This is a genomic window from Pannus brasiliensis CCIBt3594, assembly GCF_036688125.1.
In the GTDB taxonomy this organism is placed as follows: domain Bacteria; phylum Cyanobacteriota; class Cyanobacteriia; order Cyanobacteriales; family Microcystaceae; genus Pannus; species Pannus brasiliensis.
In genome coordinates this window covers 1-43085 of record NZ_JBAFSM010000043.1, presented here as the reverse complement: position 1 = coordinate 43085, position 43085 = coordinate 1, and the positions used below count along the sequence as shown (strand labels likewise).

General features: G+C 52.0%; 47 protein-coding genes. 25 read left to right on the top strand and 22 right to left on the bottom strand.

Features of this window, described 5'->3' with window-relative positions:
* Positions 1–73 precede the first annotated feature (73 nt).
* Complete coding sequence (locus tag V0288_RS19030; RefSeq protein WP_332866739.1) at positions 74–1399, bottom strand: ABC transporter ATP-binding protein; 1326 nt, start codon at positions 1397–1399, stop codon at positions 74–76.
* Between the two features lie 112 nt (positions 1400–1511).
* On the opposite strand from V0288_RS19030, the gene V0288_RS19025 reads away from it, so the two are divergent.
* The gene (locus V0288_RS19025; protein WP_332866738.1) at positions 1512–2015 is read left to right on the top strand and encodes a type II toxin-antitoxin system VapC family toxin; all 504 of its coding nucleotides are present in this window, start codon (positions 1512–1514) and stop codon (positions 2013–2015) included.
* Positions 2016–2018: 3 nt separating this feature from the next.
* The gene (locus V0288_RS19020) at positions 2019–2993 is read left to right on the top strand and encodes a hypothetical protein (protein ID WP_332866737.1); all 975 of its coding nucleotides are present in this window, start codon (positions 2019–2021) and stop codon (positions 2991–2993) included.
* Between the two features lie 13 nt (positions 2994–3006).
* Here the strand turns inward: V0288_RS19020 and V0288_RS19015 are convergent, their stop codons facing one another.
* Positions 3007–3201, bottom strand: a complete 195-nt coding sequence (locus V0288_RS19015; protein WP_422662023.1) for a DUF6887 family protein — start codon at positions 3199–3201, stop codon at positions 3007–3009.
* Between the two features lie 91 nt (positions 3202–3292).
* A complete protein-coding gene (locus tag V0288_RS19010) occupies positions 3293–3754 on the bottom strand; it encodes a nitrate reductase associated protein (protein ID WP_332866735.1) in 462 nt (153 codons plus the stop codon).
* A 204-nt stretch (positions 3755–3958) separates the two neighbouring features.
* On the opposite strand from V0288_RS19010, the gene petM reads away from it, so the two are divergent.
* The 3 genes from petM to thyD are packed head-to-tail and all read left to right on the top strand — an operon-like array spanning position 3959 to position 5422.
* Entirely contained in the window at positions 3959–4072 is a 114-nt protein-coding gene (gene petM, locus V0288_RS19005; protein ID WP_332866734.1) for a cytochrome b6-f complex subunit PetM, read from the top strand.
* Between the two features lie 60 nt (positions 4073–4132).
* Positions 4133–4495, top strand: coding sequence for a photosystem II reaction center protein Psb28 (gene psb28, locus V0288_RS19000; protein WP_332866733.1), 363 nt, complete (start codon positions 4133–4135; stop codon positions 4493–4495).
* 3 nt (positions 4496–4498) lie between these two features.
* On the top strand, positions 4499–5422 hold the full coding sequence (gene thyD, locus V0288_RS18995) for a thylakoid membrane protein ThyD (RefSeq protein ID WP_332866732.1): 924 nt from the start codon (positions 4499–4501) through the stop codon (positions 5420–5422).
* Positions 5423–5514: 92 nt separating this feature from the next.
* Here thyD and V0288_RS18990 read toward each other — a convergent pair whose 3' ends face one another.
* Positions 5515–5787 carry a hypothetical protein gene (locus tag V0288_RS18990; protein WP_332866731.1) on the bottom strand — a complete coding sequence of 91 codons (273 nt, stop codon included), beginning with the start codon at positions 5785–5787 and terminating at the stop codon, positions 5515–5517.
* A gap of 790 nt (positions 5788–6577) precedes the next feature.
* Between V0288_RS18990 and V0288_RS18985 the strand changes: the two genes are divergently transcribed.
* Entirely contained in the window at positions 6578–7231 is a 654-nt protein-coding gene (locus V0288_RS18985) for a trypsin-like peptidase domain-containing protein (RefSeq protein ID WP_332866730.1), read from the top strand.
* Between the two features lie 80 nt (positions 7232–7311).
* Here the strand turns inward: V0288_RS18985 and V0288_RS18980 are convergent, their stop codons facing one another.
* From V0288_RS18980 to V0288_RS18965, 4 genes are read right to left on the bottom strand one after another with little or no spacing between them, the layout of a single operon-like run.
* The gene (locus tag V0288_RS18980; protein ID WP_332866729.1) at positions 7312–7746 is read right to left on the bottom strand and encodes a DUF1810 domain-containing protein; all 435 of its coding nucleotides are present in this window, start codon (positions 7744–7746) and stop codon (positions 7312–7314) included.
* 17 nt (positions 7747–7763) lie between these two features.
* Complete coding sequence (locus V0288_RS18975) at positions 7764–8162, bottom strand: hypothetical protein (RefSeq protein WP_332866728.1); 399 nt, start codon at positions 8160–8162, stop codon at positions 7764–7766.
* 18 nt (positions 8163–8180) lie between these two features.
* Positions 8181–8570 carry a papain fold toxin domain-containing protein gene (locus V0288_RS18970; protein WP_332866727.1) on the bottom strand — a complete coding sequence of 130 codons (390 nt, stop codon included), beginning with the start codon at positions 8568–8570 and terminating at the stop codon, positions 8181–8183.
* A gap of 23 nt (positions 8571–8593) precedes the next feature.
* Positions 8594–9541: an aldo/keto reductase gene (locus tag V0288_RS18965; protein WP_422662027.1), complete on the bottom strand. Its 948-nt coding sequence runs from the start codon at positions 9539–9541 to the stop codon at positions 8594–8596.
* A 172-nt stretch (positions 9542–9713) separates the two neighbouring features.
* On the opposite strand from V0288_RS18965, the gene V0288_RS18960 reads away from it, so the two are divergent.
* Complete coding sequence (locus tag V0288_RS18960; protein ID WP_422662026.1) at positions 9714–10148, top strand: thiol-disulfide oxidoreductase DCC family protein; 435 nt, start codon at positions 9714–9716, stop codon at positions 10146–10148.
* A 2-nt stretch (positions 10149–10150) separates the two neighbouring features.
* On the opposite strand, the gene V0288_RS18955 is transcribed toward V0288_RS18960, so the two are convergent.
* The gene (locus V0288_RS18955; protein WP_332866724.1) at positions 10151–11131 is read right to left on the bottom strand and encodes a hypothetical protein; all 981 of its coding nucleotides are present in this window, start codon (positions 11129–11131) and stop codon (positions 10151–10153) included.
* Between the two features lie 468 nt (positions 11132–11599).
* Here V0288_RS18955 and V0288_RS18950 point away from each other — a divergent pair, with 468 nt between their 5' ends.
* From V0288_RS18950 to V0288_RS18900, 11 genes are all read left to right on the top strand, one after another.
* Positions 11600–13849, top strand: a complete 2250-nt coding sequence (locus tag V0288_RS18950) for a ribonuclease R family protein (RefSeq protein ID WP_332866723.1) — start codon at positions 11600–11602, stop codon at positions 13847–13849.
* Between the two features lie 114 nt (positions 13850–13963).
* Complete coding sequence (locus V0288_RS18945) at positions 13964–14761, top strand: DUF3153 domain-containing protein (protein ID WP_332866722.1); 798 nt, start codon at positions 13964–13966, stop codon at positions 14759–14761.
* A 54-nt stretch (positions 14762–14815) separates the two neighbouring features.
* Positions 14816–16267, top strand: a complete 1452-nt coding sequence (locus V0288_RS18940) for a protein kinase domain-containing protein (RefSeq protein WP_332866721.1) — start codon at positions 14816–14818, stop codon at positions 16265–16267.
* Between the two features lie 78 nt (positions 16268–16345).
* Positions 16346–16693 carry a rubredoxin gene (locus V0288_RS18935; protein ID WP_332866720.1) on the top strand — a complete coding sequence of 116 codons (348 nt, stop codon included), beginning with the start codon at positions 16346–16348 and terminating at the stop codon, positions 16691–16693.
* 105 nt (positions 16694–16798) lie between these two features.
* Positions 16799–17791, top strand: coding sequence for a photosynthesis system II assembly factor Ycf48 (locus tag V0288_RS18930; protein WP_422662025.1), 993 nt, complete (start codon positions 16799–16801; stop codon positions 17789–17791).
* A gap of 226 nt (positions 17792–18017) precedes the next feature.
* Positions 18018–18263, top strand: a complete 246-nt coding sequence (gene psbE / locus V0288_RS18925) for a cytochrome b559 subunit alpha (RefSeq protein ID WP_332866718.1) — start codon at positions 18018–18020, stop codon at positions 18261–18263.
* Between the two features lie 24 nt (positions 18264–18287).
* Positions 18288–18422: a cytochrome b559 subunit beta gene (psbF, locus tag V0288_RS18920; RefSeq protein ID WP_332866717.1), complete on the top strand. Its 135-nt coding sequence runs from the start codon at positions 18288–18290 to the stop codon at positions 18420–18422.
* A gap of 10 nt (positions 18423–18432) precedes the next feature.
* On the top strand, positions 18433–18552 hold the full coding sequence (locus V0288_RS18915; protein ID WP_332866716.1) for a photosystem II reaction center protein PsbL: 120 nt from the start codon (positions 18433–18435) through the stop codon (positions 18550–18552).
* Positions 18553–18593: 41 nt separating this feature from the next.
* On the top strand, positions 18594–18713 hold the full coding sequence (locus V0288_RS18910; protein ID WP_045362404.1) for a photosystem II reaction center protein J: 120 nt from the start codon (positions 18594–18596) through the stop codon (positions 18711–18713).
* Positions 18714–18920: 207 nt separating this feature from the next.
* Positions 18921–20270 (top strand): adenylosuccinate synthase, encoded by a 1350-nt coding sequence (locus tag V0288_RS18905; RefSeq protein ID WP_332866714.1) that lies wholly within the window; start codon positions 18921–18923, stop codon positions 20268–20270.
* Positions 20271–20308: 38 nt separating this feature from the next.
* Entirely contained in the window at positions 20309–20866 is a 558-nt protein-coding gene (locus V0288_RS18900; RefSeq protein ID WP_332866713.1) for a 50S ribosomal protein L25/general stress protein Ctc, read from the top strand.
* Between the two features lie 177 nt (positions 20867–21043).
* Here the strand turns inward: V0288_RS18900 and V0288_RS18895 are convergent, their stop codons facing one another.
* Positions 21044–21640 carry a Uma2 family endonuclease gene (locus tag V0288_RS18895; protein WP_332866712.1) on the bottom strand — a complete coding sequence of 199 codons (597 nt, stop codon included), beginning with the start codon at positions 21638–21640 and terminating at the stop codon, positions 21044–21046.
* Positions 21641–21794: 154 nt separating this feature from the next.
* On the opposite strand from V0288_RS18895, the gene V0288_RS18890 reads away from it, so the two are divergent.
* From V0288_RS18890 to V0288_RS18880, 3 genes are all read left to right on the top strand, one after another.
* On the top strand, positions 21795–22793 hold the full coding sequence (locus V0288_RS18890) for an adenosine kinase (protein ID WP_332866711.1): 999 nt from the start codon (positions 21795–21797) through the stop codon (positions 22791–22793).
* A gap of 183 nt (positions 22794–22976) precedes the next feature.
* Positions 22977–23615: a MotA/TolQ/ExbB proton channel family protein gene (locus V0288_RS18885; RefSeq protein WP_422662024.1), complete on the top strand. Its 639-nt coding sequence runs from the start codon at positions 22977–22979 to the stop codon at positions 23613–23615.
* A 12-nt stretch (positions 23616–23627) separates the two neighbouring features.
* Positions 23628–24266, top strand: coding sequence for an ExbD/TolR family protein (locus V0288_RS18880; protein WP_422662022.1), 639 nt, complete (start codon positions 23628–23630; stop codon positions 24264–24266).
* Between the two features lies 1 nt (position 24267).
* On the opposite strand, the gene V0288_RS18875 is transcribed toward V0288_RS18880, so the two are convergent.
* Positions 24268–24618, bottom strand: a complete 351-nt coding sequence (locus tag V0288_RS18875) for a hypothetical protein (protein WP_332866708.1) — start codon at positions 24616–24618, stop codon at positions 24268–24270.
* Positions 24619–24911: 293 nt separating this feature from the next.
* Between V0288_RS18875 and V0288_RS18870 the strand changes: the two genes are divergently transcribed.
* Positions 24912–26066 carry an extracellular solute-binding protein gene (locus V0288_RS18870; RefSeq protein ID WP_332866707.1) on the top strand — a complete coding sequence of 385 codons (1155 nt, stop codon included), beginning with the start codon at positions 24912–24914 and terminating at the stop codon, positions 26064–26066.
* A gap of 20 nt (positions 26067–26086) precedes the next feature.
* On the opposite strand, the gene V0288_RS18865 is transcribed toward V0288_RS18870, so the two are convergent.
* Positions 26087–27208 carry a site-2 protease family protein gene (locus V0288_RS18865; protein WP_332866706.1) on the bottom strand — a complete coding sequence of 374 codons (1122 nt, stop codon included), beginning with the start codon at positions 27206–27208 and terminating at the stop codon, positions 26087–26089.
* Between V0288_RS18865 and V0288_RS18860 the strand changes: the two genes are divergently transcribed.
* Positions 27207–27353: a hypothetical protein gene (locus V0288_RS18860; protein WP_332866705.1), complete on the top strand. Its 147-nt coding sequence runs from the start codon at positions 27207–27209 to the stop codon at positions 27351–27353. The two genes, V0288_RS18865 and V0288_RS18860, sit on opposite strands and share 2 nt — an antisense overlap.
* A 169-nt stretch (positions 27354–27522) precedes the next feature.
* Here V0288_RS18860 and V0288_RS18855 read toward each other — a convergent pair whose 3' ends face one another.
* From V0288_RS18855 to gcvT, 5 genes are all read right to left on the bottom strand, one after another.
* Positions 27523–28743, bottom strand: a complete 1221-nt coding sequence (locus V0288_RS18855) for an FAD-dependent hydroxylase (protein WP_332866704.1) — start codon at positions 28741–28743, stop codon at positions 27523–27525.
* Between the two features lie 180 nt (positions 28744–28923).
* Entirely contained in the window at positions 28924–29532 is a 609-nt protein-coding gene (gene rpsD, locus V0288_RS18850) for a 30S ribosomal protein S4 (protein ID WP_332866703.1), read from the bottom strand.
* Positions 29533–29605: 73 nt separating this feature from the next.
* Positions 29606–30412 (bottom strand): SWIM zinc finger family protein, encoded by an 807-nt coding sequence (locus tag V0288_RS18845; protein WP_332866702.1) that lies wholly within the window; start codon positions 30410–30412, stop codon positions 29606–29608.
* A gap of 273 nt (positions 30413–30685) precedes the next feature.
* Positions 30686–30886, bottom strand: coding sequence for a hypothetical protein (locus V0288_RS18840; protein ID WP_332866701.1), 201 nt, complete (start codon positions 30884–30886; stop codon positions 30686–30688).
* 205 nt (positions 30887–31091) lie between these two features.
* A complete protein-coding gene (gene gcvT / locus V0288_RS18835) occupies positions 31092–32201 on the bottom strand; it encodes a glycine cleavage system aminomethyltransferase GcvT (protein ID WP_332866700.1) in 1110 nt (369 codons plus the stop codon).
* Between the two features lie 212 nt (positions 32202–32413).
* Here gcvT and V0288_RS18830 point away from each other — a divergent pair, with 212 nt between their 5' ends.
* Positions 32414–34639 (top strand): heavy metal translocating P-type ATPase, encoded by a 2226-nt coding sequence (locus V0288_RS18830; RefSeq protein ID WP_422662021.1) that lies wholly within the window; start codon positions 32414–32416, stop codon positions 34637–34639.
* Between the two features lie 156 nt (positions 34640–34795).
* Here V0288_RS18830 and V0288_RS18825 read toward each other — a convergent pair whose 3' ends face one another.
* From V0288_RS18825 to patD, 5 genes are all read right to left on the bottom strand, one after another.
* On the bottom strand, positions 34796–35527 hold the full coding sequence (locus tag V0288_RS18825) for an NYN domain-containing protein (protein ID WP_332866699.1): 732 nt from the start codon (positions 35525–35527) through the stop codon (positions 34796–34798).
* Positions 35528–35717: 190 nt separating this feature from the next.
* Positions 35718–37835 carry a tetratricopeptide repeat protein gene (locus V0288_RS18820; protein WP_332866698.1) on the bottom strand — a complete coding sequence of 706 codons (2118 nt, stop codon included), beginning with the start codon at positions 37833–37835 and terminating at the stop codon, positions 35718–35720.
* Positions 37836–38041: 206 nt separating this feature from the next.
* Positions 38042–38800 (bottom strand): translation elongation factor Ts, encoded by a 759-nt coding sequence (gene tsf, locus V0288_RS18815; RefSeq protein WP_332866697.1) that lies wholly within the window; start codon positions 38798–38800, stop codon positions 38042–38044.
* Positions 38801–39028: 228 nt separating this feature from the next.
* The gene (gene rpsB, locus V0288_RS18810; protein WP_332866696.1) at positions 39029–39820 is read right to left on the bottom strand and encodes a 30S ribosomal protein S2; all 792 of its coding nucleotides are present in this window, start codon (positions 39818–39820) and stop codon (positions 39029–39031) included.
* Between the two features lie 294 nt (positions 39821–40114).
* Positions 40115–40465: a heterocyst frequency control protein PatD gene (gene patD, locus V0288_RS18805; protein WP_332866695.1), complete on the bottom strand. Its 351-nt coding sequence runs from the start codon at positions 40463–40465 to the stop codon at positions 40115–40117.
* A gap of 236 nt (positions 40466–40701) precedes the next feature.
* Between patD and V0288_RS18800 the strand changes: the two genes are divergently transcribed.
* Complete coding sequence (locus tag V0288_RS18800; protein WP_332866694.1) at positions 40702–42981, top strand: RelA/SpoT family protein; 2280 nt, start codon at positions 40702–40704, stop codon at positions 42979–42981.
* The last annotated feature ends 104 nt before the right edge of the window (positions 42982–43085 follow it).

Genomic DNA, 43085 nt, shown 5'->3' with positions numbered 1-43085 from the left:
GTTAATTCCGAATTAACGAACAAAAAGGCATCCTCGAAAGGGGGTGCTTTTTTGTTGTTCTGTTCGGAATAGACTATTCCCCGAATTGGCTTTCTTCGAGAAAGATCTCGCCGGCGGGTTCGTCGTAGCTGTAGAGTTCGGCGTAACGTCCCCAATCGATCGCCGTTTTTAGCTGTCTTTCCGCCTCGTTGGGACTGAAATGGTTGGCGAGGATGTCGAGGATTAATTCTTCGGGGATGCGGTAATTATTTTTAGAGCGGCAGAGGTTGTAAATTTGTTGTACGAGTCGGATGTGAGTCAGTAAAGACTCGCGGACGATCTGTTTCCGCTCGTCGATATCGCCTTGAATGAAGCGATAGGCGCGGGGTTTGAGGAAAATATCGCCCTCGCGGAGTTCGATAAAATCCATGAATTTGGCGGCCTCGACGATCGGGAGAATATCATCGACCTCTAACTGTAATTCCTGTCCGAGACGGTAGAGGTCTTTATCCGATCGATCTTCCAATAGTTCCAGGAAACCGGCGATCGAGCCGATCCGTACCGAGGGTAAAGCCTGATATTTCTGTCCGTCCGCGGGTTTGGGCGCGTTGAGGGTGGTTTGGGGTTCGATCGTGTCGAGGTCGGGATTGGTGAGAATGGTGTAAACTCGGTCCACGATCGCCTGAAAATGGGGACTTTTGCGGTCGCGGTAGTGTTTGAGGGTGACGGGAAAATCGGCGCGAATCCGTCCGGGGTTGCGGCCGAGGACGATAACCCGATCGGCGAGAATGACGGCTTCCTCGATGCCGTGGGTGACGATTAAAATCGATCGGGTGGGAATGCGTTTTTCTAGCCAGAGATCCAGCAGTTCGATCCGTAGGTTTTCCGCGGTCAACACGTCCAGAGCCGAAAACGGTTCATCCATGCACAATAATTCGGGTTCTACCGCTAAAGCGCGAGCGAATCCGACTCTCTGCCGCATTCCTCCCGATAGCTCTTTCGGATAGGCGTTCTCGAAGCCATCCAAGCCGATCACGTCGATCATCTCCAGCGCTTTCGGTTGCCGTAATTCGGTGGGGACTCCCTTCGCCTTCAGGCCGAGTTCGACGTTTTCCAACACCGTCAGCCACGGATACAGCGCGAAACTCTGGAAGACGATCGCCACGCCTGGGTTCAGTCCGGTCAAAGGTCGTCCGTGGTAGAGGACTTCCCCGCTAGTCGGCGCGATCAATCCGGCGATCATCCGCATTAGGGTAGATTTTCCCGAACCGGAGGGGCCGAGTAAGGCGACGATCTCCCCGCGTTTTAATTCGAGGGTAATGTTATCTAGAATACTTATCTGCTGGCGATTGGGTTGCTGATAGGATTTCCCGACGTTTTTTAGCGTGATTATCGGTTCTCGCGCCGTTCTGGTAGCCATAACAGCAGATTTTGAAGGGACTTCCTCATTATGGCACGACTCCCGTAGACCTCCGCGAGATAGAGCGAGAAGAGTTCGGGAGCGATCGATCTTTTCCCTTACTCGATCGCTTATGATAGGAAAAGATCGGCAAGCTCTTGTACGCGTGGAAACCCTTTATCTCGAAACCAGCATTTTAGGCTATCTGACCGCTCGCTCTACCCCGAATCCGATCGTGACGGCAAATATAGAAGTTACCAAAGAATGGTGGCGATCGCGCCGAAGTGCTTTCGAGATCTACGTGTCGCGCGCGGTTTTAAATGAGGTGAGTCGGGGCGATGCGGAAATGGCCGCACTTCGTCTAGACTTCATTCGTGGGTTTCGCTTATTGGGGATCGATCGATCCGTGGAAGAACTAGCGGCGCGATTTCTCCTCGAAACTAATCTACCCCCGAAAGCGGAGATTGACGCGCTACATATCGCGACGGCTACCGTTCATCGCATGAATTATTTGCTAACTTGGAACTGTAAGCATATCGCCAACGCCACGATCGGGAGGAAGTTAAGACAGATTAGCCTCGATCTCGGCTACGAGTTACCGATTATTTGTACGCCTTATGAATTATTAGCGGAGTAACCCATGTATAAAGATGAAATAGTCGAAGAGATCCATAGAATTCGAGAGGAATACGCTCGATCTTTGAATTATGATTTAAGTGCGATCGTTGCCGATTTACAATCGCGGGAGTTCGAGGGGGAGTGGGAAGAGGTAGACTTATCTAGAAAAAACGATCCAAAAAATTGGAATGATTCATTATTGAAGGATGATACACTTATGAACGATCGAGAGAATCTTGTCAGGAAAGAGAGCAATCGTTATCGGATTCTGAAGATTTTTTACGATACACTTGGAGAAAGATCAAATAGTACCTTGAACGAGAGTGATATAGTAGGCCATCTCGTAGAAAAGAGAGAAATGTCCGACAAAGAAGCAGAATCGGCTATCAATCACCTAATAAATGAAGGTTTACTTCAATCAGCGTACTTCGGTGCAATTTCCATAACTCATGAAGGGTTCAAGGAGATAGAAGCTTCAATTAAATATCCAGATCGAAGCACAAAACATTTCTCGAATAAAGCTATACATTTTTATAATATTGCTGTTGCAGGAGATTACATCATGGGCGATAATATTAATACGGATTTACGTGGAACGAATATTAGTGGTAATGTTGCTGGTCAAGTACGGGACAATGCCCAACAAAACGCCTCTAACTTCTCTCAAAATATCAATCAGACTGTTGACGAGATAGCAAAACTGATCGATTCTCTTCGGGATATAGCGATGAATTTCCCCGAAGAATACGAGGAACAGCGTAAGGAGGCATTAGATCACTTGGAAGATTTACAGGAGGAAATCATCACTCCCGAAAAACGAAAACCTTCCAAAATCAAGGCTAATCTAATGGCTTTAGGAGGAACTGCCTGTATTGTAGCCGGACATATTGCTGGAGCGACCGATTTTGTTAATAATTTTACGGATTTAGCGAATAAGGCGGGATTTACCCTGAGCGATCTAAACCTACCCCAACTTATTCAGAGTTCCCCGAAATAGGAAGGTTCGCGGTTTATCGCGCTTTCTGGTTTTTTAAATATTCGTCGATCGCTTCCGTTACATCCTCTTCCGGTTTATAGCGCCGTGAACTCGGCGCTTCGGAATGTCGTTTATCAAGGTAGGTTTGTAAGGCGATCTCGTCATCCCGATGGGCGAGAACATAAGCTCTCAGTTCTAGACTAGACATACTAGCGAAATCTGGTTTCACGCTCGTACAAATCCTGATTTTTGTGTAGTTTACTCAAAATTCGGTGATGGGTTACGCGGTCGCTAACCCATCCTACGCATTTACCATATAACTAAACTTTTGTCAAGAGATTAAATTCTTGTAACGCGGGATAGAAGTTGAGATTTTCGTGGCTGGGTCGGCTGAGTTTGATGAGGGCGAAACGTCGCGCGGGGGTTAATTCTCGCCATTGTTGCGGGGTGATTTCGGTTCCGAACTCGCGGGCTTTTTCCCGGACGCTTTCGGGGATCGTCGTTTCGTCTAGCCAAGCGGGACGCGGATCGATCGCCAACTCTCCCGCGGGCGCTCCCGTTTTCTCGGTAATTAAATCCTGGAGGAATTCCCGGTAGATTTTCGCCTCTTCTGCCGTCTCGCAAGCCATCGACACTAAAACCTGACGTTCTGTTTGGCTTAACTGCATCCAGTGGGATAACTTCAACTTCACCCCGCAGGTATCCAGCTTCATCCGGACTACCATCGGGATACAGCGCAGGGAATCCACGAAATCGGACTCGAACTCGAAGAAGGTCGTCATGGCTATCAGTTATCGAAACTCGCGGATCTATCATTATACCTTCCCGCCCGAGTTCCCGTGGGACGAGCCGATCGCGAGCCTCCAATACCCCCCCGCGAAACCCGGATAGCTGAAAGCTGATAGCTGACCGCTGATAGCTAACCGCGATAGGATAAAATACCGATAATCACTAATTCCCTCTCGAAAGTTAAGGAGCGATCGCTTATGACCGCGGAAAGTATGTTGTATAACACGCCGATCATCGTGAGTATTCTTATTCTCGTCGGTTTGGCTTGGGGCTTTCTCCTCCTCAAAATTCAAGGTGGCGAAGCCGAGTAAATTCCTCCCGTTCATGGTTCTCGTAGCCATGAACGTTATTTTTTTGTAGAGGTTACGTTCATGACTACCCCGACGATCGAGTTTTTCGTGGGACTTTCCGAGGAACTGTTCCAAGTTAGCCTACGCAGGAACAAGAATACCGGGGTTCGTAATGTTCTGTTCGTTTTTAAGCAGTTGAAGGCGATCGAGCGTTTCCAGAGTTTCACCACCCGCACCTACGGCGATTTACGACTGATCGACGAGGAAGGAACCATCAGCGTTCAACCCTCCTCGATGAAATTTATCTTCGGGGGTGATGAGGGGGACGAGCTACAACGGGTAGAATGTGGCTTTGAACTCGATCGACAAGACCACTGGGATCGGTTCAGGAGATTTATGGACCGTTACGCCGAGGCGAACGGTATGGGCTATCAGGATAAGTAATTTATGAAAATAGCGATTACCGGGGCGACGGGTTTTATCGGCAGTCGATTGGTTATGAAACTACACGATCGGGGCGATTCGATCGTCGTTCTCGCGCGCGATGCCACGAAAGCCAAGCGTCTGTTCCCTCCCGCGGTTTACCCCCGCGTCGAGATCGTCCCCTATCAAGCCACGGAATCGGGGGACTGGCAGAGAGCGATCGACGGGACGGACGCGGTGGTGAATCTCGCCGGGGAACCGATTTCCGAGCGCTGGACAGCGGAAAATAAACGGGCGATCCTGGAAAGTCGCGAGATCGGTACGCGGAAACTGGTGGAAGCGATCGCCGACGCGGAAGTAAAACCGAAAGTATTCATCAGTGGCTCCGCGCTCGGTTATTACGGAACCAGTGAAACCGAGACTTTTGACGAAAATAGCCCCGCGGGAACGGATTTTCTCGCCGAAGTTTGTAAACGCTGGGAAGCCGAGGCGCGGAAGGTGAAAGAATACGGCACGCGTCTGGTGATCGTTCGCACCGGCATCGTTTTGGGCAAGGGTGGCGCGCTGGCGAAAATGATCCCGATTTTTAAACTGTTCGCGGGCGGGCCGATCGGTACCGGCCGGCAGTGGTTTTCCTGGATTCATCGGGAGGATATGGTCGGATTAATCCTCTATTGTCTGGATCGTACCGAAGTCGAGGGAACTTTCAACGCGACCGCACCGAATCCCGTCCGTATGAAAGAATTCTGTCATATACTCGGCGAGGCGATGAAACGTCCCTCGTGGCTACCTGTCCCCGATTTCGCCCTAGAAATCCTTCTCGGAGAGGGCGCGAAAGTGGTTCTAGAGGGACAGAAAGTGATCCCGACGGCGACAAGTTCGATCGGTTTCGAGTATCGCTATCGGGATCTAGAAACCGCGTTACGGGAAATCGTGTCGAAAATGTAAATTCTTGTCCCTCGGCGATCGTGCTGGAAATATTACTATCCGACTCGATCGCCGAGGGACAAGCGTGAACTCGGTCGATTTTTTCCGCGATCCTACGATTTAGTAATATTCACGATCAAGCAACCGGCGCTCGTGCAGGCGATCGTCAGTCGTGACGTGCGGGGAAAGTCTTTCGTCTCGTTACACGTATAATATTTCGTTTCATTCGCGGAACGGATCTCGGACGCGTCACGATAACCGAAATACTGACAGAGATCGTTCGCGCTCAATCGATCGTTTTTAGAAGCCCCCTCTTTCATTCCCACTGTGGTAAAAGCGGTGACACTCAATAATCCGAGTGCTAGGAAAAGCATTTTTTTAGACATACGATTTTCAGAATCCAAAAACCAGATCGCTCGACAAATTCATTGTATTTACTTTGAATAAAATCAGGCTGTGATCTGGATCACATCAAAATTGGACGATTTCTTAAAAAAATATCATTTTGCAATATAAAGAATTATTGCAAGCTTTTTCTCTTAAAAAATATTTTTACAATCCTTGCCAAATAAAGGTTTTGCCGAAATTTCAAAATTTTTTATTTTTAAAATAAACAAATTAATAAACTTTTGCCAAAAAGATATCGAGACATTTTTCTCGGGCAAACTTGGACAAAGTTGGACAAGGCTAGATAAAATAGAGGACGTTTTCGGAAAATTACCCCGCGAGATCGATCGAGAGTGGTGAGCCTTTCAAGGTAACGCTCTATACTTAAATTACGGTTGTCAACTACTTTTCTAAACAACTTCCACCCGCCTTGTCCCATTTCGGGAGGCGTGGCATCCTGAAAATCCGCGCCTCTCGCTAGATAAATTTTGGCGATCGCTTATCCCCCGCTACCCGGTTCACATTCTCGATCGGGACTCCCTCCCGCGTCATCCGGCGCGATAGTTCGCCGATCCGAACAAAAGAACTCTATTTCAAGTATCTCTCTCCTTTCACGCTAGAACTCTCCTGTACGTCGAGCCGATCGATCGAATATACTGTTTTTAACGAGATAAACGAGCGAGGCTGATGGTTCCCTGATTCGGTAAGGGTTTTAGGGGTTTCGGCACGCTCGATCGATCGCCAAAAAGCTTTATAGCCACCGATCCGTATAAATTTATCCTTGGGAAAATGGAAAAATATTTAGTTAGTCTGATTTTGCCGAGAGAGTTGCCAGCGGGGACTTATTATTCTCATAAAGGCTCGGCGGTTCTGATCGAGAAGATCGAGAAACGGCATTACTTGCTGACGACTAATCACCAAGTAAAAGAACTTCGGCGCTCTTCTAGCCCCTTGGTTTATTTGCCAGAATTGAATGTCACCCTACCGATCACGATCGTCGCTCAAAGTAAAACCAGTGATATAGCACTTTTGAGCTTTGAATGCGAGAGAGAGTTAGATACCATCGATCCCGATCTAAACTCCTCCTTTCAAGAAATCTTATTCGAGACCGAAATTCTAGTTTACGGATTTCCTAAACCATCTCCCGCGGAAACCAAAGATCTCGATCAATTGATCGACAGTATTAATCTATCGATCGAACCTCAAAAAATCATCGGGATTCGCTACGATCGGGATAACACGGATGCCAATAACTATTTAGTATTACTGACCGATAAAATTATTAAACGCGGTCAATCGGGAGGACTGGCGGCGACAGCGGAAGGATTATTAATCGGCATTAATCAGGGTCGCGACCTGGGACGAGGGCAGGGGTTAGTATCTCCTTTCTGGGAAGCTCAAACCTTACTGAGAGATTACTTTAATGTATCTCCTAAAACCTGATATTGACGCTCTGAAAACGAAGGATATAGACTTTCTTCGCTTGTAGAGTCGTGGGGGGTCTGTATTTCAATCCACGACAGCTACAATTCATCCTTTTTTAAAAGATTAACGGTTAATCGATCGCTCTGTCCATCGAAATACTTTTCTAGAGCCTCTTGAAAAATTCGGTTATCTTCGGTAGCGTACAGGAACAGCGTCATAGAAGAGCGAAATTTCAGAGTATCGATCGAACCGAAAATCTGTTCCGATGTCCTCCCCTCGACCGCGAGAACCAAGCGGATACACTCTCTCAACCTCTCGCCCAAAACGGGATGTTTTAAATATTCCCGCGCCTCCTCCAAAGATCCGAGCGCGAACTTCCGCGCCGTTTCACTTCTCCCAAGTCCCTTAATCTGCGGGAAGATATACCACATCCAATGACTTTGTTTATATCCCCGTTTCAGTTCTCGTATAACTTCCGCGTAGATAAACTCCTGCGCTTCCACGAACCGCTGTAAATCGTAAGTATCGGACATGATCATAGATCCTAGATTTAAATGAATTCCGATCGCTCCAGAAAAGACTCTTCTAATTTATCTAGATCGAACTCCTCGATTCTTTCGGCTGGTTTTCTCCGTTCTTTTTTCTGTTGAAATTCTTCTAATAACTGAAAAAATTGATCGAAACCATGCTTTTCGTCCGAACAATATAGCATAATAATTTTCGCCCAAGAATTCGAGGTCTTTACGTTATATTTGTTTTCAACAAAGGGATGAAATTCTTGATGGAATTGAATTTCTTCCGCTGTCGGCTCGATGCCTAATTCTCTTCTCGCCGTTTTATAACCCACCAGAAACATAAATAGATCCGAGACGGAAGGACGGCCGATATATAGCCCTGGTCTCTGTTTAATTTTAGCTAAAATTTCCAATAAACTCGCTTTTTTTTCCATAATTACTATCCTCCTAGTTCAGAACTCGTGAATTATCCATGTAATATTAGAACCAACACCCGCACGAATATGAATTACAAAATCTCCGCTTTGACAATGAAAATCTTTGAGCCAGTTCTCTCGTGATAGTCCTTCAACCGATAGATTATCAAAAACCAATCCCCTAACTTCTACTCCATAGTGTTTTCCATTCAAGGTGATCGATTCATCATTTCCCGCGCGATCGCTGAGGATAAAATCTTCGTCCGGATAACCGAGGGTTCTCAGTTCGAGCAGATTTCCGCTGATTTGATTTTCCTCTAGCCAACGAATTACGGCCATAGCGCAAGGTTCACATTGGTAAAGCCCGAATGGACTAACAATCTCGCCAATTTTTTGATAAACCCAGGCATCGCTTAATTCCTCCATACACTCCCGCCGATCGATCCCGACTACCGACTCTGAAAAATATTCTGCACCATTTTCTTCTCCAGGCGCGCCGAAACCCGATCGAGTTCCGCGACTTCCCCCGCGTCCAATCTCCACCCTAACGCCCCGATATTCTCCCGCGCCTGACTCACCGTTTTCGCGCCCGGAATCGGCATCGTTCCCTTGACGATACACCAGTTTAACGCCACCTGCGCCGGGGTTTTCTCCCTCGATCGAGCGATCGCCGTCACCGTTTCCATCAGCGGACGGATCGCGGGGATTAATTGCCGGAATAACCAGCCCCGTATTCCTTTCGGTAGATTTTTCGTATTTTCGTATTTACCCGTCAACAAGCCCAACGCGAGGGGACTATAGGCGATCAATTGAATCCCCAGGCGATCGCATACCTCTTTCAAGCCCAGTTCGGTGACGGGATAGGTAGAGAGAAGCGAATATTGTACCTGTAGGCTAGTGAGGGGAATCCCGCGACTCGAAAACTTTTTATAGGCCATTTCCAACCGCTTCGGGCCGAAATTGGATAAACCCACGCCCTTTACCATCCCTCTCTCCACCAGATCCCCCAAGCCGTCGAGTAATCTATCCTCCTGCCACGGCGCGTAATTGGCCGTTGACCAGTGCAGTTGAACCAGATCGATCGATCGCCCCACCCGATTCGCGGAAGCCTGACAAGCGGAGATCATCGAGTTCCGGGACAATCGCCAGGGATAAGCGGCCAATTTCGTGGCAATACAGATATTTTCCGCGTTTTTCCCCCGGTATTCCCCCGCGAAACGTCCTAACAATTTCTCACTCTGACCGTTGAGTTTGCCCGTCCCGTAGGAATCGCCGGTATCGAACAAAGTCACCCCGTTCTCGACACAGAGGGTAAAAACTTCCTGTAATTGGCTATCCATACTCTCATCGTAGCCCCAAAGCAAACGGTTTCCCCAAGCCCAAGTCCCGCAACCCATCGCGGGGAGAGTGAGTTTATTCTCGATGACCACGCGATCGACCTCCTTGTAATAATGTGTGGGATGGATTAGCGAGCGCGTAACCCACCGGAAATCCCGTGCCTAGCGTTTTTCGGGATCTTTCGTTATCTTCAGTTCAAGATACTTTATCCACTCGTTCTCTGACAAATCGATCGTGACTGACTGGAAAATCAAACTGTTATACGATGGCGAATGTCCCCTCTGTCTTCGAGAGGTGAACTTTCTCCGAAAACGGGACGCGGGGCGGGGGTTAGTGGCTTTCGTCGATATCGCCGACGATCACTACTCCCCGGAAGAAAATGGCGGGATCGATTTCGAGACGGCGATGGGACGGATTCACGCCATCACCGCGGACGGGAAGATCCTGAAAAACGTGGAAGTATTCCGCCGCGTCTACGAGGTATTGGGTATGGGATGGGTTTACGCGATCACCGCGTGGCCGATCGCCGGTCCGATCGCCGATCGACTGTACGGTATCTGGGCCGATTTCCGTCTTCCCCTCACGGGTAGACCGAACCTACCAACGGTGATCGCGGAACGGAAACAGCGTCTCGACTGCCAACAGCCCGATAGATGCCGAATTTAGAGTTAAATACTCGATAAATAGTTATAAAACTCTAAAAGCTCCTCGTTCGTTAGTAGCAATCGAGATTTTTTCCCGTAGGTCGAGATGAGATAATCCCGGCCTTTTTCGGTCGTCCATCCCAATCGCTTCATCTCCACGTCGATCTTCGTTTTCAGGACGGAGTAATCGATCTCTTCCGGGGGTACGGCAACCGGCGCGGGTTCGGAGGGAATCTCTTCCGGATCGATCGCCATCTCCGGTTCGTCCGAAAATAACCCGTAGTTATCCTCTTCCAACTCTAGCGAGAAGGGTTCGGGTTCCGGTTCGGGTTCCGGGGGAGCGATCGAGACAGCTTTCGACGATTTCCCGCCTTTTTTCGGAATCGTGGCGGGAACGGGAGACGGTTCCAGTTTTTTCTCCTCGATTATCGGTTCCGGCTCGGGTTCGGGTTCGATAACCGGGGTTTTCGAGACCGTCACCGGTTCCGGCTCGGGTTCGATGACCGCGATTTCGGCCGGCGCGGGTTCGGGTTCGATAATCGGGGTTTTCGAGACCGTTACCGGTTGTGGCGCGGGTTCGATAACGGGAATTTCGGGGACGGTTGCCGGCGCGGGTTCGGGTTCGATAATCGGGGTTTTCGAGACCGTTACCGGTTGTGGCGCGGGTTCGATAACGGGAATTTCGGGGACGGTTGCCGGCGCGGGGGGTGGTTCGATAACGGGGGGTTTCGAGGCGGCCGGGGGTTCCGAAACCGGCATCACGGGGAAAGCGAGGGTTTCCTCGGGGGATTCCATACCTTCCGAACCCGTGATTAATACAGCGATCGCCCGTTCTCGGGCCCGGTCTTCCGCGCTTTCGACAGTATCGGCCGCGGCCAGCCCCGTCGCCAAGATCCTGCCCTCACTTTCCACGCGAACGCGAACGATATATTTGCCATGATCGATCCGCAATAACTTACTAATCAAGGCCGATCGGGGATAACGCCGCCGAAATTCTGGGAACATACCTTCTTTCACAGTTCTTTTGTACTTACTAAAATACTCTATCGCTTTTTCGAGAGAATAAACATTTTTTTGCTAAAATCTGAGTATGATCTGCAAGGGCTGGGGAAGTGGGCGAACGTTGTTAGGCACTTTCAAAATTCTACAACGGCGAGACTTCCCCGAAAAAATAACAAGCATCTGGTGATATTCCAGGGATTCCGAACCATCCGGATTCCCCCCCCTTTAAAAAGTTCCCTTTTTCCCGATCAGGTTTTCTTTCGATCCCCCTTCAACTCTCGTGGTTGACGATATCCTTACTATAGGGGGGGTCGTGTGGACGAGATCGCCGCGGTGGTAGACTTGGCGAGATCGTTCGGTGAAGCGTTCCGAAATCATCCCGAGCATTGAATCCTATACAGTCCCTAACCGCTATCGATTCGCGCCTTGGAGCGCGGTTCTTGTAAGTTCTCCAATAAGGATCTTCTCTCGATGGAATTCTCGATTTCCACCCTTCTCTCGCATTTGAGTGAAGATAAGTTAGTTGCCGTCAAATATCTCGAAAAAAAACTCGCCTGTGAGGATGATACCGAAAGTTGCCAGAAACTTCAAGTCATCCTTGACGCGTTAGAACGTCTGGGAATCATCGTGAAAGAACGCGGGAAATACCGCCGCGTTCGCGAGGAAAACGTGGTCGAGGCGAAATTGCGCTGTTCGAGCAAGGAGTTTTGTTTCGCGATTCAAGACGTGGAAGATGCCGAGGATATCTACGTCTCCAAGAATCATTTAAGTAACGCCTGGAACGGCGATCGGGTTCTCGTGAAAATCCTCAAAGAGGGAACCCGCCGGCGTTCTCCCGAAGGCGAGGTCAAACTGATTCTCGATCGGGCCAATCCTTCCCTCCTCGCCCAGGTAAAACAAGAAAATGAAACTTTCGTGGCCGTCCCCCTGGACGATCGCTTGAAATTCGCCATCAAACTTTTAGAAAACGGTCGGAACCTTCAGGAGACCATCGATCATCTCGTTCACGTCTCCGTATTACGGTATCCCCTCGGCGATCATCCCCCCATCGGTCAAGTAACCCGCGTTCTCGGTTCCACGGCCGAAGCCGCCGCGGACACGGATATCGTCTCCTGTAAGCACGATCTACCCCAGCAGTTCCCCCCCGAAGTCCTGCAAGCGGCCGATCGCCTACCGGATGGATTCGATAATCCCGACAAAGAGAAACGTCGGGATCTCGAAAAATTACCGACATTTACCCTAGAAGACGGGATCAAACGGGATTACCCGCCGATTATCGATAACGCCTTCTCGATCGAACGGGTCAAACAGAAATACTGGCGGGTCGGAATTCATATCGCCGACGTGGCCCGCTACGTGGAACGGGGCGGATTATTGGATAAAGCCGCCCGAAGGAGAGGAACCGCGGTGTATCTGGGCGAAAAAGTCCTCCCCCTGCTTCCCGCCGCCGTCACCCGTCGCTGTTCGCTCGCTCCGGGAGAACCGCGCCCGACCTTTTCCATCCTGATCACCATCGACGAGAAAGGAGATATTGTCGAGTACGAGATCGTGCCGGCCTCGATCGTCGTCGATCATCACCTCACCTACCAACAGATCCGCGATCTTCTCAGCGAGGAAGAGGACGATCCCAAATATCAAGATCTTCTCGAACCCTTACATCAACTCTTCTTCATCCTCTGCCCGACCCTGAAATCGGCGCGTCTCCAGCGCGGGAGTTTCGATATCCAATCCGAAAAAGCCTCCCCCTTCAAGGACGACGGACGCGGGGGGAGCGTTCTCGCCTCCAATACTCTACCCGCCCGATCGCTATTGATGGAAGTCGCCGTCCTCGCGGGTAAAGTGATCGGCGAACATCTTCAGGCATTGCATCTCCCCGCGCTGTACTGCGGTCAGGGCGAACCCGACCCCGAAGAGCTAGAAGATCTATTAAAATTAGCCAATAATTTGGGAATTGAATTTTCTCTAGCCTCCGAAGAGGAAATCACGCCAGAATACTATCAAAATCTCACGCGGGCTTTTTCCACGAACCCGTCCGAAAAGATTTTGAACTATCTTCTCCAATCGACCCTGAAGATGGTCAAGTACAGTACCCACTCCCTGCCCCACTTCGGTCTCGCCTACCGGGACACGTACACCCACTGTATCTCTCCCCTACAACGGTACGGCGATCTCTGGATTCAACGACTCTTAAAAATTCTCCTGACCGAAGGAAAAGATCGCCGCAGTAAAGCGGTGAAAACGGGCGTGGATCTCGGTAGTAGTCGCGCGAGAGGTCAGATTACGTGGAATATCCTCCCGCCCGAAATTCAGGAAGAATTAGAGGAAGAAAGTCATCTTCTCGTTACCCATCTCAACGATCGATCCAAAATCGCCGAGGACGCGGAACGGGACCTAGAAGGACTGCAAAAAGCGGAGAAAATGAAAGAACGCACCGGCCAGGTCTTCCGCGGCCTGATCACCGGCGTTCAATCCTACGGTTTCTTCGTGGAAATCTCCGATCTACTCGTCGAGGGATTGGTTCACGTTTCTTCTCTCAAGGATGATTGGTACGAGTACCGCGCCCGCCATAGCTGTCTCATCGGTCGTAAAAATCGCGTCGCCTACCGTCTCGGAGACGAGGTAGAAGTCGAGGTAAAAGATGTAGACTATTACCGTCAACAGATCGATCTCGTCACGGTGAGCGGTGGTAGCGCCGCCGGCGAGGATCTAGACGAGGAATAAGTTCTCGCCAACGGCCGGCCCCCGGCTTTCCCGTTCGAGATCTTCCGGGGCCGACCGTCGATCGTTGATTCATCTTCTCCCGCCTCCCGCCTCCTACCTCCCGCCTCCCTGTCTATGAACTCTCCAACCGATCGAAAAAAAGCGAAACGATTCTTTCTCCTCCCCTTGTTATGCGGTCTGTTCGTGCTGTTAACCGGGTGTGTCCGCTACGATGTGGGCGTGAATTTCTCGCACCAGCATCACGGCGAGATCGTGCAGGATATCACCCTGGGACAACGGTTAACCAGCCTGAGTCAGACGGAAGCGACGAAATGGTTACATAGCCTCGAAGACCGGGCGAAATCGTTGGGAGGTAAGGCAAAACGGGTTTCCGATCGGGAAACGATCGTCACCATTCCCTTCGGCAACGGACAGGAGTTAGAAGAAAAGTTCAATCGTTTTTTCAATCCGGGCGCTACCGACGCGATCCGACGCTCGACCCCCGACGATCTGAAACTCCTGCAACTCGATTCCCGGCTATCGATCGACCAGAGTAACTGGTTCTTGCTCGATCGGGACCGGTTAACCCTCACCGTCGATCTGCGCGCCCTGGGGGTACTCTCGGAAAAAGGGAATATCATCGTTAGTCCCGGTTCGCTGGTGAATATCGATTTCGCCCTGAACACACCCTTCGGGGGACGGATTATTACCGGGGAAACCGCTCTACCCCCCGACGTAGAACAGGACGGAACCCGGATCGTCTGGCATTTAAAACCGGGGGAAATCAACCGGATCGAGGCGGTTTTCTGGGTTCCCAGTTATCTGGCCATCGGTTCGATCGCCATTATCGCCCTAGCGATCGCCGGTTACGTCCTGAAATACCGACAGTTCCCCGGAGTCTCGGGACCCGATCGAACCCTCCCCGAAATGTAACGGGGGAAACGCTAAGATGGGAGACGGACGAAACCGCCCGACAAAAGAGCCTGCATGAGCGCGACCCTGTTAAACCACCGCTATCAAATTATCAGCACCCTCGCCAGAGGTGGGTTCGGAGAGACCTACATCGCCATCGATACCCAGATGCCCTCGAAACGGCACTGCGTGATCAAGAAACTCCATCCCGCCGTTCAATCGGAAGAAATGCCCGCGTGGTTACTGGAACGCTTCGAGCGCGAGGCGGCCGTCTTGGAAGAATTAGGCGAACAAAACCCGCAAATTCCCCGTTTATACGGCTATTTCGACGATGGCAACGATTTCTATCTGGTGCAGGAATGGATCGAGGGGGTCACGCTCACCCAGAAACACGAACGGGAGGGCGAGCTATCGGAATCGGCGGTCACCGAGATCCTCGTCCGTCTCCTGTCCGTTCTCGACTTTATCCACCGTCGTCGCATCATTCACCGGGATGTCAAACCCGATAATATTATTCTCCGAAAAAGCGATAATCTGCCCGTTTTAATCGATTTCGGGGTGATGAAAGAAGCCGTCGCCACCGTCGTCGATCCCGCGGGAAAATCCGCCTACTCGATCGCCCTGGGAACCCCCGGTTATATGTCCTCGGAGCAGGCGGCCGGACGACCCGTATATTCGAGCGATCTCTATAGTCTGGGATTGACGGCGATTTATCTCCTCACCGGGAAAACCCCCCAGTATCTCGAAACCGATCCCCGTACCGGCGAGATCCTCTGGCGACACGAGGCCGCCAATCCCCATTCCTCCCTAGCGATGGTACTCGATCGAGCGATCCGGTTTCACCCGCGCGATCGCTACGCCAGCGCGACGGAAATGCTGGCCGCCCTACAGGGAATCCCCGCGAGTATGACGGCCGCGCCGACGATCGCCGTAAGTCCCGATCGCCTTCCCCCCCTCACCCCGAAAAGAAATCCCGCCGGAACCGCGCCAGAACCCTCACCAACCGCTCGATCGACCGGGAAAAATCCCTTCCCGTTTCTCCTCCTCCTCGCCGGTGTCACCGTCGGGGCCTTCGCGTTGGGCTATCTCGGATTTATGGCCCTCCTGCCACGGGGCGATCGGGTACGACCGACCCCCACCCCCCCGGCGAGTCCCAGTCCGACACCGTCCCCGATCGAGAGCGCGCCTCCCGTAACCCGCCCGATCCCGGAACGTTCCCCGGTGTACCGACCTCGGCGGACTTACCGACCTAGCCCGACCCCCACCCCGGAGATCACCCCCGAACCCTCTCCCGAAGTAACGATCACCCCGACCCCGGAAGTAACCCCGACCCCGGAGGTGATCCCGATTCCCGTCCCCCCTCCCGAGACCGATCCGAGTCCCGAGGTTAGCCCCTCGCCCGCGATCGAACCCACTCCCACCCCCGTTCCCAGCACGAACCCCGCCCCGATCGAGGGAGCGAGCGAACCGAGTCCCCCGCCGACCGTCGAACCCGGACCGCGAGAGAGTCCCCCGCCGGAGGGATAAAAGCGGAAGGTTGACAGGGGGAAAAGGATAGACTGATAATTTGTAACAGAGTTTTTCAGAATTTCTTCAACTCCCGCCATGAGCGATCGACCCCAGGAATTAACCGTCGCCGAACAAGCTCCCGCGAGTTACGAATGCCGCGCCTGTGGCTACGTTTACGAACCGAGTAAGGGCGACGGGAAAAACGATATCCCCGCGGGAACCCCGTTCGAGGAACTGCCGGAAACCTGGCGCTGTCCCGTCTGCGGCGTGCGTCGCTCCCAGTTCGTCAACATCGGGGCGAAAGACGCGCCCTCCGGATTTCAAGAAAACCTCAACTACGGCTTCGGGGTGAACCGTCTGACTCCCAACCAAAAAAATCTTTTGATTTTTGGGGCTTTAGGGTTATTTTTCTTGTTTTTTATGAGTTTATACGGTTTAAGCTAACTCGCCGAGGCGATTTCCTTGACCGATCGAACCGATACACCGGCATCTCACCGGGGCGAAGTGAAAATAGCCCCCGACTTTTCGCTGATACCTATGAACCGATTAATGAGAAAGCTACAACAATTCTTAATAGTGATCGCCGTCTCGCTACTCTGTCTGAGTTGTAGTAGCGTTCCCACTCTGGGCAACAATCCCTGGAAAGTCATCCCGATCGATACCGATGCCATCTTCGCCGACGTGGCCTTTACCGATGACCTCCAACACGGCTGGCTGGTCGGAACGAAGTCCAGTCTCTTTGAAACCAAAGACGGGGGCGATACGTGGCAACAAAAAATCCTCGCGCTCGGGGATGAGAAAGTCAGTTTCGGTTCGGTCAGTTTCCACGGGACCGAAGGGTGGATCGTCGGGAAACCCTCGATTCTCCTGCACACCGAAGACGGCGGCAATAGCTGGTCGAGAATTCCCCTGAGCGAGAAACTACCCGGCGCGCCCTACGGTATTATCGCCCTCGATGACCGCACCGCCGAAATGGTCACGGATCTCGGCGCGATCTACCGCACCGAAGACGGCGGGAAAAGCTGGAAAGCTCTCGTCGAGGGAGCGGTCGGGGTCGCTCGCACGATCGTCCGTTCCGAGGACGGTCAATACGTGGCCGTCTCGGCCCGGGGAAATTTTTACTCCACCTGGAAACCGGGGGATACCGAATGGACTCCCCATAACCGGCTTTCTTCCCGTCGTCTCCAGAAAGTCGGGTTTAACGACAAGGGAGGACTCTGGGCCCTGGCGCGGGGCGGTCAACTACAATTTACCAGTGACCCGGAACTCGATACGTGGGAAGATAAAGTATTCCCCGAATTTTCCACCAGTTGGGGACTACTGGATCTCACGTACCGCACGCCCGAAGAACTTTGGGTCGCCGGCGGCAGTGGCAACCTACTCGTCAGCCATGACGGTGGTGAGTCATGGGAGAAAGATCGCGCCGTGGAAAATGTTCCCAGTAATCTTTATCGGATTGTTTTTGTCAATCCCGACAAAGGTTTCGTCCTGGGACAAAACGGGGTTTTACTCAAGTACGAACCCCCGACCGAATCGGCTTGAAACTTGTTTTCGGGTCGGGGAATCTTTAAAACCGAAAAGTATCCCCGATGGTGGTAACACTGGAGGGAATTGCGGCAATGACATCGCCAGGGGAGTAGGAGTAATGTCCTAGTTCGTACACGGTGGTTTTCCACGAGTGTCTTCCCGAAGAATCACCGCGCTTCTAGGGCGGTGTGTGTCAAATAGATTGATTTTTACCTCTCTATCATTTTCAGGAGAACCATCCATGTCAGGTAGCACCGGAGAACGTCCATTTTCCGACATCATCACCAGTATTCGCTACTGGGTCATCCATAGCATCACGATCCCCATGCTGTTTATCGCGGGCTGGTTGTTCGTGAGTACCGGATTAGCTTACGATGTTTTCGGTACTCCCCGACCGGACGAGTATTACACTCAAGACCGTCAGGAACTGCCGATCATTAGCGATCGCTATACCGCGAAACAGCAAATCGAAGAGTTTAATCAGTAATTTAGGGTAACGAGGATAAAAACAATGGCTACCGGTAATCCGAATCAACCGATTTCTTACCCCATTTTCACCGTTCGATGGCTGGCCGTTCACACGTTAGCCGTCCCGACCGTATTCTTTATCGGCGCGATCGCGGCGATGCAATTCATCCAACGCTAGGAGAACGATCATGGAAAGAATGCCCAATCCCAACCGGCAACCCGTCGAGCTAAACCGTACCTCCCTGTACCTGGGTTTACTCCTGGTGGCCGTTCTCGGAATTTTATTTTCCAGCTATTTCTTTAACTAACTCGTGTACATTTTTTAGAAAAGCAAGTAGGAGGTGTCTTAATGTTCGCGGAAGGTCGTATTCCCCTTTGGTTAGTCGCCACGATCGCCGGCCTCGGCGTGATCGCGGTCGTCGGTCTTTTCTTTTACGGAGCTTACGCCGGTCTAGGCTCCTCCCTGTAAACGAAACGAAAAAAAATTTACTCATCGGAGAGAGCCGCTCGTTTTTCAGCAACGGGCGGTTTTTTTCACCGGCCTTCGGCCCTTGGTTCCCTTTACGCGAGTCGATCGAGAACTCCGGAAAAAATTCCCCCGATCGAGCTTGACAGTCCGATCGCTATCGAGAGATAATTGTAGTTTGTGTGAACTTTAGCTAGACCCTATCGACCCTTGGCTAACGTTATTGTAATCGGCGCTCAATGGGGCGACGAAGGAAAAGGAAAAATCACGGATCTGCTGAGTCGATCGGCGGATATGGTGGTGCGGTCTCAAGGCGGCGTTAACGCGGGTCATACCGTCGTCGTCCGGGATCAGACGTTCAAACTCCACCTGATTCCCTCCGGCATTCTCTACCCCGACACCGAATGTGTCATCGGGTCGGGAACGGTGATCGACCCCTCCGTGTTATTGGAAGAGATGGGACGACTACACGCCCTCAATGTCTCGACGGAGAATCTCTTTATCTCGCAGACGGCTCACGTTACCATGCCCTATCATCGTCTGATCGATCGGGCCTCGGAGGAGAGACGGGGAAAACAGAAAATCGGCACCACCGGCCGGGGGATCGGCCCTACCTACGCCGATAAATCGGAACGGACGGGCATTCGGGTGATCGACCTGATCGATCCGGATACCCTGCGGGAGAAACTGGAATGGACGATCGCCTATAAAAACGTCATTTTAGAAAAGCTATATAACCTACCGCCGCTCGATCCGTCAGTGGTGATCGAGGAATATCTCGGTTACGCCGATCGGTTGCGTTCCCATGTGGTCGATAGTTCTCTAAAGATTTACAAGGCGATCCGCGAACGGAAAAATATTCTCTTTGAAGGCGCGCAGGGAACGCTTCTCGATCTCGATCACGGAACCTATCCCTATGTTACCTCCTCCAACCCGATCGCCGGGGGGGCGTGCGTGGGCGCGGGGATCGGCCCGACGGTGATCGATCGGGTGATCGGGGTGGCCAAAGCCTACACTACCCGTGTCGGCGAGGGGCCGTTTCCCACGGAACTAGAGGGGGAAATCGAGCAGTTACTCTGCGATCGGGGGGCGGAATTCGGGACGACCACCGGCCGCCGTCGTCGCTGTGGCTGGTTCGATGCGGTGATCGGTCGCTACGCGGTGCGGATCAACGGCTTGGACTGTCTGGCGGTCACGAAATTAGATGTTCTCGATACGTTAGAAGAGATCAAGGTCTGCGTCGCCTACGAGTTAGACGGGAAAACCTGTCGTCACCTCCCCAGTAACGCCGCTCAGTTCGCCCGTTGTCGGCCGATCTACCGTACCCTACCGGGATGGAAACAACCGACTACCGAATGTCGGACGCTGGAAGATCTACCCAAGCAAGCCCTGGATTATCTGCGATTCCTCGCCGAGATCATGGAAGTGCCGATCGCCATTATCTCTCTCGGTGCCAGTCGCGACCAGACGATTATCGTGGAAGATCCCATCCACGGGCCGAAACGCGCGCTTCTGGATGCCAACGGCGCGCTCTGGGAATCGGTAAGTGTCGAGTTTTAATCGATCGAAATCAGTTAATTGTCGGAGGATAAACCGCGATGCAAGTCAGTGTTGAATGTCAGAAAAGACCGGAAAAGACTAAACCGAACGCTCTACGCCGTCAGGGTTTGATTCCCGCCGCCCTCTACGGCCACAACGGGACGGATTCCGTCTCGCTGGTGGTGAAAGAGAAAGAAGCGCTCAACCTGCTCAAAAAAGCCTCGATCAACAATACCCTCGTCGATGTCAACGTTCCCGAAATCTCCTGGACGGGGAAAGCGTTGATCCAGGAAGTGCAGGCGCATCCCTGGAAGAGAAACCTTTTCCATCTCAGTTTCTTCGCCGTTTCCGCCCACGGGAAGCTGGATATCGTCGTTCCGGTGAAACCGGTCGGCGAGGCGATCGGTGTGAAACAGGGGGGTCTCGTGGAACAGTTGATCAACGAGATCAATGTTTCCTGTATCGCCGATAATATTCCCGAAGTGATCGAGTTCGACGTTTCCGGTTTAGGGGTGGGAGAATCGATCACCGTGGGCGATCTGCAAATGCCCGAGGGTGTGACGTTAAAAGACGATACCCACTCGACGGTTTACTCGATCGTCGCCGCGAAAAAATAACTGGGAGAAGTCAGGAGTCAGGAGTCAGAATTCAGGAGTACAAAGGGATATTTTAGAGAAAGTTTCTCTAAAAAAAATATTTTCCCCGGACAATCCACTGTAATGTCAAATAGCCTGACTTTTTTTCCTTTAATTGGCTAGGGAGATGGCGATCGCTGTTTCTCTAGCTTTTGAATTTTAAAGAGAGTTCGATCGGGCGGATTCGTTCGGGTTAAACACATCGGAAACCTTTACATTCAATTCTCTAAAGCCAGGAGAAAGAACGAAATCATCCCCGCTAAAATTTCCCGCTTCCGTATAAAGATTACCCACCAATTCTAGAACGAGAATCGATCGGGTTAGCGGATCGACGAGCCAGTATTCGGGAATCCCGAGATCTTGATATTGAATTCGTTTGGCGATGTAGTCTCGCTCTCTTGGGATCTCGCCGGGGCTAACCACTTCCACGACTAATAAAGGAGGAGCCATAGACAGACGGATCGTGTTTCGAGCCGATAACTGTTGAATATGTTCTTCCCGAAGAATGGTTAAATCGGGATAGCGGTTTTTCGGTTCCCCCTGGACTTCCAGTTCGAGTCCGTGCCCCCTGACCCGATCGCTTCCCAAGAATAAAGCGAAACTCAACAAAAGATAGTTAGCGATTTCAACATTTCTCCCCGAGTCAATGGGAATTTCAATCAGTTCTCCATTGAACAATTCATAGAGTCGATCGGAATCGTCCTCGTAGGCTAGATATTCCTCGAAACTGGTAAATCGGGGTTTCATGCCGGACATGGGATTTCTTCTCTACCTCGATCGCTCGAACAACATTCTCGATGCCTTCTAGGATACCCTAGCCCCCGAATCGATCGCCCTTAACCCGTGTCTCCCTATCGGCCGGCTCCTGCTATAGTCAATAACAACCTAAGTTCGAGGAGCGCGGTTCATTATGGGAAAAAAATATAACGTGTACGGCATCGGTAACGCCCTGGTCGATATGGAATTTGAAGTCTCGCCCGAAACCCTCGGGGAACTGGGAATCGATAAAGGGGTGATGACATTGGTAGATGAAAGCCGTCAGACGGAATTGATCGAGAGATTGGGCGATTCCCGGAAACGCAGTGGTGGGGGATCGGCCGCGAACACGATGGTGGCGATCGCCCAACTGGGCGGGAAAGGATTTTACTCCTGTAAAGTGGGTAACGATGAATCCGGTAGATTCTATCTCGACGATCTTAGAAGTTGCGGTCTCGATACCAACGAACACGGCGGTGATACAGCGGAGGGAATCACCGGGAAATGTCTCGTCCTCGTCACTCCCGATGCCGATCGCACCATGAACACCTTCCTCGGCATCACCGGGAAAATCTCCGAGCGCGAGCTAGTGCCGGACGCGATCGCTTCCGCCGATTATCTCTATCTCGAAGGCTACCTCGTCACCTCCCCCACCGCGAAAGCCGCCGCCATCAAAGGACGGGAGATCGCCCAAAGCGCCGGGGTAAAAACCGCGCTCTCGCTGTCCGATCCCAATATGGCGATCTTTTTCCGCGAGGGATTACTGGAAATGATCGGGACGGGATTAGATTTCGTTTTCGCCAACGAGTCCGAGGCGTTAAGTTTATCGGGAACCGAGGAGATCGAGGGAGCGATCGAGTATTTTAAAACGTTCACCAAAGGATTCGCCATCACCCGCGGGGCGAGCGGTTCGCTGATCTATGACGGGGAAAATCTTCTAGAAATCGCGCCCCATCCCGTTACCGCCGTCGATACGGTTGGCGCGGGGGATATGTACGCCGGGGCTTTCCTGTACGGCATCACCCACGGATTAGGGTACGCCGGGGCGGGAAATCTCGCCTCCCTGTGCGCGTCCCGCGTCGTGTCGAAATTCGGCGCGCGGTTGGCAACCGAGGAAATTCTCGCCCTACGCGATTCTCTCCTCGTCGGTTGATACCCGTTGGCGCGGGCCGATCGACCCGCGCCGATTACCGGACGGGAGACGAAAACGGCTATACTGGAAAGCTAATTCTAAATGAATAAATGTAAACTTCACGAAGATCGAGCGACGAGCCTAGATAGGAGGGTATAAAAACTCGTGAATATAATGGAAATCATGCAAAAAGGTGGAATAGCCATGTGGCCTCTCCTTTTTCTTTCTATTCTCTCTCTCAGCACGATTATCGAAAGAATTTGGTTCTGGTCGCGGACTCTCTTAAGCGAGGGGCAGATCGTCAACCGCGTCATGGAAGCGGCGAGCCGCAATTGGGATCTCGCCACGAAAATCGCGAGAGAAAACCGCACCCACCCGGTCGGAAATTTCCTCTACGCTCCCCTACGCCTCGACGATCCCGATCCCGAAGTTTTTCACTTCGCCCTCGAATCGGCGGCGGACGATCAACTCTCCCTGATGAAACGGGGCGATAAAGTATTAGAAGCCGTGGTCGCTCTATCCCCGTTGTTAGGGTTATTAGGAACGGTGCTCGGTCTAATCGCGTCTCTGGCCAATATTCAACTGAGCGATCTGGGAACTTCCTCCACCGCGGGCGTTACGTTAGGGATCAGCGAGGCGCTGATCTCGACCGCTACGGGTTTGATCGTCGCCATTTTTAGCCTCGCTTTCTATCGCGTGTTTCAGGGCTTCTGGTTTAACCAAGCCCGTCTATTCCGTAAAGTGGGCAACGATCTGGAAATTCTCTACCGTCAGCGTTGGGCGGCTCGGGAAGGACAGTATCACACCCTAAATGCTAACCTAGAAACGCCCGTCGATCGCTAACCCCTCACAGCCATGCCGGAAACCACCCCGCGAAAAACCGCAACTCGAAAGAATACCGTAACCGCCGCCCGTCCGCTCCGCACCTGGCACGATTCTCACCGAATTCAAGAGGACGTGCAAGTAAACATCGTCCCCTTGATCGATGTGATTTTCTGTATCCTGACCTTTTTTATTTTGGGAGCGGTGGGGTTATCGCGTCAGCAGGCCATCAGTCTCGATCTGCCCAAAGCCAGCACCTCGACCACACCGATGCGCGAGATGCTGGTGGTCAGTCTCGATGATGTCGGACAGTTATACGTCGAGAAACAGATGGTGACTCGCGAGCAGTTATTCGAGGCGATCAAGAATTACCATCAAAACAGCCCGAACGGTTTGATGGTGTTAAACGCCTCTCGGAACGCCAGTTATAACGAGGTCGTGGGGATTCTGGATCTACTCCGACAGGTCGGGGGCGATCGGGTCGCGCTGGCCACTCTACCCGGGGAGTCTACTTCGTCAACCGCCGGAAACCCCTCGTTACCAGGTTTAGAGAATACCAACCCCTGGGGAAATTCTTCCTCACCGACACTGCCGAATCGCTCCTTACCCTCCCTGCCCAATGTTCCCGACAGCGGCCCCCGATCGTCGGGCGCTCCCCGCGGGGTAAACTAGGTCAAGAGTGGATACGATAGGTGAGTAACTGTTCTTCTAGAGCGGCGATTCGATTGTAGGCCGCCGTCAGTTGCGCGGTCAGCCGTCGAATTTGAATCTCGTCCGATATGGGATTATCCGCGCTCCCCCCCCGGCCGGTTTGCCCGCCGGAATCGCGTAGGATATCCTTGTGATCGTAGAGGCTGTTATCGGAGAATTCGGAAAAGCCGATCATCTCACCGGTGTCACGAGAGGAAGATTGGGCTTTTGTCGCGGCCATCGTGGCGATTTGTCCGCTCAAATGTTCGACGATTTCGTGTAAATGGTCGATCTTTTGGTTCAGCCCGGTAATCTGTTTTTGTATACCATCCATGAAATTACCTACCCTTAGAGGTTTCTCCCTCTATCCTAGGAGCTAGATGGGATGGGGTATAACAATTTATGATTCATTTAACGATCCCGTCATCGCTCTTCATTAATCTACAAAATACACGCTCCCTCTAGGGATTTCTACCGATCGATCCGATCGTTCCGTTCGTCGAAGTCCGAGTATTTCCCCGGACGGAACCTGGCATCGATTGTAGAGGCTATATTTACTAATATTTAACGATTATTCTCCGTACATGAGCGATATATCGTGTTTATATCTCTAAAAATCACTGTATCATGGCAAATCGTCGTTCTTTTCTCCAGGGTATCGGTACACTCGCGCTCGCGCGGGGATTATCCGGATGCGCCCCGGCAGAAAGCGCCTTACGGGTTTTCCTGCTAGAAGGCTCGATCCCCCCGCGATTGATTCAAGATTTTCAAAAAACGATCGAGGATCGAAATCTCAAGTTTCAATCGGAAACGAAGTTACAAAATTTATTGAAGTTATTAGAAGCTTGGCGGCAAAGATCGATACCGACTCCCGCCTCCTCGTTTCCCGTCGCCCTACCTTTTACCGGGAAATCCTCCTCCCCCAGGGCCAACCTGGTAACACTCGGGGATGCGTGGTTAGCGTCGGCGATCCGGGAGAGACTGATCGAACCGATCGAGCCGGCGCGGTTAACGAACTGGTCGAAACTCCCCCCGCGATGGCGATCGCTCGTCACGCGCGACGAACAAGGTTTTCCGAACGAAACCGGCAAGATCTGGGGAGCGCCCTACCGTTGGGGAAGCACTGTCATCGTTTATAACGAGGATAAATTCAAGCGGTTTGACTGGCGGCCGGAGGATTGGTCGGATTTATGGCGTGAGGAGTTAACCGGACGGATCGCACTCGTCGATAACCCCCGCGAGGTGATCGGGTTAACCCTGAAAAAGTTGGGCGGTTCCTATAATCCCACCGATCTCGATCGAGTTCCCGACCTGACATCGAACTTACTATCCCTGCAAAAACAGGTAAAATTCTACAGTTCGAGCTATTATCTTCAACCTTTGCTAGTGGGCGATGTCTGGCTATCGGTGGGGTGGTCGGACGATATTTTACCCGTTACCGAGCAATATCGCGAGATGAAACTCGTCGTCCCCCGATCGGGAACCTCGCTGTGGTCGGATGTCTGGGTACAACCGGCGATGATGGCAAACGATCCCCTCGCCGATCGATGGATCGATTTCTGCTGGAAAACGAACTCGGTCGATCGCATTTCCCTCTTTACCGACGGTTTATCGCCGATGGTTATCGATCGGCCGGCCGGAGAGCTTCCCGTCGATATCCGGAAAGATCCCCTGCTGGCCGATCGACCCGCGCTGGAAAAGAGTGAATTTCTCCTTCCTTTAGCGCCGAAGGTAGAAAAAGAAATCGATCGCCTCTGGGAAAAAATGAGACGATCGACGTAAGATTATGCCGTCCGGGGAGATCAAACGGTTTTATTCGCCATTTCCCGCTCTAAAAAATTCCTAATCGAATTTCTCTCGATCGATCCCACCACGACCCCGCTTTCCTCGACGACGATCGCCTCGGCGAGATTTTCCCCTTCCAAAATTTTCACCACGTCCAACAGGGGGCGATCGGGTAAAATCCGCCGTAAACTCTCGCCGGTCCGTAACAATTCGCCCACCTTCACCTCCGGCCAGCGCGAGGTCGGGATGGTTTTCAGATCGTCGGCCGCGATCGTTCCGAACAGTTTCCCGTCCGGGTCGGTGACGAGAAATGTCGATCGGGGTGGTTTGCCGATAACGTAATTATTGACGAACTCGCGTAAGCTGAGGGACGCGGGAACGATCGGGCTATCGATAGAAAGTACGTCTCTCGCGGTGTATTGACTCAAGAAATCCTGTACTTTCGCCGATTGCGCCGATAAACCCGCGTTCTGTAGCAAGAAAAAGCCGATTAACAGCGTCCAAGGACTACCGATCGAACTGACCCCCGCTATCGAGAGCGCGCCGACAATAATCGCCAACCAACCGAAAAACTGCCCGAAACGACTGGCGAAGAGAATCCCCTTATTCGGGTTGCCCGTGATCTGCCAGACGATCGCTTTCAGGATATTCCCGCCATCGAGGGGCAAACCGGGGATCAGGTTAAACAGCCCCAGGACGAGGTTAATATAGGCCAGTAAGGAAAGAATCGCGGCGATCGGCGCGCTCAAGCTCAGATTTAAGCCGATAACCAGAAAAACACCGAATAACAGAAAACTGACGAGGGGCCCGGCCACGGCCACGAGAAACGCTTCTAACGGCGTTTTCGATTCCCGTCCCAGGGTGGCCAATCCCCCGAAGAGAAAGAGGGTGATCGATTTTACCTCGATCCCTTGCGCGAGGGCGACGAAACTATGGCCGAGTTCGTGAGCGACCACCGACGCGAACAACAGTAAAGCGGCAATGAATCCCAATAACCAGGGCAGTCCCCCGTTTAACTGCGGGAATCGGGCTAGATCGCTCCCGTAAGTCAGGGTAATCAAGCCCAGAACGAAAAACCAAGAAGGATTGATATAAAAAGGAATTCCGAAGAGGTTTCCCACGCGAATATTGCCGTTCATGGCATTTTCTCCAATTATCGCGGACGATCCCGATATCACAAGCGTAACCTCGATCGACCCGTTCACTTCTATTAAAAATTGTAACGAGGTTCTCGATCGGGCCGGAGAGAATCGGATGGAGGGAAAACCGTCCGAAGCGCGGTAGTGGGAGATGGGGAGATAGGGGAGGTGAGAGAGACGGGGGATGGGGGAGTTTTTTTGGGGAAAAGGGGAAAGGGGAAGGGGAAAAGGGAAAAGACTACTTTTAAGCCCTTCACCTTTACCCTTTCTTTGCCCTACTCCCTACTCCCTCACCTCCTGCCTCCCGCCTCCCGCTACGGTTTGGCTAGTTCGGGAATCCGTCCCCGTAAGCCGGTCATCAGTTGTAGGGCGAATAGTTTAACCGGGGGAACGTGACGCATGACGAATAGACCGAAACGGCGCGTCCAGACGATCGGTAGCCAATTGGTGGAGAAAAAGCGATCGAGAAAGTCGGTAAAGCCTAAAATGACTAAATTCTCTTTTTTACGCCATTTTTCGTAGCGTTTCAGTACCTCGATCGAGCCGATATCCTCGCCTTTTTCGATCGCTTCCGTCAACACCTGCGAGAGCGAGGCCGCGTCCCGGATGCCGAGGTTCAACCCCTGTCCCCCGACGGGATGACAACAGTGGGCCGCGTCCCCCACGAGGGCTAATCGGGGTTTGATATAAGTATCGCTCTGCATTAATTGGACGGGGAAAAGCGATCGCTCGCTCGCTAATTGCAATTTCCCCAATAATCCCCCAGTATATTCCTCTAATCTGGCGATAAACTGACTCTCTTCCATTTCCTGTAGTTTCTTCGCCTCGGCGTGGGGATTCGTCCAGACGATCTGACAGCGATTGCCGGGAAGGGGGAGAATCCCCATCGGGCCGGTCGGCCAGAAACGCTCGAAAGCCGTCTCGTTGTATTCCTGTTGGTGGGCGATGGTGAAAGCGACGCAGGATTGCCAGTATTTCCAGCCTTTTGTCGTGATTTTCGCTTCCTGTCGGATAAAGGAGCGCGCGCCGTCCGCGCCGACGACCAATCGAGCGGTGAGGGGGTAAGTCTGTCCGTCGCGTTCGATCGTTACCGTGGCGTTATTTTCGCCGTACTCTACTTTTTTAACCCGCGCGGGACAGATCCAGTGAATATTCGATCTTTCTCTCGTCGCCTCGATTAACGCGGAGAGGATCACCCGATGCTCGCCGACATAGCCCAAATAATCGGTTTTCAGGTCGTTGACCGCGAAGGGGACAAAAACACGATAATCGGCATCGGAGAGGCGAATATGACGGAATTTACCGATATTGGGAAAGATTTTATCCCAGACTCCCAACCCTTTGAGAATACGCCCCGACATGAGCGATAGCGCGTAGGCTTGACGGCGATCGATCACGACTTCCAAGGGACGCTCCTCGATGATGGCGATTTTCGCGCCCGTTTTCTGGAGGGCGACGGCCAGGATCGTGCCGACAATCCCGGAACCGACAATTATCAAATCGTAGGAGGCATTTGGGAGAGGTTCGAGAGTCATATCGCGTCGTTTTCGAGGGAATTGATAAGTATCTTCACTTATTTATTCTGACACGATTTTCCGGACATCGGGCGAGGGGGTAATTTCGATCGAATTTCCCCTGAACTCTCGGTAAATAACAAAACAAGGACGCTTACCTTCGCGTCCTCATCCGGTTCGGGGAAAAAATCCACCGCGTTCTTACACTTTCCGAGAGTAGTATTCCACCACGAGCAGTTCGTTAATCGATAAGGCTACCCATTCTCTATCGACGACTCCGTTCACTTTGCCCACGAGAGCCGATTTATCGAATTCCAAGTGACTCGGTAGGTTCGCTAATCCGGGATATTCCATATTTCTCTGTACGAGATCCTTGGAGCGCTCTTGATTTTTCACGCCGATGACATCGCCGGGGCGACATTGATAACTGGGGATATCGACCACGCGACCGTTTACCGTGATATGGCCGTGGTTGACCAATTGACGGGCGCCGGGGATGGTTCCCGCCATGCCGAGACGGAAAACGGTATTATCCAGACGCATTTCGAGTAATTGTAGTAGGGTTTGTCCGGTGGAACCGGTCGCCCGTCTAGCTTTGCGAACGTAGCGGATGAGTTGTTTCTCGCTCACGCCGTAGTTAAAGCGCAGTTTTTGTTTTTCTTCCAGACGGATGGCGTATTCCGATTTTTTCTTGCGGGCTTGGCCGTGTTGTCCGGGTAGGTAGGAACGGCGGGCGGTTTTCCGGGTTAAGCCCGGTAATTCTCCCAAACGGCGTACAACACGCAAGCGCGGCCCTCGGTAACGAGACATATAGACGTTTGACTCCTATTTCGATTTATCCCAAAAGTTCAATTGTAGCAGAGAACGGGGGAAGGGGGAAGATTTACTCCTCGCGCTGTAGAGCGGTCGCCATCGCTTCCTGTGCCATTTGGCGGTAAATGGGTTTGAGGAATTGCTCGATCGAGTCGGCTTCCGCGGGGGCTAGGGGGAATGTGCCGAGGATATCGAGGACGGTGCGATCGTCTGCCGGGGGGATGATGACGACGAGGGAGGGATCGAGGGATTCTTCGTAACGCCAGAAGAGCGCGGGATCGGTGGGGAGTTCCGCGGGAGCGGGTTCGAGATTCGGTTTATCCGCGGTTTCGATCGCTTTTTCGGGGGTGTTTTCCGTTTTTCGCGAGCGTTTCTGTCGCAATTCTTCTAGAATCCGTTCTTTGGTACGGCCGCGCAGTTGAAAGAGGACGAAGGGATCTTCGCGGAATCGATCGGCGAGTTGATAGTATACCGCGCCGATATGTTTACAGGGATTGGCTTTATCGGGACAGGTACAGCGCGAACGGATATCCGATAGGGAAAAAGGAAATAAATTCACCCCGCTCTCGATAAAAACCCGCTCGATATTTTCCGGCATCTGTCCCGCGAGTAATCGCGCCGAGTAGATAGCTTTCCGGGAGAGAATATCGATCACGTAGTCCCAATCTTCATCGCGAAACGGTTCTAGGGAGAGGGAAACCTGATAGGGTTCGGGTTCGCTCCCCTGCACCCGCGCCAGTACCCGCGATCCCTCGAAATCGATGTTTAAGACGTTCCCCTCGCGCGCGTACAATCTCGCTCGTTCTAACCGTTTTTTAAATCGGTAGGAATCGAGTAATTCTAACCATCTTTGCACCCACCAAGCTTGATCTGTCATGTTATCTAAAATTCCTTGGAGCGATCGGAAAGGTTTATTCTTCGTGGGAAGGGGCGCAAGCCTTGCGCCCCTACAGTATTATGTTATTCTAGCGAAATTTAATTGCAATAAATTTGTTGTAATTTAAAATAAAAAGTTACCTAATAAAACGCTCTTTATCGATAATAATTATATCAAACAATCGCTCGGTATCTCGAATCTCGAAAAGCTCGTGAAAATTTTTCTCTCGAATCGATCGAGAAATTCGCCTTTCCTTCAGAAACCGGGAAACGGTTACGCTTGAATATTGGCGATTTTAAATCCCATCTGGCACTCGTAGAGCGCGGGTTGATGGCCGGTCGCCTTACCGAGAGCGTGTCCGCATCCTAGTTTACCCCCTTGCCAACGCGGTTGTCCCTCGTGGGTCGCTAACAGACATCCCTGACAAACTTGTTGAGTCGAGAGAACGTGTTCGTCGGTTAAGATGACTAACATAACGCTCACCTCCATTGATCCCCTATGGATTTGTCTTTATTGTAGGCGGTATTTCTAGGGATGTCGTGTACGCCGATACACTGTTTAATTAAAAGGCAATAATCAGGAGTCAGGAGGTAAGAGGCAAAAAGCAGAGATCAGTGATATTTATAATCTCCCTCATCTCCCCCATCTATCTCCCTCACCTCCCTAACGTCCCGTATCCCTAACGATGGGGAGAACGATAGAAAGGTTTCTTGACGACGGTGGCGGGATAGGTTTTACCGCGGATTTCGACTTCTAGAGATTGACCGATCGAGCTTAGGGAGGCGGGAACGTAAGCGAGGGCGATCGGAACGTTTAAAGTTAGCGATAATGTACCGCTGGTGACTTTGCCGACCTCTTTTCCCTCGAAAATCACGGGATAATCGTGGCGGGCGATGTTTCTGCCCTGCATTTGCAGGCCGACTAAACGACGGGAAACGCCCTCGGCTTTCTGTTTTTCTAACACGTCCCGACCGATAAAATCGCCTTTTTCTTGTAAATGTACCAACCAGTTCAATCCGGCCTCTAAGGGACTCGTGGTATCGTCGATATCCTGTCCGTAGAGGGCTAGGGCGGCTTCGAGACGGAGGGTATCCCGCGCGCCTAAACCGCAGGGAATCACGCCTCGATCGAGCAATTCCTGCCATAATCGCTGTCCGACCTCGGGATCGACCATGATCTCGAAGCCATCCTCGCCGGTGTATCCCGTCCGGGCGATAAACGCGGTTCGATCGAACAATTTCGTTTCAAAATGGGTGAAGAGTCCGAAGTCGCTTAAATCTTCGCTCACGAAAGATTGTAAAACCTCGGCGGCTTTCGGTCCCTGAAGGGCGATGAGGACTTTCTCCCGCGAGAGGTCGGTTAACGTGATGCCCGTAACCCCGATATGCTCGATAATCCAGGCTTTATCTTTATCGGTGGTGGACGCGTTGACGATTAAAACGCCCCGATCGCTTCCCTGATAGTAGAAGATAATATCGTCGATAATGCCGCCGTCGGGATTGAGTAAAACGCTGTATTGGGCTTGTCCGGGCTGTAAACGGGCGAGATTCGAGGGGACGAGGGGCTGTAGGGACTCCACCAGATTTTCGCCCGCGAGGATAAATTTACCCATGTGCGAGATGTCGAACATTCCCACCCCGGTGCGAATCGCCTCGTGTTCCTGCTTGATCCCGCTAAATTGAATCGGCATTTCCCAACCCGCGAAAGGGGTGAATTTTGGGGTTTGTCGGGCGATTAGGTCGTATAAGGGGGTACGGACAGCCGGGGAAGTCGATTCTACGTTAGCCACGATGAGTTTCCGGGTAAGAATTGCTGTGGAGTAGTATAGATCGATTTCCGGTCGATCGAGTCGGGGGGATTTTAACAAAAACTTTAGAGAGTCGGGGGCTTTTCTGTTGACCCTCGCGCCGATGGGAGACTTTATCCTAGAAGTAGGGCGCGATACCTCGATCGGATCGGCAACAAACAACGATCTCGTCGTCCCGAGTTCCCGAGAGAGCGATGATGCACCAAACGATAAAATTAGGCGGTATGAGTTGCGCCGCTTGCGCGAGCGCCGTAGAACGGGTGACTAAAGCCGTTCCCGGGGTAATTGACTGTCAGGTGAATTTCAGTATGGAGCGGGCGCTCGTGGAGTACGACCCGGAGCGTACCGATATTAGCACGATCCGAGCGGCGATCGACGCGGCGGGTTATCGGGCGTTCCCGGTCGCGAAAACCGTCGAAGCGGAAAGCGAACCGAAAAGCGATCGAACCCGCGAGTTATGGATAGGGGGGATAGCCAGCGCGCTCCTGTTAGTCGGTTCCCTGCCGATGATGCTCGGTTTCTCCCTGCCGTTGATTCCCGAGTGGCTTTCCCATCCGGTTTTCCAGTTAATTGTCGCCACTCCCGTACAGTTTTACTGCGGGCGATCGTTCTATATCGGGGCGTGGAAATCGCTGAAAAATCGGCTCGCGACGATGGATACACTGGTTGTCTTGGGAACGAGCGCGGCTTATTTCTACTCTCTCTTCGTCACGTTGATTCCCGATATTTTTCATCGAGAGGGTTTTCACTCGCACGTTTATTTTGAAGCCTCGACGATTATTATTACCCTGATCCTATTCGGTCGTTTTCTCGAAAGTCGCGCCCGTAAGGAAACTTCGTCCGCGATCCGGCAGTTGATGGGACTGCAAGCGAGAACCGCGCGGGTGATGAGAGGGAATGAATCGATCGATCTTCCCATCGAGGAGGTAAGGGTGGGCGATATTATTCTCGTCCGTCCGGGGGAAAAAATTCCGGTAGACGGGGAGGTGATCGAGGGGAGTTCGACGGTGGATGAATCGATGGTCACGGGAGAGAGTGTACCGGTGACGAAAGCGATCGGGAACGAGGTAATCGGGGCGACTATCAATAAATCCGGTAGTTTTCAGTTCCGCGCGACGCGGGTGGGGGGGGATACGGTTCTCGCGCAGATCGCCCGATTGGTAGAGTCCGCCCAAGCCTCGAAAGCCCCCATTCAAAAGTTAGCCGATCGGGTGACGGCTTGGTTCGTCCCGGTGGTGATGATCGTCGCCGTCATTACTTTCGGGATCTGGTATTTCACGACGGGAAATGTCACCCTCGCGCTGATCACGATGGTGGAGGTGTTAATTATCGCCTGTCCCTGCGCGTTAGGACTGGCCACACCGACCTCGATTATGGTGGGAACGGGAATCGGGGCGAGAAAGGGAATTTTGATTAAAAACGCCGAGAGTTTACAACTGGCGCACCGGATCACGGCGATCGTTCTCGATAAGACGGGAACGCTGACCGAGGGAAGGCCGACGGTGACGGATTACCGGACGGTAAACGGGGTGAAGGACGGGAACGAGTTATCGATTTTGCAATTGGCGGCCTCGATCGAGAATCGTTCCGAACACCCGTTAGCCGAGGCGGTGGTACAGTACGCGCGCGCGAACGAGGTGACTTTGCTGGATGTGACGGATATCGAGGCGATCGCCGGGTGCGGCATACAGGGTAGGGCGGGCGATCGAATCGTACAGATCGGTACACAGCAGTGGATTAAATCTCTCGGGGTTTCGATCGCCCCGTTGGAAAGTCCGGCGAACGATTGGGAGTGGCAGTTAAAAACGGTGGTCTGGATCGCGGTTAACGGGCGATTAGAGGCGATCGTGGGCATTTCCGACGCTTTAAAACCCCACGCGCCCGAAGTGGTCAACAAGCTCAAAAAAATGGGCTTGGAAGTGTTTTTGATGACGGGGGACAATCGGGAAACGGCGGACGCGATCGCCCGCGAGGTGGGTATCCGTCGCGTTTTCTCGCGAGTCCGTCCGGGAGAGAAAGCGCTGAAAGTGGAGGCTTTACAGAAAGAGGGGAAAGTGGTGGCGATGGTGGGGGACGGGATTAACGATGCGCCCGCTTTAGCGACCGCGGACGTGGGTATCGCCATCGGGACGGGAACGGATATCGCGATCGCGACGAGTGATATCACGTTGATTTCGGGGGATTTACAGGGAATCGTGACGGCGATCCGGTTGAGCAGGGCGACGATGGCGAATATTAAACAGAATCTCTTTTTCGCTTTTATTTATAATGTTATCGGGATACCGATCGCCGCGGGGGTTCTCTATCCGGTTTTCGGTTGGTTGCTGAACCCGATTTTCGCGGGCGCGGCGATGGCGTTCAGTTCGGTTTCGGTGGTGACGAACGCGTTGAGACTGCGGAATTTCCGATCGAGTTTATAGCGCTTTTTCGGGGAGCGATGGGATTTTTTCGAGAGATGGGGAGAGCGATCGGCGATCGATCGGAAGAAATCTGTCTAGAATTTAACGCGGAAGTGTTGGGTTTCGCTCTCGTCCCACGCGACCCACTCGATCGGCAACCAAGCATAATGTTCTGTATTACTTTAATCGAACATCATTACCTTTTACTTCAAAAATTCCTGTTGCTTTCAGTAATTCTCCAAGTTTTTTATGTCCGTACGTTCTAGTATCAAAAGAAGGATCGAGTTTCGACAACTGTTGTCCTAATGTTCCTAAATTGGCAAGTCCGTCATCGCGGGCAATACCATCATACGCTTCTTTCAATAGTTGATCGAGTTTGTTGTTTCCCTCGACTTTTGTCGATGATTCGACTTTAGAAAAATTTTCGAGAACAATATTGGAAGATGCTTCTGTTGTATGCTGATCTAGTAATTCAGTATAGATAAATCTGTCGCAAGCGGCCACAAAAGCTTGAGGCGTTTGTCGCTTACCAAAGCCATAGACAACTATACCATCTTGCCGGATTCTATGAGCCAGTCTTGTAAAATCACTATCGCTTGAAACGATGCAAAAGCCATCTAATTTATCTGTATAAAGTAAATCCATAGCATCAATGATTAAAGCACTATCCGTTGAATTTTTTCCACTGGTATATCCAAATTGCTGTATGGGAAGAATCGCAAAATCATTAAGTATTTTCTTCCAAGCGTTCATCTGAGGAGTTGTCCAATCGCCATAGATTCTCTTAATATAAGCGGTTCCAAATTTAGCGATCTCTCTTAGCAAAGCCTCAACTACATTCGCGCTGGTATTGTCAGCATCGATCAAGACCGCTAATTTATCAGACCTAAACTGAACTTCCCCTCTCATTCTCTTATTCCCTAGAAAAGAACATAGATGTGAATTACTCTGTACTTTTGTATTTCGAGAGCCAACTCAATCATATATGATTTTTTTTATGCAACAGCCTTTATTAGATTTTTTTAAGGTTTTTCATTTAGCTATTGAAGGAACCATAGTGAATCGCTCCTCGACCACTTCGATCGCTCCTTATCCTCATCTAATGATTGGGAGAGGGTTGCGCTTTGGGGGATTGTTGTTCCTCTAGTTTCTTGGCCTCGATCGCCTCACGTTGTCGGTTTGCCGCTTCCTGTTTTCGCGAACTTATCTCGCGATCGCCCGGACGATATTTGAGCGCTTTTTCGTAAGCCTCGATCGCTTTACCGTACTGACCGAGATTAAACCAACTATTGCCCAAACTTTTCCACGTATCCGCGTTATCTCGCTGACGTTCCAAAGCTTTTTGATAGGAAGCGATCGAGTCGGAAAACTTACCCGATCGATAGAAAGAATTCCCCATCGCGATATACACTTCCGCCTTTCTACTATCGATCCGACTCGCTTTTTTATACGCCGAAATCGCCTCCCCGTAGCGACCGAGTTGATGGAGTATCTGTCCCTGTTGTAGCCAGGCTTGATAGTATCGAGGATTCGCCCGCGTCGCCCCCGCGAAAGCGGTTAACGCCTCTTCCGTCCGTCCCGCTTTTTGTAAAATCGTTCCCTGACTATAATAAGAGGGAGCGTGATTCTCATCGAATTGAACGGCTTTACCGTAACTTTCCAAAGCCTCGTTATTTTTCTGTAAGCGGTGAAAACAATTGCCCCGTTGATACCAAGCGTCCGCGTTATCGGGTTCGATATCGAGAGCCTTATCGTAGGCTTTGATCGCCGCCTCGTAATCGTCGAGATTCTGTAACGTCCAGCCTTTTTGATACCAGAAAACCGCGTTATCGGATTTAAACTTCAAGAGTTTATCGAGTGCGTTCTTGGCGGCGGAATATTCCTCTCGGGAGAGATAGATCGCGACTTTTTCCTGCCACGCCTCCCACGCGGAAGGATTGATTTCCAACGCCCGATCGAACGTCTCGATCGCCTCCTGTCTCTTCCCTAATTTCTCTAAAACCTGTCCCCGACCGATCCAGGCCCGCCAATTATCCGGCTCGATCTCGATCGATCTCTCGTAGGAATCTAAAGCTCCCTTGTATTGTTTCAGTGCCAGTAACGCGTCTCCCCGTCCTTTCAACGCCCCCGCGTGATTCGGGTTAATTTTTAACGCCTCTTTATAGGAAGCCAGAGACGCGGAATAGCGTTTTAACTGATAGTAAGTATTCCCTCTCTCGTAAAAATCGCTCAAATTCCGGGCGGTTTTCCAAACGCTAAAAACTTGATAACCCGCGAAAAACAAGACGATCGCCCCGATCGAGCCGAGAACGAAAGTTAATCGCGGCGGACTTTTAGGAATCAACCGAGTCCGCGATTTCACGGCCCGCGTGACCACTTTCGAGATCTCGCGATGTTGGTTCAGTTTCCGCAGATCGGTTAACGCGTCGGACGCGGCGCTATAACGCTCGCGGAAATCGTAGCGGAGCATCCGATCGAGCACCCGGCTAAAATCCGCGCCCGTCGCGATCGAAGGTTGCCAGGAAATTTCCCCGGTGCGGGGATCGAGGGGAAATCGATCGGGGGTCTGGCCGGTTAGCGCCTGTAGGGCGATCGCCCCGACCGCGTAGATATCGCTCGCCTTGCGCGGGTGTCCGTGAGCTTGTTCGCTGGGAAAATAGCCCGGAGTACCGATCGCCACCGTCGAAACCGTTTGCCCTAGCCGCGTGGTCACTTGTTTGACCGCGCCGAAATCGATCAGCACCAATTGACCGTCACTCGCGCGACGGATCAGGTTATAGGGATTGATATCCCGGTGGATCACGTTTTTCCGATGCACGAAATCGAGAATTTCCAGGATCTCGATCGCCAGCGCGACCACCTGTTCCTCGTTCCCGTTATAAACGCCGCCGGCGATCTCCGTCGCCAGATCTTCCCCCTCTATATATTCCTGCACCAGAAAAAATTCACCATATTCCTCGAAATAGGCGAATAATCGCGGGATTTGGGGATGTTCGCCCAACTCGTGCAGGGTTTTCGCCTCGGTCTCGAACAATCGCCGCGCCGTCTCGATCGTGTCCGGATCGTTCGAGAGGGGTTTAAATTGCTTGATCGCGCATCGATCGGGGGCCGGTAGGTGTAGATCCCGCGCTAGAAACGTTTGCCCGAACCCTCCCTTTCCCAACTGGCGGACGATCTGGTAACGTTGACTGAGGATTCGGCCCGGTGCGAGTTCCATAGATGACGGCGATCGATAGACTTTTATCCATTCTAAAGGAACGAGTCCGGTATCACGGGCGAACTCGATCGAACGCGAAAATCTATCCTCCGATAGAAGCGTTATCCCAGATTTTTATACTCGTAAATCGGGATCGTCGAGAACGATCGATCGAAAAAAAAGGACACGATCGATCGCGTCCTTCCGAGGTATTTGTTACCTTAATCTTATTTTTTCTTCTTGCCTTTTGCCGGGGGCGCGGCTTTGGGTTTCGGTTGTTCGGCGACGGGTTCCGGGGCTTTCTCCTCGACCGGCGCGGCTTCCGGGGCTTGTTGACCCATTTGGGCGGCCACTTCCGCCGCGAAATCCGTTGTTTCCTTCTCGATACCCTCACCGAGAACGAAGCGCGTGAAGCGACGGATCTGGATATTTTCCCCCAACACCGCGACCGACTGTTTCACCAGTTCCTCGACGGTGATATTCTGGTCGCGAATGTAGGGTTGATCCAGCAGGGACAACTCTTTCAGGCGTTTATCGATCCGGCCGGAGACGATTTTTTCCTTAATGTTATCGGGCTTGTTAGCCAGATCGTCGCGTCCCATCTCGATCTCTTTCTCTTTCGCGACGATTTCGGCGGGAATCTGCGAGGTATTCACGTATTCCACGTTCGGGCAAGCGGCGATCTGCATGGCCACATCGTTGACCAGTTTTTTAAATTCCTCGCGACGGGCCACGAAATCGGTCTCGCAGTTGACCTCTACCAGTACCCCGATACGGCTTCCGGTGTGGATGTAGCTACCGATCATCCCTTCCGCGGCCACGCGGCTGGCTTTCTTCTCGGCGGAGGTGATCCCTTTCTGGCGCAACCACTCGATCGCCTTGGTCATATCCCCACCGTTTTCACTCAGCGCTTTCTTGCAATCCATCATGCCAGCGCCGGTTTTCTCCCTAAGTTCTTTAACTTGTTGTGCCGTGATTTCCGCCATAATTTTTTGTCCTATCGCTATACACCATGATGACACGAGACGGTCAGAATTTAGCTAACCCTTCTAGACCGAGGTTCGAGGTGGGGCGAGGCGATCGGGAATCGATCGAGCGAAAGGTCTTTTAAAAAGTAGGAGAATCTTTCCGTAAATAAACGCGAATCCGGCTTATTTCGTGTATAGATTCTCCCGCGGGAAAAGTTCCTCGATCGACCTCGCTACCCCGAGAATTTAGCTATCCTCGTCGCCGCTAGAGAATTCGGCGGCGTATTGAGAATAGTCCGCTTCGTCCTCTTCTTCCTCGTCCTCGTAATCTTCGTAATCTTCCTCGGTGGCGACCTGACCGTGACGACCCTCGATAATTGCGTCGCTGAGTTTGCCGAGAATCAGTTTCACCGAACGGATCGCGTCATCGTTCGCGGGGATGGGAACGTCTACCAGGTCGGGATCGCAATTCGTATCCAGAAGGGAGATGATCGGGATACCGAGTTTCTGACATTCTTGGATCGCGTTATACTCGCGGCGTTGATCGACGATCACCACCACGTCGGGAAGGCGGCGCATGGTTTTGATCCCGCCGAGATATTTTTCCAGTTTGGCCAGTTCGCGACGCAGTACCGAGGCTTCTTTTTTCGGCCGGCGATCGAGCGCGCCACTATTTTCCAGTTCTTCGAGTTCTTTCAGTCTTTCCACCCGGCCGCGGATCGTTTCCCAGTTGGTCAGCATTCCCCCCAACCAACGCTGGTTAACGAAATGGCTACCGCTTCGCAGGGCTTCCTGTTTGATGATCCCCGCCGCCTGACGCTTGGTTCCGACGAATAGGAAGCGTTTTCCTCGATCAGCCTCGGTACGCGTGTAGTCGTAGGCTTCTTCCATCAGTTGCGCGGTCTGCACGAGGTCGATAATATGTACCCCATTCCGGGCGGTATAGATATATCGATCCATTTTCGGGTTCCAACGGCGCGTTTGATGGCCGAAGTGAACCCCAGACTCTAGCAATTCCGCGAGAGAAACAACGGGCATATTCTTTTTCTCCTGTTTCGGGTTTATCCTCCATCCGGGGCTGGATCTCTAGCGCGCTAGAAACACCCGATCGCCCGGATGTGCGATTTTTGACAACTTTCCTAGTCTAACACGATCGGGGAGATGGGGGAGGTGAGGGAGGAACCGGAGGTGAGGGGGATGGGGAGATGGAAATACATTATTATTTCCTCCTGCCTCCTGACTCCTGCCTCCTGACTCCTAACTCCTGCCTCCTGACTCCTGCCTCCTGACTCCTGTCTCCTGACTCCCGCCCTAACGAGAGATACTTGATACTTATCCCGGATCTAATAACGCCCGACAGTAGCCCGCGAGCGTGTTTAACCTCTCTCGAACTGTTGTCAAGCGTCGATCGAGCGATTGCCGCGAGGAGGCGAGAAATAACCAGTCCGTTTGCAGTAAGCGCCACGATCGAACGATCTCCGTCTGAATCCTCTGCCAGCGAACCCGTGTTTCGCCCTCCAGATTGTCATCGGTTAATGACAGAACCCGCGTATCCATCCAGGCGCGGAGATCCCTGAACTCTCGATCCCGGCTTTCCGTATCCGTTCCGTCGATCGCGCCCGCTAAAGTCATCAGTCGATCGAGTAAAATCTCGTAGGACTCCCGGTAAATTGTCGGTAACATCCACTACAAACCGCGTTAGAATTTGTTAAATAACATTAACGGCTTGCCGTCACGCCGACAAGTCCCCCGAATTCCTAGTTGGTAAAAGTTAAAACAATCGCGCTCTTTTCACGGACGAGCCGAATTTTAATGTTAGAGAATAGACTAATCTCTCCTCCTTCGGCTGGAGCGTTGTTCAGTCATTCGTTCAATTCTATTCGTGTCTCGCGTCCACGTTATCCCTCCCCCGCCCCATCATGAACGCTATCACTGCCGCCTATCCCGAAACCGTCGTCTCCCTTCCCACGGCGACGGAACCGAAGAAACCCCTAATTCTTCCCGATTGGCTGAATGACTGTTTAATCGCCTATCAAAACGATCCGGACAACTCCGAGGTAGATTTAATCTGTAGAGCGTTTAACTTCGCCTACCGGCTACACGAGGGGCAGTATCGTAAATCCGGGGAACCCTATATCGCCCACCCGATCGCCGTGGCGGGATACCTGCGGGATCTGGGAGGGGATAAGGCGATGATCGCGGCGGGATTCCTGCACGATGTCGTCGAGGATACGGAGGTCACTCCGGAGGAGATCGAGGAGAGATTCGGCGCGGAAGTGCGGCAGTTAGTGGAAGCGGTCACGAAACTCTCGAAATTTAACTTTTCTAGCAAAACCGAACGTCAGGCGGAGAATTTTCGCCGAATGTTCCTGGCGATGGCCAAGGATATCCGGGTGATCGTGGTGAAACTGGCCGATCGACTGCACAATATGCAGACCCTAGAACATTTAGGCCCGCAACAACAACAACGCATCGCCCAGGAAACGAGAGAGATTTTCGCCCCGTTAGCGAATCGATTAGGGATCGGGCGTTTCAAGTGGGAATTAGAGGATCTGTGTTTTAAATACCTCGAACCGGAAAGTTATCAAGATGTGCAGTTATTGGTATCCGAGAAACGGATCGATCGGGAGGCGCGCATCGAAACGGTGGTCTCGACCCTGCGGGAGAATCTAGAAAAGATCGGCATCAAAGTTCTCGATATTCAAGGCCGCCCGAAGCATCTTTACGGCATTTATAACAAAATGCACCGTCAGGGTAAAGAATTCCATGAAATATACGATATCGCCGCGGTTCGCGTGATCGTGGAGAGTAAAGACGAATGCTATCGATCGCTGGCGATCGTTCACGATCGATTTAAACCGATCCCCGGCCGTTTCAAAGACTACATCGGTTTACCCAAAGCCAACCGCTACCAATCCCTACACACCACCGTCGTCGGTCTCAACGGCAAACCCCTCGAAGTGCAGATCCGCACCCTGGAGATGCACCATATCGCCGAATACGGGATCGCCGCTCACTGGAAGTATAAAGAAACGGGATCGAGCGAGCAAACCCTAACCTCCGAGGATGAAAAATTCGCCTGGTTACGCAATCTCCTCGACTGGCAGAAAGATCTCAAAGACGGTCAGGAATACATGGAAGGTTTGAAAAATAACCTTTTTGAAGATGATGTCTATGTTTTTACCCCCCGCGGTGATGTGGTCGCCCTCACCCGCGGCGCGACTCCCGTGGACTTCGCCTATCACATCCACAGCGAGGTGGGCAACCAGATGAAAGGGGTACGGATTAACGGTCGTTGGTCGGTTCTCGATGTTCCCTTGCAGAACGGGGATATCGTCGAGATCGTCACCGCGAAAAACAGCCATCCCAGTTTAGACTGGCTCAATTTCGCCGTCACTCCCAGCGCCCGTAACCGCATCCGTCAGTGGTACAAAAAATCGAAACGGGAAGAAAATATCGCCCGCGGCCGGGACTTACTGGAGAAGGAACTCGGGAAAACCGGTTTCGACGCGTTATTGAAATCGGAACGGATGCAGACGGTCGCCAAACATTGCAACTATGTCGGGGTGGACGATCTGCTCGCCGCTCTCGGATACGGGGAAATGACCCTGAATAACGTGGTTAACCGCCTACGGGAGACGATAAAAAGCCAACAGGTTCCTGCCGTCGAGGAAAATCCGGTTATTCTACCCCCGTCTCCTTCGCACCGTCCCCAGTCTTCCCATACCTGCAAATCGCCGATCGCCGGGGTCGAGGGTTTGGTATACCGTCTCGCTCGCTGTTGTAGTCCCCTGCCGGGAGAGGCGATTATCGGGGTGGTCGCGCGCGCGGGAGAGGGGATCGTCATCCACCGTCAGGGATGCTCGAACGCGGAACAGGTGCAGGGCGATCGACTGATCCCGGTCAACTGGAACCCGATCGACGATAACGCTCGCTGTCAGACCTATCCGGTCAATCTCCAGATCGAGGTGATCGATCGGGTCGGGGTTTTAAAAGATATTCTCTCCCGGTTAAGCGATCAGAACATCAACGTGCGGAGCGCCGGGGTAAAAACCAGTTTCGGCAAACCCGCGCTGATCTCCCTGACGATCGAGGTCCGCGACCGCGACCAGTTCGATCACTGCGTCACCAAGATCAAACTAATGAGCGATGTGCTCAACGTCCGTCGCGTCAGTCAGGTGAAAAGCGATCGACTGTAGATTCCAGGAGATGGGGGGATGGGGAGATAGGGAGATGGGGAATATTCATTTCCTGACTCCTGCCTCCTGACTCCTGCCTCCTGACTCCTGACTCCTGACTCCTG

Coding starts and splice junctions, on each gene's coding strand:
- V0288_RS19030 (WP_332866739.1), bottom strand. CDS start 1,399: ATGGCTACCAGAACGGCGCGAGAACCGATAATCACGCTAAAAAACGTC.
- V0288_RS19025 (WP_332866738.1), top strand. CDS start 1,512: ATGATAGGAAAAGATCGGCAAGCTCTTGTACGCGTGGAAACCCTTTAT.
- V0288_RS19020 (WP_332866737.1), top strand. CDS start 2,019: ATGTATAAAGATGAAATAGTCGAAGAGATCCATAGAATTCGAGAGGAA.
- V0288_RS19010 (WP_332866735.1), bottom strand. CDS start 3,754: ATGACGACCTTCTTCGAGTTCGAGTCCGATTTCGTGGATTCCCTGCGC.
- petM (WP_332866734.1), top strand. CDS start 3,959: ATGACCGCGGAAAGTATGTTGTATAACACGCCGATCATCGTGAGTATT.
- psb28 (WP_332866733.1), top strand. CDS start 4,133: ATGACTACCCCGACGATCGAGTTTTTCGTGGGACTTTCCGAGGAACTG.
- thyD (WP_332866732.1), top strand. CDS start 4,499: ATGAAAATAGCGATTACCGGGGCGACGGGTTTTATCGGCAGTCGATTG.
- V0288_RS18990 (WP_332866731.1), bottom strand. CDS start 5,787: ATGTCTAAAAAAATGCTTTTCCTAGCACTCGGATTATTGAGTGTCACC.
- V0288_RS18985 (WP_332866730.1), top strand. CDS start 6,578: ATGGAAAAATATTTAGTTAGTCTGATTTTGCCGAGAGAGTTGCCAGCG.
- V0288_RS18980 (WP_332866729.1), bottom strand. CDS start 7,746: ATGTCCGATACTTACGATTTACAGCGGTTCGTGGAAGCGCAGGAGTTT.
- V0288_RS18975 (WP_332866728.1), bottom strand. CDS start 8,162: ATGGAAAAAAAAGCGAGTTTATTGGAAATTTTAGCTAAAATTAAACAG.
- V0288_RS18970 (WP_332866727.1), bottom strand. CDS start 8,570: ATGGAGGAATTAAGCGATGCCTGGGTTTATCAAAAAATTGGCGAGATT.
- V0288_RS18965 (WP_422662027.1), bottom strand. CDS start 9,541: ATGGGTTGCGGGACTTGGGCTTGGGGAAACCGTTTGCTTTGGGGCTAC.
- V0288_RS18955 (WP_332866724.1), bottom strand. CDS start 11,131: ATGTTCCCAGAATTTCGGCGGCGTTATCCCCGATCGGCCTTGATTAGT.
- V0288_RS18950 (WP_332866723.1), top strand. CDS start 11,600: ATGGAATTCTCGATTTCCACCCTTCTCTCGCATTTGAGTGAAGATAAG.
- V0288_RS18945 (WP_332866722.1), top strand. CDS start 13,964: ATGAACTCTCCAACCGATCGAAAAAAAGCGAAACGATTCTTTCTCCTC.
- V0288_RS18940 (WP_332866721.1), top strand. CDS start 14,816: ATGAGCGCGACCCTGTTAAACCACCGCTATCAAATTATCAGCACCCTC.
- V0288_RS18935 (WP_332866720.1), top strand. CDS start 16,346: ATGAGCGATCGACCCCAGGAATTAACCGTCGCCGAACAAGCTCCCGCG.
- V0288_RS18930 (WP_422662025.1), top strand. CDS start 16,799: ATGAGAAAGCTACAACAATTCTTAATAGTGATCGCCGTCTCGCTACTC.
- psbE (WP_332866718.1), top strand. CDS start 18,018: ATGTCAGGTAGCACCGGAGAACGTCCATTTTCCGACATCATCACCAGT.
- psbF (WP_332866717.1), top strand. CDS start 18,288: ATGGCTACCGGTAATCCGAATCAACCGATTTCTTACCCCATTTTCACC.
- V0288_RS18915 (WP_332866716.1), top strand. CDS start 18,433: ATGGAAAGAATGCCCAATCCCAACCGGCAACCCGTCGAGCTAAACCGT.
- V0288_RS18910 (WP_045362404.1), top strand. CDS start 18,594: ATGTTCGCGGAAGGTCGTATTCCCCTTTGGTTAGTCGCCACGATCGCC.
- V0288_RS18900 (WP_332866713.1), top strand. CDS start 20,309: ATGCAAGTCAGTGTTGAATGTCAGAAAAGACCGGAAAAGACTAAACCG.
- V0288_RS18895 (WP_332866712.1), bottom strand. CDS start 21,640: ATGTCCGGCATGAAACCCCGATTTACCAGTTTCGAGGAATATCTAGCC.
- V0288_RS18890 (WP_332866711.1), top strand. CDS start 21,795: ATGGGAAAAAAATATAACGTGTACGGCATCGGTAACGCCCTGGTCGAT.
- V0288_RS18885 (WP_422662024.1), top strand. CDS start 22,977: ATGTGGCCTCTCCTTTTTCTTTCTATTCTCTCTCTCAGCACGATTATC.
- V0288_RS18880 (WP_422662022.1), top strand. CDS start 23,628: ATGCCGGAAACCACCCCGCGAAAAACCGCAACTCGAAAGAATACCGTA.
- V0288_RS18875 (WP_332866708.1), bottom strand. CDS start 24,618: ATGGATGGTATACAAAAACAGATTACCGGGCTGAACCAAAAGATCGAC.
- V0288_RS18870 (WP_332866707.1), top strand. CDS start 24,912: ATGGCAAATCGTCGTTCTTTTCTCCAGGGTATCGGTACACTCGCGCTC.
- V0288_RS18860 (WP_332866705.1), top strand. CDS start 27,207: ATGGCATTTTCTCCAATTATCGCGGACGATCCCGATATCACAAGCGTA.
- V0288_RS18865 (WP_332866706.1), bottom strand. CDS start 27,208: ATGAACGGCAATATTCGCGTGGGAAACCTCTTCGGAATTCCTTTTTAT.
- V0288_RS18855 (WP_332866704.1), bottom strand. CDS start 28,743: ATGACTCTCGAACCTCTCCCAAATGCCTCCTACGATTTGATAATTGTC.
- rpsD (WP_332866703.1), bottom strand. CDS start 29,532: ATGTCTCGTTACCGAGGGCCGCGCTTGCGTGTTGTACGCCGTTTGGGA.
- V0288_RS18845 (WP_332866702.1), bottom strand. CDS start 30,412: ATGACAGATCAAGCTTGGTGGGTGCAAAGATGGTTAGAATTACTCGAT.
- V0288_RS18840 (WP_332866701.1), bottom strand. CDS start 30,886: ATGTTAGTCATCTTAACCGACGAACACGTTCTCTCGACTCAACAAGTT.
- V0288_RS18830 (WP_422662021.1), top strand. CDS start 32,414: ATGATGCACCAAACGATAAAATTAGGCGGTATGAGTTGCGCCGCTTGC.
- V0288_RS18825 (WP_332866699.1), bottom strand. CDS start 35,527: ATGAGAGGGGAAGTTCAGTTTAGGTCTGATAAATTAGCGGTCTTGATC.
- V0288_RS18820 (WP_332866698.1), bottom strand. CDS start 37,835: ATGGAACTCGCACCGGGCCGAATCCTCAGTCAACGTTACCAGATCGTC.
- tsf (WP_332866697.1), bottom strand. CDS start 38,800: ATGGCGGAAATCACGGCACAACAAGTTAAAGAACTTAGGGAGAAAACC.
- rpsB (WP_332866696.1), bottom strand. CDS start 39,820: ATGCCCGTTGTTTCTCTCGCGGAATTGCTAGAGTCTGGGGTTCACTTC.
- patD (WP_332866695.1), bottom strand. CDS start 40,465: ATGTTACCGACAATTTACCGGGAGTCCTACGAGATTTTACTCGATCGA.
- V0288_RS18800 (WP_332866694.1), top strand. CDS start 40,702: ATGAACGCTATCACTGCCGCCTATCCCGAAACCGTCGTCTCCCTTCCC.